Genomic DNA, 56,305 nt, shown 5'->3' on the forward strand with positions numbered 1-56,305 from the left:
GGCTGTCTGGACCTCGGCCTCCTCCGCCGGGTCGGCGGCGAGTCGGCGCAGTCGCTCCACGACGCGGTTGTCACCGGTCTCGGCATGCCGGGCGGCGATCTCGCGGGTGGTCTCCTCGCAGTCCCAGAGGCATTCGACGGCGAATCCGGCGGGGAAGGAGGGATCGGTCGCGGCCAGGGCACGTGCGGTGCGGCCGCGGAGATGGGAGGAGGCGGTCTCTCGGTAGATATGGCGCAGGACGGGGGCCGCGCAGGCGATGCCGAGCCGTCCGGTGCCGTCCACGAGGGTCCACAGGGTCGGTGCGTCGGGCCCCTCGCCCCGGACGGCCTCCCGCAGCGCCGCGAGGACCAGGTCGCTGTCCTGGGCCCCGCCGCGGCAGGCGAGCATGCGTCCGGCTGAGGCGCCCAGCGGATCGGGCCGCCGGGCCCAGCCGCGGGCCCGGTCGACGGCGGCGACACTGCGCATCCGTTCGAAGGCGTCGACGGCGGCCTCCACGACGGGCGGCGGCCCTGCCGTCACGGCCGCCTCGATCAGGTCGAGGGCGTCCCGGTCGTTACTGTCGGCGAGGTAGCGCAGGGCGGTGCAGCGGGCGCCCTCGGTGCCGTCCTTGGCGGCCTGCACGATCTCGGGCCGGTCCTCGGGGCCCGCCACGGCGGTGAGACACCGGGCGGCCGGCACATGGAGCGCGGCGCCGCGGTCGACACCCTGTTGTGCCCACTCGAAGACGGCCCGCACACTCCACCCCGGGCGGGGCCCGGTGGGGCGCATCTGCCGCTGCCAGCGGTCGAAACAGCCGGCCTCGTGAGCGGCACGCACACGCGTGGCGACCGATTCGCGCGAATCCTCCGCCCACAGCCGCCAGGGCCGTGGCTCAAAAGCGTCGCGTACGGCGGCGGCCAGCTCGGCCTCGCCCTCGGCGTCGGTGGAAAAGCGCGCCAGGACGGGCGCGGCGAGGGCGCGCAGTCCTGCGTCGTCGTCGCGCAGCGCCAGCTCGTCCAGGGCCCAGGCCCAGTTGGCGCCCGTGGCGGCGTACCTGCGCAGCAGGGCGAGCGCGTCCCGCCTGCCGTAGGAGGCGAGGTGGCCGAGGACGGCCAGGGTGAGGCCGGTGCGTGACTCCTCGGTGTCGAAGACGTCCTCGACATCGAAGAGATGGGCCTCGATCTCGTCCAGCTCGCCGTTCAGGTCGAGGAAGAGCCGGGCGTAGTACAGGGAGCGGTTCTCCACCTGCCAGTCGTGGCGGGGGTCGCTGAGCACGCAGTGGTTCAGTGCCGCGAGCGCTTCGGCGCGCGGTGCGGTGAGCGCGTGCAGCGTGCCGTCGCCGCGGCCCCTCTGGAGCAGGCCGAGCAGCGTACCGCTGGGCGCTATGACCGGATCGAACATGGGAAACAGCCTCACATCAAGCGTCGACGCAACCGGGGACGTGCTCTACCTGGCCGCGTGACAACACGTCGGGGCGCCCGCCGTTTCCTGCTTGCTGTAAGCCATCTTCCTCTGCCTCTCGTCGGTGGCCCATGCGGACCGCATCACGGCCCGCGCGGTGCGGCAACACCTGCCCAGCCATCGCGTCCGTGAATCACGACGTCATGATGACTCGGCAGTTCCATCTACCGCGACCGAAATTTCGGCGGCCCTTTACCGCCTCCCCCGTTTTCTGTGTCGTAGCTGGTCAGAGCGTACGGATCAGTGTGCGCCGAACAATTCCAGCAGTTCCGTCTTGCCGAACATCCGGGCGGTGTCGACGGCCGACGGAGTGCCCGCCGACGGATCGGCGCCGCCCTCCAGAAGAGCCTTGATGACTTCCGTCTCGCCCTTGAACACGGCCCCGGCGAGCGGGGTCTGGCCCCGGTCGTTGATCCGGTCGGCCTCGGCGCCACGCGCGAGCAGTGCGCGCACCGCCTCGGCGTGGCCGTGGTAGGCGGCGAGCATCACCAGGGAGTCGCCACGGTCATTGGTGAGGTTGGCCGGAACGCCCGCGTCGAGATACGCCACAAGCGCCTCGGTCCGCCCCTGCCGGGCCAGATCGAAGATCTTGGTCGCCAGCTCCACGACCTCGGGGTCGGGGGCTTCACTCATCGCCGGACCGCCTCTCCATACAACCGTTCAGGTGAATCGCCAGGGTACTGGCTCGCGGGGCACATGACCCGTTGTGCCCGAGGTAAAGATCAGCACGGACCCGGTCGGACGCAAGAGCCCAGCTCATCCAGCCCAGGACGACTCCGCCAACCGAGGGAAATTTGCCGAAATTCACTCAGTTGCACCTTTTATCGTATGGATACATCCTGTGAGCCTGGAAGTACTCATGGTGACTGTCCCCACGAACCAGGAGAACTCAAATGATCCTGTCCATCTCAGGCGTGGTCCTGCTCGGCATCATCGTCTTCCTCTTCTTCAAGAAGGACGGACTCAAGGCCTCGCATGCCCTCGTCGCGGCCCTGTTCGGCTTCTATCTGGCCAGTACGGCCATCGCTCCGAGCATCAAGGCCGGCGGCGAGAGCCTGGCGAGCCTGCTCGGCGGCATCAAGTTCTGACGCCCCTCCCGTCCGTACGCACCTTCAGGAGACAGCAGTGGCCCGGCGCCCCCTCCCCCGCATCCTGAGCACAGGCAGCGCGCAGATCGCCCGGAGCCGGGAGCTGGCCCGGACGGCGGCCGACAGCGCCACCGACGTCCTCCACCCGCTGATCACGATCACCCGCGGGCTGCGCCGGCTGGCATCGGCCGGGCGGCGCAAGTGGGCCGACACCCCCAAGGACAAGCGCGGGCCGCTGCTGTTCCTGGTGGCCTCGGTGATCCTGGTCGTGGCGCTCGTCCCGTACGGCCCGCTGCTCGCCGTCATCACGCTGATGGCGGCGGCAGCCTGGCAGGGCCGGGACCGCACCCCGGCGGCCCCCGAAGGCCCGGACGAGTCCCAGACGGAACGCCTGAAGTCGCTGTACGAGGCGCTGGTCCCGTACTTCTCGACCGCGGAGGACCCCGCCCCGCTGTACTCCCACGGCGGCGAGTGGGAGAGCGCCTTTCCCGAGTACGGGTTCGACGCCTCGGGACGCGTCACGAGCCTCACGATCCGCTACCCGGCCTACTTCACCGACGGCGAGCCCGACTCCCGCGCGCGGATCGAGCATCTGCTCACCGCCAAGTCGGGCCGCGGCCGGGAGTACCGCTTCGCCTGGGACGAGGAGGGCAACCAGCTCTCCCTCGCCGTCCTGCCGCCGCTGCCCACCGACATCGCCGCCCAGCGCTTCGTCACGGCCCCCGGCGAGACGGTCCTCGGCTTCACCGACCCCGGCGAGGTCCAGCGCACACTCCCCCTCACCCACGGCGAGGAGCAGCGCGACATGCCGCCGGTCGTCTGGCGCACCGGCGTCCGCTCCACCGAGCCCCATCTGCTGATCATGGGCCAGCCCGGCAGCGGCACCTCCACCCTGCTCCGCTCGATCGCCCTCCAGGCCCTCCAGTACGGCGATGTGGTCGTCGTCGAGGGCGGCGCCACCGGCGAGTACGCCTGCCTCACCGGCCGGGACGGCGTCCTCGCCGTGGAGTGCGCGCTGGCCGGAGCCCTGGCCAGCCTGGAGTGGGCCGCGCACGAGACGGAGCGCCGGCTGATCGCGCTCAACCGCGCCCGGCAGGCCGGTCATCCGCCGCCGGAGGACACCAAGCGCCCCCTTTGGCTCCTCCTGGACCGCCCGACCGCCTTCGCCCACCTCGCCGCCACCGACGGCCACAAGGACCCCCAGTCCCTGCTCCAGGTACCACTGCGGCACGGCCGCGCGGCGAACGTCACGGTGGTGGTGGCCGACCAGTTCGACAGCGCGGAACTCCTGAGCGAGCCCGTGCGCCAGCACGCACGCGCGCGTGCCGTACTCGGCCCCGCGACGGCGGAACAGCTGACGGCATTCCTGGGCGCGCCCCCGCACACCACCCCGATCACCCAGGTCCCCCCGGGCCGCGGCTACGCCCGCCTGGGCACGGGCCCGGTCCTGCGCCTCCAGGTCCCGGCCACCCCGGACCCCTACGACGACGCCACCAGCGACGCCCACCGCCAGGCCGTCCTCGACCTGCTCCCGCCCCGCACTACCCCGGCGGACGCGGAACAGCAGCCGGACCCGGAGCCCGTAGAGGCAGAAGCAGTAGCGGCGGAAGCAGTGGCGGCGGAGCCTTCACAACTCTCGTAGCCGCCCACGCCGGTCACGCCACGAATGTCCGAGGCGCCTCCCCACCGCCCGTCCCCCCGCTCTCCACCAACCGTGCCGCGGCAGCCAGCCGTACCGCCGCCTCTTCCGCGACCGCACCGCCCACGGTGAACGGCAGCCGCACATACCCCTCGAAGGCGCCGTCGACCCCGAAGCGGGGCCCCGACGGCACCCGGACGCCGACCCGTTCCCCCGCTTCCGCGAGCCGCGAGCCGGAGAGGCCGCCCGTGCGGACCCAAAGGGTCAGCCCGCCCTTGGGGACCTCGAACTCCCACTCGGGCAGCTCCCGCCGCACCGCGCCGACCAGCGCCTCCCGGTTCTCACGGGCCTGCATCCGGCGCAGCTCGACGGCCTGCTCCCAACCCCCCGTGCTGAACAGCCAGTTCACGGCCAGCTGCTCCAACACCGGTGTCCCCAGGTCGGCGTAGGCGCGCGCGGCGACCAGGCTGCGGATCACATCGGGCGCCGCCCGTACCCACCCGATGCGCATCCCGGCCCAGAAGGCCTTGCTCGCCGAGCCGACGGTGATCACTGTGGCCCCGGCCGGATCGAAGGCGCACACGGGCCGCGGCATCGCGACATCCGGGTCCAGCCACAATTCGCTCATCGTCTCGTCGGCGACCAGCACCGTCCCCGCGGACCGTGCCGCCTCCACCAACTGCCGCCGCTGATCGTCGTCGGCGAGCGCACCGGTCGGATTGTGGAAGTCGGCGACGACATAGGCCAGCCGCGGTGCCGCGTCGCGCAGCACCTGACGCCAGCGGTCCAGGTCCCAGCCGCTGAGCCCCTCGGCCATGGCGACGGGCACCAGCCGCGCGCCCGCCTCCCGCATCAACTGAAGGATGTTGGCGTAGGACGGCGACTCCACGGCGACCCGCTCGCCCCGCCCCGCGAAGAGATGACAGATGGCGTCGATGGCGCCCATCGCCCCGGTCGTCACCATGATCTGCTCGGGCATGGTCGGGATCCCGCGCGCAGTGTACCGCTCGGCGATCATCGCGCGCAGGGCGGGCAGCCCGGCCGGATAGTCGCCGTGTGTGTGGGCGTACGGCGGCAGTTCCTCAAGGGCGCCCTGCACGGCCCGGGTGAGCCATGGCTCGGGCGCGGGAAGGGCCGCGCAGCCGAGGTCGATCACCGAGCCGAGGGCCTCGGGCGGCAGGGGTTCAAGGCCGCGCGCGGGAAGCGGATTTCCGGCCGGGACCGCGGTCCAGCTGCCGGCGCCACGTCGGGACTCCAGGAAGCCCTCGGCGCGCAGGGCCTCATAGGCCGCGGCGACCGTCGTACGGCTGACGGACAGGGAAAGCGCCAGTTCGCGCTCAGCGGGCAGCCGCGCCGCGACCGGCACCCGGCCCTCAAGGACCAGCAGGCGGATGCCGTCGGCGAGCGCGCGATAGGCGGGCGGGCGGCGCGTACCGGGGCCCGCCGGTCGGTCCTGCTGGGAGCTGAGCAGCCGGGCAAGTTGAGCCGGTCCCACCGCCGAGGTCCACTGCGCCATGGAAATCAGTCCACCTTCCCCGAATTGGCCATGGATGGCCGTTCTCCTCAAGCCACAGGGTGTCATGACGCAGGCCACTACCACCACAGGGGGGACCCTCTTGTCCACGACAAGCCGTCTCGGGCGACGGTTGATCCAGCTGTATGTCGGTCTCGCGCTCTACGGCGCGAGCTCGGCCCTTCTCGTCGAGGCCGGCCTCGGCCTCGAACCCTGGAACGTGCTGCACCAGGGCCTTGCCGAGCTGACCGGTCTGACGATCGGCGTCGTGTCGATCATCGTGGGCGCCGCGGTACTGCTCCTGTGGATCCCGCTGCGCCAGCGGCCCGGCCTCGGCACCGTCTCCAATGTCTTCGTCGTCGGCATCGCCATGGACGGCACCCTGGCCGCCCTTCCCGAGGCGCACACCCTCGCCGTCCGGATACCCCTTCTCGTCGCCGGCATCGTCCTCAACGGTGTGGCCACCGGCCTCTACATCGCCGCCCGCTTCGGACCGGGCCCGCGCGACGGCCTGATGACCGGACTGCACCGGCGCACCGGCCGCTCGATCCGGCTGATGCGTACGGCCGTTGAGCTCGCGGTGGTCATCTCCGGCTTCCTCCTGGGCGGCACGATCGGTGTCGGCACCCTGCTGTACGCGCTGGCCATCGGCCCGCTCGCCCAGCTCTTCCTGCGCGTCTTCGCCGTCCCCGCGGCACCCGACGGCAGCACGGTCGTTGCCACCGGTCAACCCCGGCGCGCCATACTGCGACGGTGAGCACGCCGATACGCCACCCCTATCTCGACCATCCCGGTCCGATCCCCTTCGCCCACCGGGGCGGGGCGGCGGACGGCCTGGAGAACACCCTGCTGCAGTTCCGGCGCGCGGTGGACCTGGGCTACCGGTACCTGGAGACCGACATCCACGCCACCCGCGACGGCAAGCTGGTCGCCTTCCACGACTCGACGCTGGACCGGGTGACCGACGGGGCGGGCAGAATCTCCGACCTGCCCTGGGCGGACGTACGGCACGCGCGTGTGGCCGGTCAGGAGCCGGTGCCGCTGTTCGAGGAGCTCCTGGAGGCCTTCCCCGAGGCGCGCTGGAACGTCGACGTGAAGGCGGAGTCCGCGCTGCTGCCCTTCCTCGACCTGGTCGAACGCACCGGCACCTGGGACCGCATCTGCCTCGGCTCGTTCTCCGAGGCACGGGTCGTACGGGCCCAGCGGCTCGCCGGTCCTCAGCTGGCCACGTCGTACGGCACGCGCGGGGTGCTGAATCTGCGGCTGCGCTCCTGGGGGCTGCCCGCTGCGGTGCGCCGCTCGGCCGTCGCCGCGCAGGTGCCCGAGATGCAGTCCGGCATCCAGGTGGTCGACCACCGCTTCGTGCGCACCGCCCACGCGCACGGGCTCCAGGTGCATGTGTGGACGGTCAACGAGGAGGACCGTATGCACCGGCTTCTGGACCTGGGAGTCGATGGCATCATGACCGATCACATCGAGACATTGCGCAAGGTCATGGAGGACCGGGGCGTCTGGGTCTGAGACCTCGACGGGCCGCGGCCCGGACGGGGAAGCGAGGGCGCGGGTGGACACCGGCACCATGGGGACGACGGCCGCCGAGGAGGCCGTGGGGCGGCGGCGCGAGCAGCGCGGCTGGTACGTCTACGACTGGGCGTGCTCCGTCTATTCGACGAGCGTGCTCACCGTGTTCCTCGGCCCCTATCTCACCTCGGTGGCTGAGGAGGCCGCCGACGCGGACGGCTTCGTCCACCCGCTCGGCATCCCGGTGCGCGCCGGCTCCTTCTTCGCCTACTCGGTGTCCCTGTCGGTGATCGCGGCCGTCCTGGTGATGCCCCTGGTGGGCGCCGCGGCCGACCGCAGCGGCCGGAAGAAGCCGCTGCTGGCGGCGGCCGCGTACACCGGGGCCGCGGCGACGACGGGCATGTTCTTCCTCGAGGGCGACCGCTATCTGCTCGGCGGCGCCCTGCTGATCGTCGCGAACGCGGCACTGTCCGTGTCGATGATGCTCTACAACTCCTATCTGCCGCAGATCGCCCCGCCCGAGGAGCGCGACGCGGTGTCCTCCCGGGGCTGGGCCTTCGGATACGCGGCGGGTGCCCTGGTGCTGATCGCGAACCTGGTCCTGTATCTCGCCCACGACTCCTTCGGCGTCTCGGAGACCACGGCCGTCCGCATCTGTCTGGCCTCGGCCGGTCTGTGGTGGGGCGCCTTCACCCTCGTACCCCTGCGCCGGCTGCGCGACCGCCGCTCCTCTCCCGGCAAGCGGGCGACCGCGCCCGGCTTCCGGCAGCTCGCGGCGACCGTCCGCGACATGCGCCGCCACCCGCTGACGCTCGCCTTCCTGCTGGCGTACCTCATCTACAACGACGGCATCCAGACGGTGATCTCCCAGGCCTCCATCTACGGCTCCGAGGAGCTGGGGCTCGGCCAGTCCACACTGATCGGCGCGGTGCTGCTGGTCCAGGTGCTGGCGGTGGCGGGGGCACTGCTGATGGGGCGGCTCGCGCGGACGTACGGCGCCAAGCGCACGATTCTGGGGTCGCTGGTTGCGTGGACGGTGACGCTGGCGGCGGGGTACTTCCTGCCGGCCGGGGCGCCGGTGTGGTTCTTCGTGCTGGCGGCCGGGATCGGGCTGGTGCTGGGCGGCAGCCAGGCCCTGTCGCGCTCCCTGTTCTCCCATCTCGTACCGCCGGGCAAGGAGGCCGAGTACTTCTCGGCGTACGAGATGAGCGACCGCGGGATGAGCTGGCTCGGCCCGCTGCTGTTCGGGCTCACCTACCAGCTGACCGGCAGCTATCGGGACGCGATCATCTCGCTGGTGGCCTTCTTCGTGCTCGGGTTCGTGCTGCTCGCGAGGGTCCCGGTGCGGCAGGCGATCAGCGACGCGGGCAACCCGGTTCCGGCAAGGATTTAGCGTTCGACGCGAAAGGGCTGTAGTGTACGCGTTTGGCCTGCCAGGCGTACCGTTACTGCGCGTCAAAGATATCGAAACGCTGGGTGACATCTGCTAGCAGATGTGACAAACCGGGCGCCGGTGGGTACAACAAGGGGCGGCTACGACGGCGACGCATGACCCGGAACGGGAATCTTTACCGCCGACCGGACGTTGACCGGATGACGACGACAGCGACACCTGTCCTGTGGGCGACAAGCCCGGGAGGCACGATTCATGAGTGAGCGAGCTCTTCGCGGCACGCGCCTCGTGGTGACCAGCTACGAGACGGACCGCGGCATCGACCTGGCCCCGCGCCAGGCCGTGGAGTACGCATGCGAGAAGGGGCACCGCTTCGAGATGCCCTTCTCGGTCGAGGCGGAGATTCCGCCGGAGTGGGAGTGCAAGGTCTGCGGGGCCCAGGCACTCCTCGTAGACGGCGACGGCCCTGAGGAGAAGAAGGCCAAGCCCGCGCGTACGCATTGGGACATGCTGATGGAGCGGCGCACCCGCGAGGAGCTCGAAGAGGTCCTCGAGGAGCGCCTGGCCGTTCTGCGTTCCGGCGCGATGAACATCGCGGTCCACCCCAGGGACAGCCGCAAGTCGGCCTAGTCCCACCGGGGTCCGGAACCCCGATACAGCACAACACCGAGGGCGCCGTACGTTCTGCGTACGGCGCCCTCGGTTTTTCGCATGCCCGGCTCAGTGCGTCAGCGGCGGGCGCGGTCCCTCGGGGGTGTCCCCGGGCTCGTCCCTGATGACCTCGCCCTGGACGACCTTGCCGTCGGGCCGGTGCATACGAGCCTGCTGGAAGGCGTCACCCAGGGAGCCGGGACCGGCCTGGCGGAGCTTGCGGTCGAAGGTGCGCTCCGCATACCGCCCGAGGGCCTTCTGCACCGGCGGGATCAGCAGGAGCAGACCGACCGCGTCCGAGATCAGACCGGGCAGCATCAGCAGCAGACCGCCGAGCATCATCAGGCCGTTGCCGCCGCCGGAGGGGGCCGGGGTGCCGCCCCGCTGCAACGCCTCGTTGAGGTTCTGGAACGCGCGCCTGCCGGCCCGCTTGATGACCACGGTGCCGAGCACCAGGCCGGCGAGCAGCAGCAGAAAGACGGTGAGGCCGCCCGCGGCGCCCGCGACCACGGTGAGCAGCCAGATCTCCAGCACCAGCCAGGCGGCGATGCCCAGCGGCAGGAAGGTGCGCAGCCGGGAGCGCCGGGGCCGGGCGGGATGCGTGGGAGTCGGTGCGCCAGTCGTCATGCGTCCAGTGTGCCTGGCCGCGGCTCAGTGCGGGATAAGGGGACGATCAACGGGGCCTGTGGGCCGTAGGGCTACGGCCGTGGCGGCTTGGTGCGGTCCAGGAGCTTGCCGACCCGCTCCTTGGCGCCCCAGGTCGTGACCCGCCACAGGGCCTCCACGAGGATGTCGCGGCTCATCTTGGAGTCGCCGTGCTCGCGTTCGACGAAGGTGATGGGCACCTCGACGACGTGGAAACCGGCCTTGACCGCGCGGCGGGCGAGGTCGACCTGGAAGCAGTAGCCCTGGGAGGCGACGTCGTCGAGGCCGAGGCCCTCCAGGGTCTCGCGGCGGAAGGCGCGGTAGCCGCCGGTGATGTCGCGCAGCGGCAGATCCAGTGCGACCCGGGAGTACAGGCTGCCGCCGCGGGAGATGAACTCACGGCTCTTGGGCCAGTTCACGACCCGGCCGCCGGGCACCCAGCGGGATCCCAGGACCAGGTCGGCGCCCTTGAGCGCGGTGAGCAGCCGGGGCAGTTCCTCCGGCCGGTGGGAGCCGTCTGCGTCCATTTCGACCAGGACGCCGTAGCCGTGCTCCAGGCCCCAGCGGAAGCCCGCGAGGTAGGCGGCGCCGAGGCCCTCCTTGCCCTTGCGGTGCAGCACCTGGACCTGATCGTCCTCGGCGGCCAGCTCGTCGGCGAGCTTGCCGGTGCCGTCGGGGCTGTTGTCGTCGGCCACGAGGATGTGCGCCTCGGGTACGGCCGAGCGCACCCGGCCGACGATCGCCTTGATGTTCTCCGCCTCGTTGTAGGTCGGAATGATCACCAACGCGGTGCCGAGCGGACCGAACCGCCTCCCCGAGGCCTCGGTCTCACGGATCCCGTCGCCGTCGTTCACTGCTGCCCCTTCGTGTGCGTCCGCAGAAGGTCCACCTTAGTGGGCGCGGCCTGCGATTACGTGACATCACGTTCGTATGGTGGTGTCGATTGCACAAGAGCGGGGTAGCCATCTGCTTTTCGGATCATGCACGCGCCCTGCGGATGGGGGCCCGGCGCCCTTCGGGCCGACCTGGGGCCCGCTGGCTGCGGGTCGACCGAAAGCCGTTGTCTACTGAGCGCCCGGGCCCCACCCGGGTCACACCTCCCCGACCGGCCGGAACGTTCCCTCGTCGTGGCGTGGGCGCTGAGCCTGGCTCCCAGTGGCGGTGCCCCGGTGCGGGACACCGTCCCTGACCCAGCGGCGTTGCGACGAGTTCCCGGAACGTTCACGCATTCCTGGTCGGGCGTCCGGTGGTGGACTCGGCCGAACCTACCGGCCCCCCGCCATCGGCTGTCAACAGCCGTTTGACCTGCGGATCTCTGCTCAACGCCCTGGTCAGCGCGTGGGAATGCGCAGGTCGCGCGACGGGGCGGCGGGCACAATCGGCGGCACGCCACCCCGGGAGATCACTCGCCCGGCCGTACGAACACCGTCCGTCCACCGACCACCGTGCGCAGACAGACGGGCAGGTCACGGCCCGGGGTGAGATCGGGGAGACCGGGAGTGCCGGAGCGCGGGTCGGTGGACCAGCGGGCGACCCGGTCGTCCGGGGCCTGGACCACGAGTTCGTCGGTGCGCCACACGGCGTAGTCGGCGGGCGCGCCGGGGACCAGGACGCCCGCGTCGTCCCGCCCGATCGCGCGCCAGCCGCCCCGCGTGTGGGCCGTGAACGCGGCGCGTACCGAGATCCGGTGCTCGGGCGTGCGGTGGAAGGCGGCGGCGCGGACCGTGCCCCAGGGGTCCAGGGGCGTCACCGGGCTGTCGGAGCCGAAGGCGAGCGGGACACCGGCCCGCAGCAGGGCCGCGAAGGGGTTCAGGGAGCGGGCCCGTTCGGCGCCCAGGCGAGCGGTGTACATGCCGTCCTCGCCGCCCCACAGTGCGTCGAAGGCGGGCTGGACGGAGGCGGTCAGGCCGAACTCGGCGAAGGCGGCGATCGTCTCGGGGGTGAGCATCTCGGCGTGCTCGATCCGGTGCCGGGCGGCGCGGACACGGGCGAGGCCGACCTTCTCGGCGGCGGCGCGCACGCCCTCGACGACGGCGGTCACGGCGGCGTCGCCGATCGCGTGGAAGCCGGCCTGGAGGCCCGCCTCGGTGCAGGCGGCGACATGGGCGGCGACGGCGGCAGCGTCCAGGTAGGCGAGGCCGGTGTGCTCGGCGTCGGCGTACGGCCGGTGCAGACAGGCGGTGTGCGAGCCGAGGGCGCCGTCGATGAAGAGGTCGCCCGCGGCGCCGGCCGCGCCGAGCTCCCGCGCCTTTTCGACATCCTGCTCGGCCCAGTATCCGACGACCCGGGGTCCGGCCTCCTCGGCGGCGAGCCGGAGCAGGCCGGTGAAGTCGTCCTCGGAGGAGATCTCCGGGCCCGCGCACTCGTGGAGGGAGCCGATGCCGAGGGAGGCGGCGTGGACGAGGGCGGCCCGCTGGGCCTCGATGCGCTGAGCCGGCGTCACCGCGCCGAGCGCGGCGGCGCGTACGGCGTGGTGGGCGTCGGCGGTGAGCGGGCCGTCGATCCGGCCCAGGGACGCCATGTCGAGCAGGGCCGTCGTCACGACCGCCGAGTGGACGTCGATACGGGACAGATACAGGGGCCGTCCACCGGTGGCCGCGTCCAGCTCGGCCCGGGTCGGCGGGCGGCCGCCGGGCCAGCGGGCGGAGTCCCAGCCGTGGCCCAGAAGGACGCGATCGTTCGGGCGGGCGGCGGCGAAGTCCCGTACGAGATCGAGGGCCGCCTCCAGGGAGGGGGCGGCGGACAGGTCGAGGCCGGTCAGGGCGAGGCCCGTGGCGGTGGTGTGCACATGGGCGTCGGTGAAGGCCGGGGTGACGAGCGCGCCGTCCAGGTCCACGACCTCGTCCACGCCGTCCGCGAAGGCGTCCGCGGCGCCTTCCGATCCGACCCAGGCGACCTGGCCGCGCTCGACGACCATCGCGGTGGCGAACGGGTCGGCGGGGCTGTGGACTTCCCCCCGGCGGAGCAGGACGGTGTTCGACTCGGACTCGGCGGTGCGCTCACTCATGGGGAACAGTCTCCCGCCTCGCCCCGGCCGCCCGGCACCCAGGTGGGGTCGGAGACGCGGCGGGGCGTGCTTCGTACGGCGTCGAGGGCGGTGACCCGGGCCCGGCGTGCGCTCCGCCGTCCGCGTGCGCGCAGCGACCGGTCGCGCTCCATGGGAGACAGCGCCTGCTCTGCCCAGGCGGCACGCAAGTCGGCTCAGATACGCGGCGGGCGCGCCTCGTAGGGAGTGGAGAGCACCACCGTCGTCCGCGTGGACACCCCCGCCAGCGAGCGCAGCCGTGCCAGCAGTTCCTCCAGCTCGTGCGGCGTGGACACGCGCACCTTGAGGATGTAGTTCTCGTCGCCCGCGACGCTGTGGCACGCCTCGATCTCGGGGACCCCGGCGAGGCGGTCCGCGATGTCGTCGGGTGCGCTGGGGTCGAACGGTTTCACCGAGATGAACGCGGTCATGGGCAGCCCGATGGCCTCGGGGTCCACGACCGCGGCGTAGCCACGGATGACGCCACGCTGTTCGAGCCGTCGCACCCGCTGGTGCACGGCCGACGTGGACAGGCCCGTGGCCTTGCCCAGGTCTGTGTAGCTCATCCGCCCGTCCTTGACGAGCAGCTGCACGATCTGTCGGTCCAGCTCCTCCATGGCGCAAGAACCTACAGTGCCCCTGACCTCCTGGGATACCTGAGCGACCCAGGTCATGTCCGGTTCGTGATGTGACGGGGAGGAGTCCGTGAGCCGCGTGGGGGACAAACCGGCCGCCCCGGGCACCTGCGGGCGGCATGTGACGAACGCCACAGCCCCCTGACCGGCTCCGTGATGTTCTCGTGATTACCGCCGAGACGGGACGGGAAGTGCTTGCTGTGGTCGAGGCCGCAGTGCCTGAACGGCCCGGCCCAGCCCGAGGGGGAGAATCCCATGCAGAGTCTTAAGCGCCCTGGTCGTACCGCAGCCAAGCGCCCGCAGCTTGTCGTCGAGCCCGAGCCGGAGGGCGTCGAACCCGACGGATCCGACTTCGCCGACGAGGAGTTCGACGCGTACGACACCTTCGAGATGTACCGGGTGATCTGCCCGGACTGCGCGCAGCCCATCGCGCTGCTGGCGGACGAGGAGGTCCTGCCCGAGCACGCGCTGTGCGCCTCGCCGTGGAACCCGTTCGGCCTGACGGTGTGCGCCGGCACCGGCCGTCGCGCCGCCGACGCCCGCGCCGCGGACGAGTCGGCCGAGCCCCAGGAGCAGGACACCGCCCTGTTGTTGACGCTCCCTCAGGGGCTCGACTGGCGGACGCAGCCCTTCTCGCACGTCGGCGGCCCGGGCTCGCGCCCGATGCGGGTGCCGACGATGCGGCGCCACGCCGCCTGAGCACACAGCAGCGGCAGGAACCGCTTGGCTCAATCCCAGTAGCTGCCCTGCACCATGGCGCGCAGACTGCCGTGGTGCAGGATCAGTGTGTCCGGATCCGCCGGGACGACGGCTTCGCCGAAGCGCACCTGCCGGTAGGCGACGCGCAGCATGACAATGGCGTGCCGCAGCGCGGCGTACAGGGTGTGGAACTCCATGTCGCGCGGGGTGTGGCCGGTGAGTTCGGCGTAGCGCGCCTCTACCCGGTCGCGGCGCAGGAAGCCCGGCAGTCCGCGCTGCCCGAAGGCGACGGTCAGGTCCTGGAAGAAACGGTGCAGATAGATCGTCCAGCCGAGGTCCACCTCACGCGGGGCGAGGGCCGCCATCTCCCAGTCGAGGACGGCCGCGGGTTCGAACCCTGCGTAGACCACATTGCCTATGCGCGCGTCGCCCCAGTTGAGAACGGGTGTGCCGGGATCCTGGGGCCAGAGGTCGGCGAGCCGGTCGAAGGCGTCCTCGATGAGCGGTGAGCGCGGGACGCCGTCGACGACCCATTCGTAGTACGCCCGTTGGGCCGCGACATGGCGGTGCAGGGCGTCACCCTCGCCCGGCAGCGCGAGGAACTCGGCCTCCTTCAGAGGCACTTGGTCGTGCAGTCGGGCCAGCAGCCCGATCGACGCCGCCTCCAGGCGCTCGCGCTCCTCGTCGCTCGCCGCGTGCAGCCAGTTGCCCTCGTACGTGTAGGGCATGACGTCCGGCGGCACCCGCCCCTCGACACGTTCCATGACGAAGAAGGGCGCGCCGAGCGGGCCGGGGTCCTCCTCCAGCCACAGCACCTTCGGCACGGGCAGGTCGGAGTGCTGCCCCACAACGCGCATGGTGCGGTACTGGCGGACCATGTCGTAGACCGGGAAGACGGTGTACGCGCCGGGATCCGCCGCCAGCCGCAACGCGCAGGCCCGCAGGGGCGGTTCGGGATGCTCGATGTCGAAGAGCAGCGTCTCGCTGGACATGCCGTTGGAGGCGGGGACGCTGACTCCGACCGCCTTGGCGCCGGGCAGCCGGGTGTCGAGCCAGTCGGAGAGGCGGCGTGCGATGTCCTCGGGGTCACGTGTGCTGGTACGCGGACGAGGTGCTGACGGCATGGGCTCAACCCCCTTATGGCGCGACCGACTCGAAGCCGGTGAACCCGCTCGGATCGTGCCGTCCGAACGAGCCGTGCTCGAAGATGCCGTGTCCGACCCGGCCGTCGAGGCGGAAGCGGGCGGCGTGGTCGGTGACCCCGTACGCGGCCAAGGGGTGCGGTTCCGCGAGGTCGTAGGTGCGCCGGTCGGTCCAGCCGCGACCGCGCCAGGTGCCGTGCTGCCAGTCGTCGGCGGGGGGATAGCCTGCGCCGACGGCGAGCGGGGAGGAGGTGAGGATCTCGACCTCCAATTCCTGCGGCTTGCGCGGGTCGCCGAGGTGAACGAGGGCCCGTTCGGGGTGGCGGGTGCCGGAGCGGTAGGTGATCTCCGGCTGAGGCCAGCCGAGTTGGCGGTCCCGCCTGCCGGGGCGGACGAGGGTGGCGTCGTTGAGCGTTCGGTAGCCGTCGGCGTCCTCCTGGACGATCACCATCAGGAAGCGGTCGTCGAAGCGAACGGGGCACCAGAGCCAGTGGAACCCTTCCGTCGGGTGTTCCTCGGCCAACCGGCCTCCCTCCTCGCCGGGGACGGGGCGTACGCCCCAGCTGCGGTCGCGGGTGCCGGTCCACGCGGTGGGCGTGACACGAAACTCCTCGCCGCCGGCCCGCATCATGCCCTCCACGCCGCCCGCCTGCACGAAGCGACGGCCCTCCAGCGTGAGCCGGTCGCCGCGGCGCTGCGTGTGGTGGGGTTCCCACAGCGCCGGGAATTCGGCGGTCCAGGTCAGGTCGTACGACAACGATTCGTCGTCGCTCACCAGGCGCAGTCGGCGCAGCGGCTCCTGGACCTCGATCCTGAGCGGCCCCACGACGAGCCGCATCCGGTCCTCGCCGAGGGCGTCCGAGGCCCGCGCCGCGTGCAGGGTGTCCCCGATCCGCAGCGTCGCGTAGGCGTCGATCACGCCCAGGTTCGGGTACACCCCCAGCCCGACGATCAGCAGCGCCCGGCCCTCGTGGTCGAGGACGTGGAAGATGCAGCGGTCGTAGGCGTTCCGGTCGCCGGTCGCCGTGTGCTTCATGGAGAGGGGCACCTGGTGCACCAGGTACTCGTCGAGCGGTACGGGGCGGTCGTCGGCCACGGCAGACCTCCTGGAGGCGGCTGAGCTGACGGTACGTCAGATGGGTGCAGGTGGCCAGATGCGGGGACCGTCCGCGAACTCACGCCCGATTCCGTCAGGAGGTGACCTGCCCGGTCGCCGCCGCGTTGCCCTGGTATGACCCCCACATATTCGACGACCGGGCGTCAACGACGCGTCTTCGTGCCGCCTCCCACAGAATCGGTTCCGCTGGCGCCCCCACAGCTCCAGGATCCGCCCATCTACCAGGATCTGCTGCGCACGTGGGCGGACCGGGGCCGCACCCTGCCGGGCCGCCACGACCCGGAGTGGGTCCGGCTGGCGGCGCCGACGGTGCGGCCGGGTGAGTTCAGCGCCCCTCGGGACCCGCGAGGTGACGGGCGATGACCATGCGCTGGATCTGGTTGGTGCCCTCGACGATCTGCAGCACCTTGGCCTCGCGCATGTAGCGCTCGGCCGGGAAGTCGGCGGTGTAGCCGTACCCGCCGAGGATCTGCACGGCGTCGGTGGTCACCTTCATCGCGGTGTCGGTGCAGTGCAGCTTGGCCATGGCCGCCTGCTTGGCGAACGGCCGCCCCGCGTCCCGCAGTCGTGCCGCCGCCAGGTACAGCGCGCGGCCCGCCTCGATCTGGGTCGCCATGTCGGCGAGCATGAAGCGCAGGCCCTGGAAGTCGGAGATCGGCCGCCCGAACTGGCGCCGCCCCGAGGCGTAGGCCACGGCCTCGTCCAGGGCCGCCTGAGCAACGCCGATCGCGCAGGCCGCGATGCCGAGCCGCCCGGAGTCCAGCGCGGACAGGGCGATGGCGAAGCCCTGCCCCTCCTCACCGAGCCGCCGCTCGTCCGGCACCCGCACCCCGTCGAAGTGGACCTGTGCGGTCGGTGAGCCCTTCATGCCCATCTTCTTCTCGGGCGCGGCCCCGCTCAGCCCCTCGGCGTCGCCGGGCACCAGGAAGGCGGTGATCCCACGCGGGCCCTCCTCGCCGGTGCGGGCCATGACCGTGTAGAAGTCGGCGATGCCGCCGTGGGTGATCCAGGCCTTGGTACCGGTGATCACCCAGTCGTCGCCGTCCCGCACCGCCTTGGTGCGCAGGGACGCGGCATCCGATCCGGACGACGGCTCGGACAGACAGTAGGCGCCCAGCAGTCCCCCGCCGAGCATCGCGGGCAGATGCCCGACCTGCTGCTCCTTGGTGCCGTAGGCGGCAAGGGCGTAGGAGGACAGGGTGTGCACGCTGACGCCGAGGCCGACGGTGAGCCGGGCCATGGCGAGCTCTTCGAGGACCTGGAGGTAGACCTCGTACGGCTGCTCGCCGCCGCCGTACTCGGCGTCGTAGGGCAGTCCGAGGAGGCCCGATTCCGACAGCAGGGAGAAGACCTCGCGCGGGAAGCGTCCGGCGTCCTCCTCCTCGGCCGCCTTCGGGGCGATCTCGCGCTGGGCGATATCGCGGACGAGCGAGATCAGATCCCGGGCCTCGTCCGTGGGCAGTTGCCGGTCCACCGGCTGCGGGGCGCGGTCGGGCATGGCGACGCTCTCCTCCCTTGTCGGGCGCATCGGCGGACGTGCGCCTTGGGTGGGGCGGCTCCGCCGGGTCTCACTGGGTGCGGGCCGGCGGCTCGCGCCTCCGGGTCACGGAAGCTGCTGACCAGCGGCTCTGCGCTGTGAGTATGCCCGATCGGAGGCACCGAGTCACCAGTTAACGACCGCTTACTCCAAGAAAACTCAAGCCGCGCGAAATTGGTCCGAACCATTGACCCGACTGGTCTAGTCCTCCTAATGTGCGGGCAACGCTTTACCGCGTTCATGCCAATCGGCACGCGTTCCCCTCTCCCCCACGAGGAGACACCCGATATGCACATTCCGCACCGCACCCGATTCCGGGCGCTGATCTCCGCCGCCTGCGCGGCAGTTCTCGGCGCCGGGCTGCTCGCCGGGGCGGGATCGGCCACCGCTTCGGCCACCGCGAAATCGAGCGCTCCCGCGGCCGAGGCGGCCGCCGGCTCCAAGGTGATCGGCTACTTCACCGAATGGGGCACCTACGACCGCAAGTACTACGTCAAGAACATCGAGACCTCCGGTTCCGCGGCCAAGCTCACGCACATCAACTACGCCTTCGGCAATGTCACCGGCGGCAAGTGCGTGGCGGGCGACAACTACGCGGCCACCGAGCGGACCTACACCGCGGCCGAGTCGGTCGACGGTGTGGCCGACACCTGGGACCAGCCGCTGCGCGGCACCTTCAACCAGCTGCGCGAGCTGAAGAAGAAGCACCCGAACCTCAAGGTGCTGTGGTCCTTCGGCGGCTGGACCTGGTCCGGCGGCTTCGGCCAGGCGGCCCAGAACCCGGCCGCGTTCGCCCAGTCCTGCTACAACCTGGTCGAGAACTCCAAGTGGGCGGATGTCTTCGACGGCATCGACATCGACTGGGAGTACCCGAACGCCTGCGGCGCGACCTGTGACACCAGCGGACGTGCGGCCTTCAAGAACCTGATGCAGGCCCTGCGCGCCAAGTTCGGCACCGGCAACCTGGTGACCGCGGCGATCACCGCCGACGCCACCGCGGGCGGCAAGATCGACGCGGCGGACTACGCGGGCGCGGCACAGTACGTCAACTGGTACAACCCCATGACCTACGACTACTTCGGCGCCTGGGACGCGACGGGCCCGACGGCTCCGCACTCGCCGCTGAACTCCTACTCGGGCATCCCGAAAGCCAACATGTACAGCTCGGCAACCATCGCCAAGCTCAAGGGCCTCGGCATCCCGGCCTCCAAGCTCCTGCTCGGCATCGGCTTCTACGGCCGCGGCTGGACCGGAGTGACCCAGTCGGCGCCCGGCGGCACCGCGACCGGCCCGGCGGCGGGGACGTACGAGCAGGGCATCGAGGACTACAAGGTCCTGAAGACCAAGTGCCCGGCGACCGGCAAGGTGGGCGGCACCGCCTACGCCAAGTGCGGCTCCAACTGGTGGAGTTACGACACCCCGGCGACCATCGCCACGAAGATGACCTACAAGAACCAGCAGGGCCTGGCGGGCACCTTCTTCTGGGAGCTCAGCGGGGACACCGCGGGCGGTGAGCTCATCAAGGCGATCAACTAACCCCTGATACGGGGGACTTGGGGGCGGAGACCACGAGACTCCGCCCCTTCGTCATGCCTCGCGGCGGGCGGGCTCGGGGGCCGGGTAGGCGGGGTCCAGCTCCTCGATCGCGCGCAGGGCGCCGCCCAGGGTCTTCACCAGCAGTTCGCGCATGGTGTCGCGGGAGAGTTCGGGATGGTCCGTCCAGTCCAGGGCGGCGCCCTCGACGCTGCACACCCAGGCCAGCAGGCCCATCCGGGCCAGCGGGGCGATGTCGGTACGGCCGTACGCGCCCTCGGCGATGGTCGCGACGATCGCCTCGCGCACCCCGTCCCGGATGGCGTGCACCTCGGCGTCGAAGCCGACGCCGCCGCTGACGATCGTGCGGTAGGCGGCCTGGTTGTGCTCGGCGTAGCGCAGATAGCTGTCGATCGTGCGGTGGACCCGCTCCACCGGGGGCAGTTCGACCCCGCTCGCCGCGTAGGTGACCAGATCGGCGACGGAGTCGTTGATGATCGCCAGGTAATAGCCGCGCTTGGACTGGAAGTAGTAGTAGATCAGTCCCTTGGCCACATGCGCCTGCCGCGCGATGTCGTCCATCGACAGCGCGTCATAGGACGTGTCGGCGAACAATCTCCGCCCGATGGCGATGAGTTCGGCGCGGCGGGCCGCCGATCGCTCGGTGCCGCGCGCCCGGGGACGGACGACGGCAACGCGCTGCTGACTATTCAATTTCGACCCTGGTCTCAGGCGGGCGTCGGGACATCCGCAGTATGTCAGGTTCGAATATGTGTCAGGTCAGATCAGACCGAGCTGGGTCACGAGCATCGCGACGACCACGACGAGGGTCCAGCCCATGACGTGTTCGAGGACCTTCGGGCCGTCTTCCTTCGGACCGCCGGTGCGCACTCGGGTGAGGGTGGCAGCATTCGTACTCATCCGTCCACCTTGCCACCGACCAGGGCTTTTGCGGCCGAGACCTTGGTCACAGCGGACGGCCCCCGGCAGTGTCCGGGGGCCGTCGTCATGCGACGTCTCAGCGCACGCCCACCGCCGCGAGCGCCATGTGCTGGCGCACCGACGGACGGGCCGGGAAGTACAGGTAGCAGACGCCTCCGGTGCCCGAGACGACCTTGCCGCTGGCGTTGTACCGCTTGGTCCTCAGCCAGATGTTCTCGAACTCCCGCCTGCGGTAGACCCGCCGCACCGCCGCGTTGCTGGGCGAGGCCGGGTCGTTGGCGACCACATCGCCCTCCGCGGTGAAACCGATCACGGTCATCAGATGCCCGGAGGTGCCGTATCCCGCGCCGGTCAGCTCCTCCTTCAGGAACGACTGGGACGTTATGGCCGGGATCCCCGCCGCGATCAGCGTCTCCAGGTCGGTCAGCGAGCCGAGCCGGGTGACCACGCCCTGGAGGTCCTTGAAAGTGGCCGCGTAGGCCGCGTTGAAGGGCCAGTTGCCGCAGCCCGCGTACTGGTGGTCGTAGGTGAACCGGGCCGCGTGGCACACCTGCGGGTCGGCGAAGCTCGGGTCGACCCAGGCGAGCTGCTCCTCGGTGAGCCGGCCGCCCCAGTACTCGATGATCATCTGCGAGGAGGTGGGGCTGCACCAGGCCTCGCCGCCGTTGTCGTACTCGGGGTACTGGCCGACGTGGATGTCCTGCGAGTAGCGCGGGACCGCCAGCTCCTGGGCGAGACCGGGTGTGGAGGCCGGGACGGTGAAGCGGTCCGGGACGTCGGAACCCATCGCGCCCAGCCGCCACACGGTAGGGGTCTTCTTCGTCCCCGGCTTGCGGTAGAGGGTGAGGCGCAGCCGGTACGAGGTCAGACGCAGGCCCGTTGCCGGGTCGTCGATGGCGAAGGTGTCGGTCCAGATCGTGGACTTGTCGTCGGTCTGGTCGTCGACGGAGGTCCGCTTGATGTCCTGGTCACCGGCGGCCCAGCGGCCCATGACGTACCAGGGAGTGTCGGTGCCGTCGGAGTAGGTGCCCTTCAGCTCGACCTGGAGCCAGGTGCCGGCCGGGGTGTGCGCGTTCCAGGAGGCGATGGCCTCGGTCGAGGGCACGGCAAGCCGGTGGACGGGCGAGGTCCAGGTGGCGTACTCCCAGGTGGCGGTGGTGCCGGTGTGCGGGTCGGTGTAGTCGGCGAGGCCGATGGGGGCGCCGATCACCACGCCGGGACGGGCGCCCGCGACGGCGCGGGTGCCCTTCGCGGTGCCGGAGCGCCAGTCGGTGTACGTCGTCCAGGCCCGGTTGTCGATCTGGCGGGCCGCGGCCTGCGCGGCGTCGGCCGCTCCGGGGGTGCCGGCGGCTGCGGCCGGGACCGCTCCTGCGCCGCCGGCCACGGCTGCGGCGACCGCGGCGGTCAGAACGGTTCTGCGGGACGGCTGTTCGGATCTGCTCATGGGCGGAAGACCCCCAGTGGTCCGAGTCGGGGCAGGTCCAGTGCGTATGTGTGCGCCAACTATGGACGCAGCCGACGCCTGCTGCCAGCACTTCGGAGCATGCCGCGCCAGGAATATTGGCCTCGACCACTGGCATCACCCGAGGTGCCGCATCACTAGACTTCCGGTGCACGCACGACTCCACCCCGGGAACCGCCATCCACGACCTCGCCGCACGGCTCAACCGTCTCCCCGCGTCCTGCGGTCCCGTCCGACTGATCGGTATCGACGGGCACGCCGGGTCCGGGAAGTCCACGTTCGCCGAGCGGTTGGCGCGGGTGCTGGGCGGGGCTCCGGTGCTGCGGCTCGACGACATCGCCAGCCATGACGAGCTGTTCGACTGGACGGACCGGCTGCGAACCCAGGTGATCGAGCCCCTCTCCCACGGGGAGACGGCTCATTACGCCCCCTACGACTGGCGCGCCTGCCGCTTCCGGGAGCCCGTCGCCCTGCCGCCCGCCCCGGTCGTCCTCGTCGAGGGGGTCGGCGCCGGGCGGCGCGCGCTGCGGCCGTATCTGGCCTTCCTGCTGTGGATGGATCTTCCGCAGGCGGAGTCCTGGGCGCGCGGCCGCTCGCGGGACGGCGCGGAGCAACGGGAGTTCTGGGACGGCTGGGTCGGGGCGGAACAGAAGCATTTCGCCGTGGACCCCTCGCGCCCCTTCGCCGACGTATTGGTACGGCAGTGCGCGAAGGGGTACGAGTTGCGTCCCGGGCCTGCCGGGACCGTAGAAATGGACCAGCTCATCACGCTGAGTGAGGGACCATCCGCAATGTGGTGAAGTTGTGAAGAGGGGTCGGCGGGAACTTGTCGGACTGCCCCAACTCGGCTTGACCCAAGGGCCGTACAGGTCTTACGTTCTCAATGTGCGGTCGACGCAGACCGCCCGCCAGACGCGAAGCCCCCGGTTGTTCCCCCGTGATCGGGGGCTTCGTTCTGCCCTCACCCCGTTTTCCGGCCGCAACGAGCCGTGATTCGCTCACCCTCGGTTACCGAAGGCTGTGCGCCCCCACTGCTCCCACCTCGCCAAACGGCCGGTGCGGCACCCTGGGGCGGGCGACACCACCGCAGGTACGATGCCCTCGGTGCGACCTGGGACTGCTGCTCCGCGCACCGTTGCAACTCCGGTCCGCAGTACGGCGGTTCTACTCCAAAGGCCGACGGGCGACGGCTCGGTGGCCAACCGACGGGGGCACGGTTTGTGGGGGACGTGATGGACTTCGGCATGCAGGGCCCCGAGGCCCCGGCCGACCTCGCCTGGTTGCGAGGCGTGGACGCCTACACCATGGGCGCTTATCCGCAGGCGGAGGAGGAGTTCCGCACCGCGGTGCGGATCGATCCCGGCATGGCCGACGGCTGGCTCGGCCTGCACGCGCTGCGCGTGGACACGACAACCGCGCTGCTGCGGATGTTCCGGCACCGGGACCGCTTCGGGGAACAGCGCGCCCGGCACCGCCGTACTCTCAACTCCTGGTACTGGCTGGGCTGGTGGGTGCAGCCGGTGCTGGAGAGCCCGCGCGATCTGCTGCTCGCGCACGCCTCGCACTGGCTGGACGGCCGGCATGTGCCGGAGCTGGACCGGGCGCTCGCCGGTCTGCCGCCGGTGGACGCCGACGCCCAGGTCCGCTTCCTGCACGCCTGCCGGGCCTATCTGGTCAAGGACTGGGAACAGCTCGTCCGGCACACCGACCCGCTGCTCGACGACCCCATGCTCGGGATCGAGGCCGGACTCTTCGGCGGCATGGCCCGGGTCCGGCTCGAGATGTACGGCCAGGCCGAACCGCTGCTCTCGGCGGCCCTGATGCGCTGCCGCAGCGAACAGCCGCAGCGCAAGGAGCTGCGGTACTGGCTGGCGCGGGCCCATGAGGGCACCGGCCGGTCGGCCGCCGCGCTCCCCCTCTACCGGGCCGTGCACCGCGTCGACCCCGCCTTCATGGACACCTCGGCCCGGCTCGCCGCCATCGCCGAGGGCGACGGGTACGAGGAGACCGGCGATCTCGCGCCGATCACGCTCACCGGTCTCGGCCAGGACTCCGTCGACGGGCCCGACTCACTCGACCCCATCTTCGGCGAGGGGCGTGAGCTGAAGCTCTCCGGCCCCGATCTGCCGCCGTCCGGGCCGCTTCCCCCGGTGCCCGACCCGGGTGTCCGCGAGCGGGCGAGCCTTTCCGGCCAGCCGCTGCCTGCCGGGCCCACGGACCCCGCATTACTCGAGGAGGCGCTCGCCGAACTCGAGCGCATGGTGGGCCTGGAGCCGGTCAAGCGCCAGGTCAAGGCGCTGTCCGCGCAGTTGAACATGGCCCGGCTGCGGGCGGGGCAGGGACTGCCGGTCCAGCCGCCCAAACGGCACTTCGTCTTCTCCGGCCCCTCCGGCACCGGCAAGACCACGGTCGCGCGCATTCTGGGCAGGGTGTTCTATGCCCTGGGGCTGCTCGGTGGTGACCATCTGGTGGAGGCGCAGCGGGCCGATCTCGTGGGCGAGTACCTCGGGCAGACGGCCGTGAAGGCGAACGAGCTGATCGACTCCGCGCTGGGTGGGGTGCTGTTCGTCGACGAGGCGTATTCGCTGTCCAACTCCGGGTACGGCAAGGGCGATGCGTACGGCGACGAGGCGCTGCAGGTGCTGTTGAAGCGGGCGGAGGACAACCGGGACCACCTGGTCGTGATCCTCGCCGGCTACCCCGAGGGCATGGACCGCCTGCTGGCCGCCAACCCCGGGCTGTCCTCCCGCTTCACCACCCGCGTGGACTTCCCCTCCTACCGGCCCCTCGAACTCACCTCCATCGGTGAGGTGCTCGCCGCGGAGAACGGTGACGTGTGGGACGAGGAGGCGCTGGACGAGCTGCGCTCCATCGCCGGGCATGTGGTGGATCAGGGGTGGATCGACGAGCTGGGGAACGGGCGGTTCCTGCGGACGCTGTACGAGAAGAGCTGCGCGTATCGGGATTTGCGGTTGACGACGTATCCGGGGGCTTTGACTCGGGACGACTTGTCGACACTGCGGTTGCCGGATCTTATGCAGGCGTATGGGGAAGTGTTGTCGGGGCGGGGGCCGCAGGATCCGCCGGGGTTGTGACCCGAGCAGGCCGCCCGCGGCCCCCCGTCCCGAGCTATGAAGCCAACGCCTGCCTGGGCAGCTCCCGGTGCGCCGGGTCCGTGACCTCCCCCACCAGCAGCTCCAGTACGTCCTCCAGCGCCACCAGCCCCAGCACCTTGCCCGACGCGTCCGCGACCTGTGCCAGATGCGTGGCCGCTCGGCGCATCACCGTCAGGGCGTCGTCCAGGGGGAGTTCGGGGCGGAGGGTCGTCATGGGGCGCCAGACCTGCTGGGGGACCGCACGCTCCGAGTCCTCCAGGTCCAGTACGTCCTTCACGTGCAGGTAGCCCATGAAGGCGCCCGTGTCCGCCACCACCGGGAAGCGGGAGTAGCCGGTGCGGGCGGTCAGCTCGACGATCTGGCCCGGGGTGACCGAGGGCGGGACCGTCACCAGGGACTCGCGGCCGAGGAGCACATCCGTCACCGGGCGGGAGCCCAGCTCCAGGGCGTCCTCCAGACGCTCCTGCTCCTCGGGGTCGAGCAGGCCCGCCTGTCCCGCGTCCTCGACGAGACGGCCCAGCTGCACGCTGGTGAAGACCGCCTCGACCTCGTCCTTGGGCTCGACCCGGAAGAGCCGCAGGATGCCCTGCGCACAGGCGCCGAGGGCGACGGTGAGGGGCCGGCACAGGCGGGCGAAGGCGACCAGGCCGGGGCTGAGCCACAGCGCGGCCTTCTCGGGCGCGGCCATCGCCAGGTTCTTCGGGACCATCTCGCCGATGACGAGGTGGAAGAAGACGACGGTCGCGAGCGCGATGACATAGCCCAGCGGGTGGATCATCGCGTGCGGGAGGTGGACCCACTCGAAGAGCGGTTCCAGGATGTGCGCGACCGTCGGCTCGGCGACCGCGCCGAGGGTCAGCGAGCAGACGGTGATGCCGAACTGGGCCGCCGCCATCATCTGCGGCAGGTGTTCCAGGCCGTACAGCACCTGCCGTGCCCGGGCCGTGCCGAGCGGCTCGATCTGGCTGCGGCGGACGGAGACCAGGGCGAACTCGGCGCCGACGAAGAAGCCGTTGGCGAGCACCAGCAGGGCGGCGAACAGGAGTTGGAGCACGCTCATCGGGCGGCCTCCACCACGGGGGCGGTGCGCACGAGGCGGACCCGTTCTGCGCGGTAGTGGCCGACCTGGCGCACCGAGAGACGCCAGCCGGGCAGTTCGGCCTTGTCCCCGGGGACCGGGATCCGGCCGAGCAGGTCGGCGACCAGGCCCGCGACGGTCTCGTACGGGCCCTCGGGCACGTCGAGTCCTATCCGCTGGAGGATGTCGACGCGGCAGCTGCCGTCGGCGTCCCAGGCGGGCCTGCCGTCCTCCGCGGGGGCGGCGGCGAGTTCGGGGGGTTCGTTGAGCACGTCGTCGTGCTCGTCGCGGACCTCGCCGACGAGCTCCTCGACGATGTCCTCCAGGGTGACCACACCGGCCGTACCGCCGTACTCGTCGACGACGACGGCGATGGGCTGTTCGCTGCGCAGCCGGGTGAGCAGGGGCCGTACCGGCAGGGTCTCGGGGACCAGTAGGGCGGGGCGGGCGATCCGGCCGACGGGGGTGCGCAGCCGGTCGGCCGCGGGGACGGCGAGGGCGTCCTTGAGGTGAACCATGCCGACGACCTCGTCGATCCGCTCCCGGTAGACGGGGAAGCGGGACAGGCCGGTGGCGCGGGTCAGGTTGACCACGTCCTCGGCGGTCGCCGACGACTGGAGCGCGCTGACCTTCACGCGCGGGGTCATCACATGCTGCGCGGTCAGCTCGCCGAGGGACAGGGTCCGGACGAAGAGGTCCGCGGTGTCCTGTTCAAGCGTGCCGGCCCGGGCGGAGTGGCGGGCCAGGGAGACGAGTTCGCCGGGGGTGCGGGCGCTGGCCAGCTCCTCGGTGGGCTCGATGCCGAGCGCGCGGACGAGACGGTTGGCGACGGAGTTCAGACCGGCGATCACCGGCCGGAAGACCCGCGCGAACAGGTGCTGCGGGCCCGCGACGAACCGCGCGACCTGCAAGGGGCGGGACACCGCCCAGTTCTTGGGCACGAGTTCGCCGATCACCATCTGCACGGCCGACGCCATCAGCATGCCGACGGCTACGGCGACCCCGGAGACCGCGCCCTCGGGGATGCCGAGCGCGGTGATCGGGCCGTGAAGCAGCGCCGCGAGCGCCGGTTCGGCGAGCATGCCGACGACGAGGGAGGTGATGGTGATGCCGAGCTGGGTGCCGGAGAGCTGGAAGGAGAGTTCCTTCAGCGACTCGACGACCGTACGGGCGCGGCGGTCGCCCTCGGCGGCGGCCTTCTCGGCCTCCGGGCGTTCGACCGTGACCAGGCCGAACTCGGCGGCCACGAAGAAGCCGTTGGCGAGGATCAGCAGGAATGCCGCGCCAAGGAGCAGCAGGGGGATGGTCATGCCGCCGCCTCGATATGTCGGGAGGGGGCGGCGCAGGTACTACAGGACGATCCGTCCATCGCTGGAGGGAGTCACTCCTCGGGTAGCAGGGGGCCTCTGAAGACCAGGGGGAACATCAGCGGCGGAGGCGTCACGAAAACGCCTCCGCCAACAGATTAATCAAGACAGGGGCGTCTAAGGCAGATCCCCCGTGGTGCTGGCTTCCACGAGCGCCCGAAGGGCGCGGGCGTCGGCGATGGCCCGCTGCTTGGCGATGCCCGGCTGGATGCCCAGTGCGGGCAGGCTGGTGCCGTCGCTGAGGTTGAGGAAGACCCAGGGGTCGCCGGGCCGCAGGTTCACCTGGATGATCTCGGCCCAGTCGAGACGACGCGTGCTGGCGATGTTCACGACGGTCACGCCGGACGTGTCGGCGACCACCTTGACCCGGGCGAGCAGGGCCAGGACGCCGAACATGAGCGCCCCGGTGAGGACGAAGCTCAGGCGCTCGCCGGGGCCGAGCTTCTCCAGCAGCAGCGCCACCGCGGTGATCACCACGAAGATCGCGGTACCGGCGGTGAGCAGGACGGCCCGGGTGCGGGCCGGCCGGAAGGTGACGGGAAGTGCGGGGAGGTCGGACATCGCTGGGCTCTCAGAGACGGCAGGCGTGGATGGCCGTCGTCAGGATGGCCCGCGCGCCGATGTCGTACAGGTCGTCCATGATCCGCTGGGCTTCCTTGGACGGGACCATCGCGCGGACGGCGACCCAGCCCTCGTTGTGCAGCGGGGAGACGGTCGGGGACTCCAGGCCCGGCGTGAGGGCGACGGCCTTCTCCAACTGCTCGACCCGGCAGTCGTAGTCCATCATCACGTACGTCCGGGCCACCAGGACGCCCTGGAGGCGGCGCAGGAACTGCTGCACCTTGGGGTCCTCGCCGTCGGTGCCGGTCCGGCGGATCACAACGGCCTCGGACTTCATGATCGGCTCGCCGAAGACCTCAAGACCGGCGTTGCGCAGCGAGGTGCCGGTCTCGACGACGTCGGCGATGACCTCGGCGACACCGAGCTCGATGGCCGTCTCGACGGCGCCGTCGAGGTGGACGACGGAGGCGTCGATGCCCTTGTCGGCGAGGTGTCCCTCGACGATGCCCTCGTAGGAGGTGGCGATCGTCTTGCCCTTGAGGTCCTCGATGCCGTCCGCGGTGCCGGGCTTGGCGGCGAAGCGGAAGGTGGAGCGGGCGAAGCCGAGCGGGAGGATCACCTCGGCGTTGGCGCCGGAGTCGATCAGCAGATCGAGGCCGGTGATGCCGATGTCGAGGCGGCCGGAGGAGACGTAGATCGCGATGTCGCGGGGGCGGAGGTAGAAGAACTCGACCTCGTTCTCCGGGTCGACGATCCGCAGCTCCTTGGACTCGCGGCGCTGCTGGTAGCCGGCCTCATGCAGCATCTCCGCCGCAGGGCCTGACAGGGAACCCTTGTTGGGGACGGCGATGCGCAGCATGAGGTCGGCTTCCTTTGCGTGAGATGTGCGGGTGGGTACGGCGGCTTCAGAGGTGGGCGTAGACGTCGTCGAGGGAGATCCCGCGCGCGACCATCATCACCTGGACGTGGTACAGCAGCTGCGAGATCTCCTCGGCGGCCGCGTCCTTGCCCTCGTACTCGGCGGCCATCCAGACCTCGGCGGCCTCTTCGACGACCTTCTTGCCGATGGCGTGAACGCCCTTCTCGACCAGTTCCGCGGTGCGGGAAGTGGCGGGATCGCCGTTGGCGGCCTTGTGCTGGAGCTCGGTGAAGAGCTCCTCGAACGTCTTCTTGGACATGGTGACGCTCAGCCTATGCCACATACCCGGTTCGTCAGCGCCAGGGTTCAGATACTGAACGCAGGGTGGCCGCGGTCGCCACGGCCGCGGTCACCGCCTCGTGGCCCTTGTCCTCGTTGGAGCCGGTCAGACCGGCCCGGTCCAGGGCCTGCTCCTCGGTGTCGCAGGTGAGCACGCCGAAGCCGACGGGGACGCCGGTCTCGACCGAGACCTGGGTGAGGCCCTGGGTGACGCCCTGGCACACGTACTCGAAGTGCGGGGTGCCGCCCCGGATGACGACGCCGAGGGCGACGACGGCGTCGTAGCCGCGGCCCGCGAGGACCTTGGCGACGACCGGGAGCTCCCAGGTGCCCGGCACCCTGAGCAGGGTCGGCTCGTCGATGCCGAGGTCGTGCAGGGCGCGCAGGGCGCCGTCCACCAGGCCGTCCATCACCTTCTCGTGCCACTGCGCCGCGATGACGGCGACCCGCAGATCGCCCACGCCCTGTACGGACAGTTCCGGTGCACCCTTGCCGCTCACGTCTCTCCTCGTTGCTCTCTTACTGGTTGGCGCAGGCGGAGACGGCCGGGGCCGCCTCCAGCCAGGGCAGGTCGTGTCCCATCCGGTCCCGCTTGGTGCGCAGGTACCGGAGGTTGTGCTCGCCCGCGGTGACGGGCATCGGCTCCCGGTCGGTGACCTTGATGCCGTGCCGCACGAGCGCGTCGGTCTTGTCGGGGTTGTTGGTCATCAGGCGCACGCTGCGCACGCCGAGGTCCTCGAGGATCTGGGCGCCGGCCGCGTAGTCCCGCGCGTCGGCGGGCAGGCCGAGCTCCAGGTTGGCGTCCAGGGTGTCGCGGCCGCGCTCCTGGAGCTCGTAGGCGCGCAGCTTGGACAGCAGGCCGATGCCGCGTCCCTCGTGGCCGCGCAGGTAGACCACCACTCCTCGGCCTTCTTCCTGGATGCGGTCCAGGGCGGCGTCCAGCTGGGGGCCGCAGTCGCAGCGCAGCGAGCCGAAGACATCGCCGGTGAGGCACTCGGAGTGGACGCGGACCACGACGTCCTCGCCGTCGCCGATCTCGCCGTGCACCAGGGCGACGTGCTCGACGCCGTCGACGGTGGAGCGGTAGCCGTACGCCGTGAAGGTGCCGTGGGAGGTCGGCAGGTGGACCTCGGCCTCGCGGCGGACGGTGGGCTCGGCGGAGCGGCGGTAGGCGATCAGGTCCTCGATGGAGATGATCGTCAGGCCGTGCTTGCGGGCGAACGGGATCAGCTCGGGGAGGCGGAGCATCCGGCCGTCCTCGCCGGCGATCTCCACGATGGCGCCGGCCGGGCGCAGGCCCGCGAGACGGGCGAGGTCGACGGCGGCCTCGGTGTGGCCGTTGCGGGCCAGGACGCCGCCGGGCTTGGCGCGCAGCGGGAAGATATGGCCGGGGCGGACGAAGTCGTCGGCCCCCGACTCGCCGCTCGCCAGCAGCTGAAGCGTGGTCGAGCGGTCCGAGGCCGAGATACCGGTGGTCACACCGTGAGCGCCCGAGGCGTCCACCGTGACTGTGAACGCGGTTTTCATGGACTCGGTGTTGTTCTCGACCATCTGCGGGATGCGCAGCCGGTCCAGCTCCTCGCCCTCCATGGGGGCGCAGATCAGACCGCGGCACTCGCTCATCATGAACGCGACGATCTCGGGGGTCGCCTTCTCGGCGGCGATGACGAGGTCGCCCTCGTTCTCCCGGTCCTCGTCGTCGACGACCACGACCGGGCGGCCGGCGGCGATGTCGGCGATGGCCTGCTCGACCGGGTCGAGCGACCAGTCCTCGATGTTGTCGGTGCTGTACAGAACGGGTGAGGTGCTCACGCGGGCGCTCCTTCCAGGACGGGCCGCGTGTCCCTGCGGGAGCGCAGCCACCAGTCGCGCATGCCCCACAGGACGAGCGCGCCGTAGATGACGTAGACGAAGCCGGAGAAGGCGTAGCCGTTCGCGAAGTTCAGCGGGACGCCGACCAGGTCGACGAGGAGCCAGGCGAACCAGAACTCGACCATGCCGCGGGCCTGGGCGTACATGGCGACGATCGTGCCGACGAAGATGTAGGCGTCCGGCCAAGGGTCCCAGGACAGGCTCGGGTACGCCTTGAAGAGCAGGGCCACGGCGACGGTGCCGGCGGCGGCCGCTGCGGCCATCGCACCGCGCTCGGTCCAGGTGGCGAAGCGGACGGCGACCTTGCCGTCCTCGGCACGGGCGGTGCCGCGGTTCCACTGCCACCAGCCGTACAGCGCGACGGCCATGACGACGACCTGCTTGCCGGCGCTGCCGGTCAGATGGCCGTAGAAGGCGCCGAAGAGGACGAGGCCGGAGAGGAACTGGACCGGCCAGGTCCACAGGGAGCGGCGGAAGCCGAGGGCGAGGGTGATGAGGCCCAGGGTGTTGCCGACCATGTCCGACCAGATGATGTGCTGGCCGAACAGGACGAAGGCCTCGGAGTTGAGCCAGTTCACTTGGTCGCTCCGAGGAGCCGCTCGACGTACTTGGCGACGACGTCGACTTCCAGGTTGACCGGGTCGCCGGGCTGCTTGATGCCGAGCGTGGTCAGGGCGAGGGTGGTGGGGATGAGGCTGACGGTGAAGTAGTCGGGGCCCGCGTCGACGACGGTGAGGCTGATGCCGTCGACGGTGATGGAGCCCTTCTCGACGACATACCGGGCGAGGTCCGCGGGGAGCGAGATCTTGATGATCTCCCAGTTGTCGGAGGGCTTGCGCTCCAGCACCTCGCCGGTGCCGTCGACATGGCCCTGCACGATGTGCCCGCCGAGGCGCGCGCCGACCGCGGTGGGGCGCTCCAGGTTGACGCGGGAGCCGATGTCGAGGGCGCCCAGGCTGGAGCGGTTCAGGGTCTCGGCCATCACATCGGCGGTGAACTCGTCGCCCTCGTGGTCCACGACCGTGAGGCAGACGCCGTTGACCGCGATGGAGTCACCGTGCTTGGCGCCGTCGGTGACGACGGGGCCGCGCAGACGGAAGCGACAGGCGTCGCCGAGGTTCTCGACGGCGGTGATCTCGCCCAGCTCTTCGACGATTCCGGTGAACACTTCCCGGGTCCTCCCTGCCTCATGGGGGCACGGACTCCGGGGCTGTCGAAGAACGACAGAGACACGGACGACGACACCGGGAGCGACGCCGGACAGACCCGTCCGCAGGGGACGAGCTCATATCGGCGGCGCGCACGAATGCCCGCCCGCCGCGCACTGCCTCCCATCCGGACTTTAACCGTCGGTCCAGGAATTTCACCTGGTCAACCGGCCGCTGGAGGCGACCGGGTCGCGGACTGTAACCGCCGGTTCGGACTTTCACCGACCCCGGAGTGCGCTGCTTCTGGTACAGGGCCAGTGTGCCACGCCCGATCGACGTCCATGCGGGTGAGGGCTGTGGGCTGGCTCACAGGATGCATGCCTGGACATCTACATCGGCACATTGGTCCATCCGTGAATTGGTCCATACCTATTGACTCATTGGTCTAGTCCTCCCTACTGTCTGCGCAACTTCCGTGGAGAGGAACCGACTTGCTGTCACGCAACCGAGCGAGACCCGCCTTGTTCGCCGCGGTGGCCGCGGTCGCCGGCCTGGTCCTCGCCGGGCTCCCGGCCACCGTCTCGCACGCCGCCGACCAGGAGTCCTGCCGCCCCGACGGGCTCTACAAGACGCCCGGCGCCGATGTCCCGTACTGCGCGGTCTACGACGCCGAGGGCCGGGAGAAGATGGGCGCCGACCACCAGCGCCGGGTGATCGGCTACTTCACCGGCTGGCGCACCGGCAAGGACGGCACGCCCGCCTATCTCGCGCCGGACATCCCGTGGGACAAGGTCACCCACCTCAACTACGCGTTCGCGCACATCGACGGCTCGAACAAGATCTCCGTCGGCGCGGACGGCGCGACCAACGCGGCGACCGGGACGACCTGGCCGGGCGTGAGCGGCGCGGAGATGGACCCGGAGTTCTCCTACAAGGGCCATTTCAATCTGCTCAACAAATTCAAGAAGCAGCACCCGAACGTCAAGACGCTGATATCGGTGGGCGGTTGGGCCGAGACCGGCGGCTACTTCGCGGACGACGGCACGCGGGTGAACTCCGGCGGCTTCTACTCGATGGCCACCAACGCCGACGGCTCGGTGAACCAGGCGGGCATCGACACCTTCGCGAATTCCGCCGTCGATTTCATCAGGAAGTACGGCTTCAACGGCGTCGACATCGACTACGAGTACCCGACGACGATGAAGGACGCGGGCAACCCGCTCGACTGGTCCCTCTCCAACGCCCGCAGAGCCGGCCTGGTCAAGGGCTACGCGGCCCTGATGAAGTCCCTGCGCGAGAAGCTCGACCGCGCGGGCGCGGCGGACGGCAAGCACTATCTGCTCTCGGTCGCGGCACCCTCCTCCGGATACCTGCTGCGCGGCATGGAGACCTTCCAGGTCCAGAAGTATCTGGACTACGTCAACATCATGTCGTACGACCTCCATGGCGCCTGGAACGAATACGTCGGCCCGAACGCCTCGCTCTTCGACGACGGCAAGGACGCCGAACTCGCCGCCGCGGGCGTGTATTCGACCTCGCAGTACGGCGGAATCGGCTATCTGAACACCGACTGGTCGTATCACTACTTCCGCGGTTCGATGCCGGCCGGACGGATCAACATCGGACTCCCCTATTACACAAGGGGGTTCAAGAACGTCACCGGCGGGACCGACGGCCTCTGGGGCAAGGCGTCCTCGACGACCTGTCCGGCGGGCTCCGGCTTGACCAAGTGCGGTGACGGGGCCGTGGGCATCGACAACCTCTGGCACGACCTCGACACCAACGGCAAGGAGTCGCCCGCGGGTTCGAACCCGATGTGGCACGCCAAGAACCTGGAGAAGGGCGTCGTCGGTGATTACGTCACCGAGTACGGCTTCCCGGCCGACACCCGGCTGACCGGCACCTACGCCCGGAAGTACGACTCCACACTGGTCGCGCCGTGGCTGTGGAACGCCGAGAAGAAGGTGTTCCTGTCGACCGAGGACGAGCAGTCGGTGAACGCCAAGGCCGACTATGTCGTCGAGAACGGCATCGGCGGCACGATGGTCTGGGAGCTGGCCGGGGACTACGGCTGGAACGCGGCCAAGGGGCAGTACGAGCCCGGGTCGACGCTGACGACCGCGATGTACGAGAAGTTCAAGTCGGCCTCCCCGTACGGCGCGAAGCGGTCGACGATCGATCTGCCGAGCCAGGCGTTGAACATCGACGTGGAGTTCGGGCAGTTCCCGCTGGGTGACTCCAACTACCCGATCAGCCCCAAGCTGAAGATCACGAACAACACGTCGGCGACGCTGCCGGGTGGCACGGAGTTCCGCTTCGACTACGGCACTTCGGCGCCCGGAAACGCCAAGGACCAGTCCGGGTGGGGTACTTCGGTGATCCGCAGCGATCACACCGGGAGCAATGTCGGTGGGCTGAAGGGCGACTACCACCGGGTCTCGCTGAAGCTGCCCAGCTGGCAGACGCTGGCGCCCGGGGCGTCGGTGGAGTTGGACTTCGTGTACTACCTGCCGGTGTCGACTCCGTCGAACTGGACGGTGACGTTCGGTGGGACGACGTATGCGCTGGCGGGGGATCTGGCTCGGGGGACTTCGGTGGTGGAGCCGGGCGGTGGATCGCCTTCGCCCTCACCGACTCCGTCCGAGGGGACCGGCTCCTGCACGACTCCGGCCTGGAGCGCGAGTACGGAGTACGGCGGGGGCAGCACTGTCTCCCACAAGGGGCACTCGTGGAAGGCGAAGTGGTGGACGAAGGGCGAGGAGCCCGGAACCACCGGTGAATGGGGTGTGTGGCAGGACCTCGGCGCCTGCTGAGCCCCGCGCTCGGACCGGCCCGGCGGCGGTGACGACGGCCCTTGCCCGCCGCCGGGCCTTCAACTCCCGGCTCTGGCAGGATGCTGGGCATGACCACGATTCTGGTGACCGGCGGTACTGGAACCCTCGGGCGGCTCGTCGCGGAGCGGTTGGGGGCGGACGGGCACGACGTGCGCGTGCTCAGTCGGCACGCGCAGCCGTACGCCGTGGATCTGCGTGAGGGTGGGCCCGGGCTGGATGCGGCCGTCTCCGGTGCGGACGCGATCGTGCACTGCGCGAGTTCGCCGCGTGGTGGGGACGAGGAGGCAGCGGAGCATCTGATCGCAGCGGCGCGAGGGGCGGGTGTGCGCCATCTGGTCTACATCTCGATCGTCGGTGTCGACCGGGTGCCGTTCGGCTACTACCGGAGCAAGCTCGCGGTGGAGAAGCTGATCGAGAACTCGGGCGTCGGCTGGACGATCCTGCGGGCGACGCAGTTCCACGACTTGCTTGTGCAGGTGTTCGGGGTCCTGGCCAAGCCTCCGGTGATGCTGTTGCCGACCGGGGTACGGGACCAGCCGGTCGATGTGGCGGAGGTGGCGGACCGGTTGGTCGAACTGGCGCTCGCTGCTCCCGTGGGCCGGGTCGACGACATGGCGGGGCCGGAGGTACGTTCCGTCGAGTCGCTGGCCCGGGCGTACCTGAAGGCGACGGGGCGGAAACGTCGGGTGGTGAGCGTCCCTCTGGCGGGCAAGGCGTACCGGGCCTTCCGGGCAGGAGGCCACTTGGCGCCGGAGCATGCGGTGGGGAAGGGCACGTTCGAGGAGTATCTGGCGGTACGTTTCGGCCGCTGACAGCGTTCCTCGCCCCTGCCGCTCCTAGCGCACGGGCGGAGCGAACAGTTCCTCTTGAGCCCGGTCCCGCGCCGTCAGTAGCGCACCCCGTAGCACCGCCTCGCCTCCCAGCGTGCTTGCCCGTACCTCCGTCGGTAGTGGGGACAGGTGGAGCAGGCGGTCCTGGACGCGTGCAGCCAGATCCTCCCCGCCCGCTCGGCCGATCTCGCCCGCCAGGACCACACAGCCGGGGTCGAGGACCGAGATGACCGCCGCGGCGCCCAGGGCCAGGCGGTCCGCGAGGGTGTTCAGGAAGGCGGCGTTGGCCGGGTCGTCCGCCGAGTTCACAGCCGTGCGGACCAGCGTCGCCGCATGTGGTTCGCCCTGGGCCTCCGGTGCCGTCACTCCGTGTTCCGCCGCCAGTTGCGCGACCGCCCCCGCCCCCGCCAAGGAGTGGAAGCCGCCGTCGCAGCCTGTCGCCGACGGCAGGCCCGTCGTGCCCGGTACCGGCAGGAAGCCGATCTCGCCCGTGCCGCCCGAGGCGCCCCGGCGCAGGGTGCCGTCCAGGACCACCGCGGCGCCGACGCCCATGCCGAGCCAGAGGAGGACGAAGGTGTCGCGGTCCGCCGCGGCTCCGTCGCGCTGTTCCGCCAGTGCCGCCAGGTTCGTCTCGTTCTCCACACTCACCCGCGCTTGGGGCAGCCGCTCCTGAAGGGTCGCCACCAGACGGCGGTGCCATTCCGGCAGGCCCGTGGAGCTGCGCAGTTCGCCCGTCGCCGGGTCGATCAGGCCCGGCGCGCCGATGCCGACCGTGTGCGGCCGGTCCACGCCGGCCTCCTTCACCGCCCGCTCCACCAAGGCCACCGCCTGCTCGACCGCGGGGCCCGTCCCGACGCCCCCGTCGATCGGCGCCGACGCCTGTGCCAGCACCTCGCCGACCAGGTCGGACACGGCCACGGCGACACCCTCGGTGCGTACGTCAAGCGCCGCCAGATGGGCCCGCGCGGCGACGATGCCGTACACCTTGGCGTTGGGCCCGCGTCGTTGCTCCCCCGACTCCCCCACGACCTCGATCAGTCCGGCGGCGGTGAGGCGGTCGACGAGGTCGGCCACGCTCGGCCGGGAGAGGCCGGTCAGCTCTTTGAGCCGTCCCGCCGTCAAGGGGCCCTCCTCCTGGAGCAGGCGCAGGGCGAGCCGGTCGTTGATGGCCCGGGCGGTACTGGGGGATGCGGGCATGCCGGGATCCTTCCAGATCGGCGGATGCGGTGAGCGGCCACCCTATCTATCAGGCAGGGTTCCTGATAGTTTACGCGACCGACAGACACGCGGGAGGGGCCTGAGCATGAGTGACGTGGTCTACGACGGACGCGAGGTGAAGCGGGCGCGGTACGCCGTGGCCGCTGTCTTCACCGTGCACGGGGCCGTGACCGGCTCGTTCGCGACCCGGGTGCCGTGGATCCAGGACCATGCCTCGGTGAGCGCGGGCCAGTTGGGGCTCGCTCTGGCCTTCCCGGCGCTCGGCGCGTCGGTGGCGATGCCGCTCGCCGGAGGCATCACCCACCGCTTCGGCGCCCGGAACGCCCTGCGCGCCCTGATCGCGCTGTGGACGCTGGCCCTGATCCTGCCGTCCCTCGCCCCGAACCTCCTCACCCTCTGTCTCGCCCTGTTCGTCTACGGCGCCACCTCCGGAATGGCGGACGTCGCGATGAACGCGCTCGGCGTGGAGGTGGAGAACCGGCTCGGCCGGTCGATCATGTCCGGGCTGCACGGCATGTGGAGCGCGGGCGCCGTCCTCGGCTCGCTCGGCGGCACGCTCGCCGCACACCTGGGCACCGACGCCCGGCTGCACCACCTGCTGGCGGCGGCCGTACTGACCGTCCTCGGCGTGGCCTCCTGCGCCTGGGTGCTCGATCTGCAACCCGCCCAGGACGAGGAACCCCCGCCCCGGTTCGCGCTGCCGCCCCGCTCGGCCCTGCTCATCGGCGCGGTCGGATTCTGCGCGGTGTTCGCGGAGGGGGCGAGTCTGGACTGGTCCGCGGTCTATCTGCGCGACGAGTTGGCGGCCTCGGCCGGTCTGGCCGCCGCCTGCACCATGGGCTTCACGCTCACCATGGCCGTCGCCCGGATCGCGGGCGACAAGGTGGTGGACCGGTACGGCGCCGTGCGGACCGTACGGACCGGCGGTGTTCTCGCGGCCGCCGGCGGCCTGCTGATCGTCGTCGCGAACCATCCCGCCCTGGCGATGGCCGGGTTCGGGCTGATGGGCCTCGGCATCGCGGTGGTCGTGCCGCTGTGCTTCGCGGCGGCGGGCCGCAGTGGCCCCAACCCCAGCCAGGCCATCGCGGGCGTCGCGACCATCACGTACACCTCGGGTCTGGTCGCGCCCAGCGCGATCGGCGGGCTCGCCCAGGCGACCAGCCTGGTGGTGTCGTTCGGTCTGGTGACACTGCTGACGACCGGGCTCGCCGCCTTCGCGGGCGTCCTGCGCACCGCCGAACGCAAGCCGGCGGCGATCGGCCGACCGCAGGAGAGCCGAAACGTGGCTCCCTGAGCGGACGCTCAGCATCCCCTTTCACCCCTGACAATGGTCCGGACAACCGCACGCACCACCGAAAGCGAAACCGCACCATGGATCTTGGCGTCCGCTGGAACCTGCACGGCGACGGACGCACGCCGGCGCCCGGAGCGGTGGTCCGGCCCGATGAACGGCTCTCCTGGCCGCGCACGGCCGGACTGGGCGCCCAGCACGTGGTGGCGATGTTCGGGGCGTCCTTCGTGGCCCCGGTCCTGATGGGCCCGGACCCCAACCTGGCGATCATGATGTCGGGCGTCGCGACCATGGTCTTCCTGCTCGCCACGCGCGGGAGGGTGCCCAGCTATCTGGGCTGCTCACTGTCGTTCGTGGGCGTGGCCGCGGTCATCCGCGCCGACGGCGGCACCAGCGCCACCGTGACCGGAGCGGTTCTGGTCGTCGGCGTCGCGCTCTTCCTGGTCGGTGTCGCCGTCCAGCGCTTCGGGGCGCGGATCATCCACGCCGCGATGCCGCCGATCGTCACCGGCGCGGTCGTGATGCTGATCGGCTTCAACCTGGCGCCGGTCACCGCGGCCACCTACTGGCCGCAGGACCAGTGGACGGCGCTGCTGGTGATGCTGTTCACCGGTCTGGCCGTGGTCTGTCTGCGCGGCTTCTGGTCCAGGATCGCGATCTTCCTCGGGCTGATCTTCGGCTACGGCATCTCCTGGGCCTTCGACCGGATCTTCGGGAAGATCCACTCGGTCGACGCGAGCGGCAAGCTCACCGACCACTGGCGCCTCGACCTCTCCGCCGTCGGCCAGGCCGACTGGATCGGCCTGCCGACCCTCCACGGCCCGTCCTTCGAGTGGTCGGCGATCCTGGTCGCCCTGCCCGTCGTGATCGCCCTGGTCGCCGAGAACGCCGGACACGTCAAGGCGGTCGGCGAGATGACCGGCGACGACCTGGACGACAAGCTCGGCACCGCGATCTCCGCCGACGGCGTCGGCTCCGTGCTCTCCACCGCGGTCGGCGGCCCGCCCACCACCACGTACTCCGAGAACATCGGCGTGATGGCGGCGACCCGCGTCTACTCCACGGCCGCCTACTGGGCCGCGGCCTGCTTCGCCCTCCTGTTCGGCCTGTGCCCGAAGTTCGGTGCGATCGTGGCCGCCGTCCCGGGCGGCGTCCTCGGCGGTATCACCGTCATCCTGTACGGCATGATCGGCCTGCTCGGCGCGCAGATCTGGATCAACGCCGAGGTGGACCTGCGCAATCCGCTGAACCTGGTACCGGCCGCCGCGGGCATCATCATCGGCGTCGGCAACGTGACCATGGAGTTCACCGACACCTTCGAGCTGAGCGGCATCGCACTGGGCACCCTGGCCGTCATCACCGGCTATCACGCCCTGCGCTACTTCGCCCCGGCCCACCTCAAGGCCCAGGAGCCGCTCCTCGACGAGGGCACGTCCTCCTACGACGAGGCCAAGTCGTAGGCGTACGACGGGCTGAACGTCCCCGGCGTCCCCTTGCAGCCGTCCGACTCCCCGGGGAGCTTGACCCACAGGTAGGCGTCGATCCGCGCCTCCCCGGTGCTCATGGTGGGCGCCCGGCCGATCTGCCGTCCTGCCGGGTCGCACCACTGGCCGCCCGCCGGGGCGCCGTTGCCGTTGCGGCTGGTGTCGATGACGGCGCCGAGCGAGGCGGGGCCGCCGAGGGCGTCCAGGACCTGTCGGTCGTAGGCGATCTCGTCGGCCGTGGTGTGGAAGTTGGAGACGTTGCTGAAGATCCCGTCGGAGGAGGCGGGCGAGGCGGCGCCGGCCTGCTTGAGCCAGCCCGCCTGTGTGGCGGGGGCGTGCCAGCCGGAGTGGCCTGCGTCGTAGTAGACGCGGGCCCTCGGGTTGGCCTCCTTCAGGACGCGTCCCGCACGGGCCAACGAGGCGAAGCGGTCGGCGCGTTGGCCGCCCGAGAGACACTCGGCCTGGGCGACGGCGTCGGGTTCCAGGACGACGATGACGTCGTCGGAGCCGAGGCCCGCGGCGAAGCGGTCGATCCAGTCGTCGTAGGCGTCGAGGTCGGGCGCCCCGCCCTGGCTGTGGCCTCCGCAGTCACGGTCCGGGATCGCGTACGCCACGACGACCGGGACCCGGCCGAGGGCGGCGCCGCCGGAGGTGACCGCGCGGACCCGGGCGGTGATGGAGTCCGGAGTGAAGTCGGCGAACCACACCGCGGCCGGTTGCGCGGCGATCCGGGACTGGATGACGCCGTGCCGGGGATCGCCGGCGTTCTCCCGGACCCAGTCCAGCACTTGGGACTCGGGGTGCCGGTACAGCCGGGTGGACACGGCGGCCGTCTGCCTCTCGCGCTCGGTCTTCGTGGGCGAGGGTGTGGGGCTCGTCCCCTGCTTCTTCGTCGGCGAGGGCGTGGCGGAGGACGACGCGCTGACCGACGGGGAGACCGGCGGCTCCACCGGCAGCGACTGGAGGCGCGGCGTGTACGTCACCTCGGGGCGGGCCTCGTCGGAGCCGCCCCCTTCGTCGAGCGCCGAGATCATCCCGGCCGCGGTCCCGACGGCGACCACGACGGAGGCGGCCACGACCATGGCCCCCCGGCGTGCGGCCCTTCGGCGCGCGGACCTGCGTGCAGCAAGACGCTGGGCACGTAAGCCACCCACGACGCTCTTCCCCCTCCCCCACGACGGGTGCGTTCCCCCGTTCTGGGGAAGCGTCGGGCCCGCCGTCACTTCCGTCAGCCTAAAGCTGCGACTCTGCCCCCATGGCGCAATGCGAACAACTCACCTCACCTGTGGACGCGGTCATTCGCCGTATGCGCGCCCTCGACGCGGACCTGCCCGCGCGGGACGGCGTCGCCGTCTTCAACCGTGTCTACCTGGCGGTGACCGAGGCGGTGGACCGGCGGATCGACGCGGGCCGGTTCGCGGACGCGCGGGCCGCGATCACGCTGGACGTGCGGTTCGCGGAGCACTATCTCGCGGCGGTCGACACGGTGGCCGACGAGCGGCGACCGCCCGCATGCTGGCGGCCTCTGTTCCAGTTCCGCCGCCATCCCGGTGTACGACCGTTGCAGTTCGCGCTGGCGGGCATCAATGCGCACATCGGCCACGATCTGGCGCTCGCCGTCGTGGACGCCTGTCGTACGCTCGACTGCGAACCCACCGATCTGGAGGACGAGTTCGATCGCGTGGGCGATCTCCTCGTCTCGCTGGAGGAGCGCATCCGCGAAGAACTGATGCCGGGCCCCGACCTGCTCCAGATCGCCGATCCGCTCACCCATCTGCTCGGCTCGTGGAGCCTGGAGCGGGCCCGGGACGCCACCTGGTCGGCATCCCGAGCGCTGTGGGCGCTGCGTCGACTCCCCGATCTGGCCGAGGAGTTCACCGAGCGACTGGACGCGGCGGTGGGGTTCGCGGGCCGCATGCTGCTCACCCCACTGCCCGACTGACTCAGTCCTCCGGGAGCTCCACCGGCGCGATCTCGTCGTACAGGTCGCCAGGGCCGGGGTTGGACGCGTCGGTCGACCCGCCGAAGTGGTGCATGACACCCCACACCGCGTTCAGCGCGGTCTGGATCGCGCCCTCGGCCCAGCCGGCCGTCCAGGAGATGTCGTCGCCGGCGAGGAAGATGCCCCGCTTGTCCTCGGGCAGCCGGTCCTGCATGAAGTGCGTGAACAGGCGCCGCTGGTAGCGGTAATGGCCGGGCAGGTTGGCCTTGAACGCGCCCATGAAGTAGGGCTCGTTCTCCCAGGACACGGTCACCGGGTTGCCGATGATGTGCTTGCGGATGTCGACCTTCGGATAGATCTCGCCGAGCGACTTCAGCATGACCTCCATCCGCTCGTTCGCGGACAGCGGCAGCCACTTCAGGCTGTCGTCGCACCAGGTGTACGAGAGGCAGATGACGGCGGGCTTGTCCGGGCCGTCGTCCAGGAGGTAAGTACCGCGCGTCATACGGTCGGTGAGCGTCATCGACATGACGTCCCGGCCGGTCGGGTTTCCCCTGTCGTCGACGGCCTTGTCCAGCCAGAAGGGCCGGTCGACCGGGACGAACAGCTTCGAGGACTCCATGTAGTGGGTGCGCTCGATCGCCGTCCAGTGGTCGATCGGGAAGAGCGAGTCGTCACAGGCGATCTTCGACAGCAGCATCCAGGACTGCGCGGTGAAGATCGCGGCCTGGTAGGTGCGGATGTCGCCGTTCGCGTCGGTCACGGTGATCTGGTTGCCCGCGGTGCGGTGCAGCCGGGTCACGGCCGGGCGGGGCTCGCCGTTCTCGTGAAGGGACTTCAGGGAGGTCCCGTAGGCCCAGTGGACGATCTTCTCCGGCTCGCGGTCCCAGAGCCTGAGCGGCAGCTGCTGGGAGCCGCCGACGATGCCGCGGTGGTGGTCGTCGGCCTCGGTGTAGACGACCCGCAGGATCTCCAGGATGGAGTTCGGGAAGTCGGTGTCCCAGCCGCCGGTGCCGAAACCGACCTGGCCGAAGATCTCGCGGTGCCGGAAGGACTTGAAGGCCTCGGAGTCGCAGAGGAAGCCGTAGAAGGTCTGGTTGTCGAGCTTCTCGACGAGCTGCGCCCAGATCTCGCGGATGCGCGGGACGTCCCGCTCGCGCATCGCGCGGTTCATGTCGGTGAAGTCGGCGCCCTCTTCGAGGCACTTGTTCCAGGCCTGGGCGACATCCCGGTACACCTGCGGGAGGTCGTCGATGGTCTCGGCGTAGTGCGACTCGCCCTTGAGGTCGACCACCGTCGAAGGGGTGGACTCGGCAAGGGGGTTGGGGAAGGGGCTGGTCTTCAGGCCGACCAGGTCGATGTAGTGCTGGAGGGCCGTGGAGGAGGGCGGGAAGCGCATCGCGCCCATCTCCGCGGTCAGGGAGCTGTCGCAACCCTCGAAGCCCACCGTGCGCAGTCGGCCGCCGATCTGGTCGGCCTCGTAGACCACCGGCTTGAGGCCCATCTTCATCAGCTCGTACGCGGCCACGATGCCGGAAAGGCCGCCGCCGATCACCGCGATCTCGGTGCCGTGCTCGGTCGCGGGTATCTGGCCGAGGCCCGCCGGGTGGGCGAGGAAGTCGTCGTACGCGTACGGGAAGTCCGGCCCGAACATGGTGATCGGCGGCTGCTGCTCGTCGGCGTGCTGGACGGCGTTGGGCACCGTGGACGTCATGGGGTACGGACTCCTTGCGAAAGCTGAGAGCTGAGAGGGGGGAGGTTCAGACGAGGGACCCGTAGAGGGCGGGGCGGCGGTCCTGCAGATACGGGTTGGCCTCGCGGGCGGCGGCGAGGAACGCGGGGTCGGTGTCGGCGAACACCAACTCCTCACCGCGTCCGGCGCGGGTGCGGGCGATGCCGTCGGGACCGGCCAGGGTGGAGAGGCCGATGAACTCGAACTCCCCTTCCTGGCCGACCCGGTTGACGTAGGCGACGTACATCTGGTTCTCGAAGGCCCGCACCGGGATCATCGACTCGGCGACGAACTGGAACGGGTGCATCTGCGCGGTCGGCACGATCAGCAGGTCGGTGCCGGCGAGGGCGTGGGCGCGGACGTTCTCCGGGAACTCGACGTCGTAACAGATCAGGATGCCGACACGGAGCCCGTTCAGCTCCACCTGCACCACGGGCTGCTCCCCCGGCGTGAAGTGGTCGCGCTCGAAGCAGCCGAAGAGATGGGTCTTGCGGTAGTTCGCGAGCCGGGTGCCGTCGGCGGAGATCAGCTGGGCGGAGTTGTACACGGTCTCGCCGTCCCTCTCCGGGTAGCCGTAGGCGATGGCGAGACCGTGCCTGGAGGAGATCTCCGCGACCGCGTCCGCGCTGTCCCCGTCGGCGGGCTCGGCAAGGCGCGCGATGTCGTCGCCGATCGCGTACCCGGTCAGGAACATCTCCGGCGCGACCATCAGCCCGGCGCCCGCGGCGGCGGCACGGCCCGCGGCCTCGTCGAGCACCTTGAGGTTCTCGACGACCGAGCCGGGACGACCGGAGCTCTGGAGCAGGGCGGTGCGCATGCGTGTTCCTCACCGGGCGGAAGAGCTTCGCGCAGAACGGGCGTCCGATCAGCTCGCGGCGTCTGGTGCGTGCGATCGCAAGGCGCCGGAAGGTCCTCGTAGCGGAGCTACTAGGGCCTTCCGGCAACGCGGCGAGCGTGCGTGCCAGGCGTCGCGAGCCGGGCGCCCGTTCTGCGCGAAGCTCTGGGGGTTGGGGGGCCACATAGACGGTACGGTCGGCGCGCTCGGCCGGACAAGCAGGAGCCGTTGCGCGCTCGTGAGCGGAACGTTGCGTGGACCGGCCCCCGCGCAGCGATTCGTTGCGCGGCCTCCGGTCAGGCTCGTGCCCTGCCGGCCGCGGCTCTGATCACCGCCCCCACCAGGTACGGCAGCGCGAACAGGGCGAAGACCGTGCCGTGGGTGGCGTGGTCGCCCGCCGCCGCGTAGGCACCGTAGACCAGGACGGTCAGCAGTTCGGTGCCCAGGCCCGCGACCGAGGTCAGGGTGGCTCGGCCGCCCTCCTCGATGCGGTGCTGGAGGCGGACGTCGGCGAGGACGGTCGCCAGCTGGAAACCTGCGAACGCCACGGCGATCAGGGCGAGACCCGCCGGAGTGCGGGCGATCGAGCCGAGGGCCAGGGCGAGGGCGGATGTCGCGATCAGCCAGGTGAAGCCGGTCGTGCCGAGGCGTTCGGCGGGCCCGGCCAGCAGGCTGACGGCCGTGACGGCGGCCCAGATCAGCAGGAGCGCATACGGGACGAACCCGTCGGGGACGCCGGTCTCGCGGACCAGCAGCGGTGAGTACTCGTCGAGCGCGCTCCACACGCAGGCCACAGCGGGGACCAGCAGCAGTGCCCCGCGCAGCGAACGGTCACGGCGGGCGGTGGCGAGTCCCGTGCGCAGGGTCGCCGCCCAGCCCTCGCCGTCGCTCGCCCGTCCCGGGTCCTCCGGGAACCGGCTCGCCGTCACCGCGGCCAGCAGACAGGCCGCGACGCTCGCCGCGCCGACGGCCTGGTAGCCGCCGAGCGCGAAGACCGGCCCGGCCGCCGCCATCGCCGCCATCACGCCCAGCAGCCCGGCCGCCCGGGCCCGGCCCATGACCCGGGCGTAGCGGTCGGCGGCGCCGAGGCGGTCCAGTTCGTCGTAGACCAGGGCCTCCAGCGCGCCGGAGCCCAGCGCTCCGCTGACGCCCCACAGGACGAAGCCGAGCGCGAAGGCCCAGTACGAGGGCACTAGCACCCACAGGGCGAAGCCGACCGCACTGAGCAGCGGACCCAGCCACAGCAGTACGCGGCGGGAGACGGCGTCGGCCCAGGCGCCGGAGGGCACCTCCAGCACGACGCCGGTGATCGACCACAGGGCGAACAGCGAGGAGATCTGCCACAGCGTGAGCCCGCTGTCGGCGAAGAGCAGGGCGTACAGCGGGTAGAGCAGGACGAGATCTTCGAGGAACGCGTAACCGTACAGCGTGCGAGTGAGCCGTCGGATGGAGCCGGTGGCGGGCACGCGCGCGGGTGAGAGTGTCATGAGGCCTTCCCGTGGGGGCGATGCGGACGCGAGAGGTACGGGCGTCCGCGGCGGCCCTCGGGAGGCACGACGGGTTATGGATCAATGTCGCCAGGTCATGGCATCGATGTTAGGCCGGTTCGGCCTTCCCGTGCAGGGAAAATGTGGTGATCACGGCCGCGTGATCGGACGGCCAGTCGTTGTCGGCGACGTCCGGCAGGGGTCGCGGGCGGCCGCTGACGTGGGTGCGGGAGTCGAGAACCCGCAGGCCCCGGTGGAGGACGAAGTCGATCCGGTCCTGCGGTTCCGGGTGGCCCTCGACCGGCGACCAGGTGTGCCCGGGATCCCGTACGGGGTCGGGGTTCGCCTCGCGGTACGAGTCCCGGAACCCCGCCTCCTCGGCCGCCCTGGTCACCGGCCACTCGACGCCCGGCCGGTCCAGATGGGACGGGCAGTTGAAGTCGCCCACCAGCACGACCGGCTCCGCGTCCCCGATCCGGCGCAGCGCGTCCCGCATCTCGCCGAGCCGCACACTTTCGTGCACGGTCGGGTCGCCCTCGGTCACATAGGGCCCGTAGTCCCGGTAGTCGAGATGCGCCGTCCAGATCTCGACCTCCTGATCCCCTACGGCGATCCGGGCTCCGGCCGCCCCGTAGAACCCGACCTCCGGGTCACCGAGCCGAGCGGTGATCGGGTACCGGCTGATGATCCCGAGGTTCTCCCCCGCCCGGTGGTGATACCAGCCGAGCGCCTGAGCCAGCTCCTGCGCCGCACTGCCGTACGTCTCCTGCAGCCCCACCACGTCGACCCCGGTCTCCGCGATGACCTTGAGCTGCTTGGCCCGGTGGTCGCGCACCTTCGTGCCGCCGTACCAGAGGTTCCAGCTCATGACGCGCAGTTCGTACGGCAGCAGCGCGCGCAGCCGGGCCGGGGTGACGTCGGTCAGGCCGGACAGGACGGTGCGGCCGGGGGCCGCGTCGATCGGGGCGAGCGAGGGCACGGCGAGCACGGTACAGCCGGCCGCTTCCGCCGAGCTGACGCCCGTCTGGGTGTCCTCGACCGCCACACAGGCGGCCGGGTCGACGCCGAGGGCCCGGCAGGCGGCGAGGTAGGGGTCGGGCGCCGGCTTGGTGTGCTCGGTGTCGTCGGCGGTGACGGAGACCGCGAAGCGGCTCGCCCCCAGCGCTTCGAGAACCGTGTCGGCGACGGCCCGTGGGGAGGCGGTGACCAGGGCGGTGGGTACGCCCTCTCGGGCCAGCCCGTCGAGCAGGTCCAGGGCGCCGGGGCGGGGCACGATACCGGCGCGGACGCGGTCGGCGAACTCCCGGTGGAGCGCCTCGGCGAGTTCCGCGGCGGGGCGTCCCGTGCCGGCGACGAGCCAGTCGGCGGTGTGCTCGACGGGCCGCCCGAGCACGTCCGGCTCGTCGGCCGTGGTGAGGGCTCGCCCGGCGACGTCCGCCACCGCCTCCCACCACAGGCGCTCGGTGTCGACGAGCGTGCCGTCCATGTCGAACAGGACGGCTTGGAGCGGGAGTTGATTCATGTGGGGGGTCTCTTTCATGCGTCCGTGATTCGTTCCGCCACCCGCACGGGCTCGTTCATCCAGTGCTGCGTTCCGCCACCAGCACGGATCGCTCCGGCAGCGACACCCGTACGGCGGCTCCGGGGGCGGGCGCCTCGGCCAGGTCGGCCTTGACCTCGGTGCCGTCGGCCAGCCGTACGGTGACCCGGGTGACGGCCCCGAGGAAGGCGGCGGCGACCACGCGCGCGTCACCGGTGTCATCGGCCTGTACCCGCACCGCCTCCGGACGCACCAGCACGTCCACATCCGACGAGGACGGCACCGGGCCGTCGACCGGCAGCCGCTGCCCCAGCACCTCGACGACGTCCTTCGCCATCCGGCCGGGAATCCGGCTCATCGTGCCGACGAACTCGGCGACGAAGGCGGTCGCGGGACGGCCGTACAACTCGGCCGGTTCCGCGCACTGTTCGAGCCGTCCGGCGCGCATCACGGCGACCCGGTCGGCCATGGACAGCGCCTCTTCCTGGTCGTGGGTGACGAACAGGGTGGTGATGCCGAGCTCCTGCTGGAGCCGGCGGATCTCCTCGCGGAGCGTCAGGCGGACCTTGGCGTCGAGCGCGGAGAGCGGTTCGTCGAGCAGCAGGACGCGCGGGCGCAGGGCCAGCGCACGGGCGAGCGCGACCCGCTGCTGCTGTCCGCCGGAGAGCTGATGCGGGTAACGGCCACCCTTGTCGGCGAGACCGACCAGCTCCAGCAACTCAGCGGCCCGTGCCCGCCGTTGGGCCGTACCCACTTTGCGCATCCGCAGCCCGAAGGCGACGTTGTCGACGGCGTCCAGATGCGGGAAGAGGCTGTACGACTGGAACACCATTCCGGCGTCGCGGCGGTGCGCGGGGACCCGGGTGACGTCCTCGCCGTCCACCAGTACCTCGCCGGAGTCGGGCTGCTCGAACCCGGCGAGCATGCGCAGCGCGGTGGTCTTGCCGCAACCGGAGGGGCCGAGCAGGGCGAGGAGTTCACCGGGGCGGACGGTCAGGTCGAGGCCGTCGAGGGCTACGGTCGGCCCGAACTCCCTGCGCAGACCGCGGAATTCGACGGTAGCTGTCTGGTCAGACATGGTTCCCCCTACGGGTACGGCCGCCGAACCCCGCGAGCGTGAGGAGCAGCAGCCAGGTCACGAGCAGGCTGAGCACGGACACGGCGACGGACAACTGGGCCTGCGAGCCGCTGACGTTTACGATCCACACGGCGAAGGGCTGGAAGCCGAGCAACTGCGCCACCGTGAACTCGCCCAGCACCAGGGCGAGCGTGAGGAAGGAGGCGTTGAGCAGCGCCCCGCGCAGATTGGGCAGCACGGCCTGGAGGAGCGCCTGCGGCCAACTGGCACCGCAGCTGCGGGCGGCCTCGACGAGGGTGGGTACGTCGATGGCGCGGAGCCCGGCGTCCAGCGCCCGGTACACGAACGGCAGCGCCATCACGACGTAGGCGAGGACCAGGACTATGGGGAAGTCCGGGTTCTGGATCGCCACGAAGGTCTGGAACAGGGGCGTGCGGGACAGGTGCTCGGGGCCCCACTTCAGGACCGTGCCGATACCGGCGACGAAGGCGATCGGCGGGACGACCAGCGGCAGCGAGCACACCACCTCGACGACCGGCCGCAGCCGGGCCGCGCCGAGCCTGAGCGCGACCGTGGCGGGCACCGTCAGCAGCAGGACCAGGGCGATGGTCGCGGCGGCGAGCCCGAGCGAGAGCAGCAGGCTGCTCAGGAAGCCCTCGGTGGCGAAGATCTGCGTATAGGCGTCGAAGGTGATGCCCTGGCCCGGAACGTCCACCGTGAAGACCACCGACGCGGCCAGCGGCACCAGGAAGTACAGTCCGGCGAGGCCGAGCACGCCCCACCGCCACAGGGTCAGGCGAGCCATCGCGCGCTCCGTCGTTGCAGGGGCAGATACACCGCCATGACCAGGCCCGCGACGAGGACCATGTCGAGGCTGAGGGCGAGCGCCACGTTCTCCTGGCCGACCAGCACATTGCCGGAGAGGGCGTCGGCGATCTGGAGCGTGACCAGCGGTACCGAACTGCCCACCATGGCGGCGGCGGTGGCGTAGGCGGCGAAGGCGCTGCCGAAGAGGAGCACGAATCCGCCGAGCAGCGACGGCAGCAGCACCGGCAGAGCCACGTACCGCCAGTACTGCACGGCCGTGGCGCCGTTGTTCCGCGCCGCCTCGCGCCACTGGGTGCGCAGGCCCTCCAGGGCCGGGGCGATGGTGAGGACCATCAGCGGGATCAGGAAGTACAGGTAGACGAGGACCAGTCCCCAGAAGCTGTACAGGTCCCAGCCCTTGTCCGTCAGGCCCAGGTGCCGGGTGAGCACACCGGCGTTGCCGAGGGTGGCGACGAAGGCGAAGGCGAGCGGGACACCGCCGAAGTTGGCGAGCACCCCGGACGCGGTGAGCACCGCCTCGCGCAGGGCACGGGACCGGGAGGTCACCACGGCCTGGGCGAGCGGCAGCCCGAGCAGCGCCGCGAGCACGGCGGAGACGGCGGAGAGCTTGACGCTGCCGAGCAGGGCCGTGAGGTAGGCGCCCTGGAGCGAGGTGGTCAGGTTCGCGGTGCTGTATGCGCCGGTGGCCTTGGCCGTGAAGGCGCCGTCGAGCACGGCCCAGGCGGGCAGCCCGAAGGCGAGTGCGGTGAACGCCAGCAGCGGGAGGACGGCGAGCCCGCCCGGGACGCGGCGCCGGCGCTTCTGTACCGAAGCGACGGGCGCCACGTCCGGACGCATGAGGGTGGCCGTCATCCGGAGACGGCCTTCGCCCAGCCCTGTCCGAGGACCGTCTTGGCCTTGTTCTGCTGGGCCTCGGTCGGGAAGCTGGGCGTCCCGGAGACCTCGGGCAGCTTGGCCGCGGCCGTCTTGTCGAGGGTGCCGGCCTGCTCCATGGCGGGCATCAGCGCGGGCCGCGCGTAGCCCGCCAGCCACAGGTTCTGGCCCTCGGCGCTGTACAGGTACTCCTCCCACAGCCGGGCGGCCGCCGGATGCGGGGCGTCCTTGTTGATGGCCTGGGAGTAGTACTGGGAGAAGACACCGTCGGTCGGCACGGTCACCTGCCAGTCGACGCCCTTGGACTGGAACTCCTCGGCGTAACCGGCGTTCAGGTAGTCCCAGTCGATGCTGATCGGCGTCTCGCCCTTCTCGACGGTGGCCGGGGTCGACTCGACGGGCGTGTAGTTGCCGTTCTTCTTCAGCTCGGCGAAGAAGTCCAGGCCGGGCTGGATGTCGTCGAAGGAGCCACCGTTGGCGAGGGCGGCGGCGTAGACGCCGGCGAAGGCGGAACCGGACTTGGTGGGGTTGCCGTTGAGGGCGACCTGGCCCTTGTACTTCGGCTTCAGCAGATCGGCGAAGGTCTTCGGGCACTCCTTGACCCGCTTCGCGTCGCAGCCGATGGAGATGTAGCCGCCGTAGTCGTTGTACCAGCGGCCCTGCGCGTCCTTCTGCCCCTCGGGAATGTCACCGAAGGCGGCGACCTTGTACGGCGCCAGCAGCCCCTGCTCGGCGGCGCTCAGCGCGAAGGAGCTGCCGAGGTCCAGGACGTCGGGAGCGCGGTCCTGGCCCTTGCGCGAGGTGACGGCGTTGATCTCGTCCTGGCTGGAGCCGTCGGGGTTCTCGACCTCGACCTTGATGCCGTACTTCTTCTCGAAGCCGTCAATGAGGGCACCGTAGTTGGCCCAGTCGCGGGGCAGCGCGATGGCGTGCAGCGTGCCCTCCTTCTTCGCCGCGGCGACCAGCTCGGACAGGCCGCCGAAGTCGGCGGCGGAGGTGGCGGTGGCGGCGCTCTTGCCGTCGGCGGTGGTCGACGCGTCGTCGGGGGCGGCGCCACAGGCGCTCAAGGCGCTCAGCGCGAGCGCGGCGACGACGCCGAGGGCGGCGGTTCTCGGCAGGGACAGGGTCACGACTGCTCCAGGGGGCGCAGGAGGGAATCCGAGGATGCTGCGAACTTGTCTGAACAAGTTGGCCTCAGTACGCCCGTCGTCGGTGACACGCCCGTAAACACTGGCGAAACCCTGACCCTTGATTCCCTGCACAATCCCGGCTGACACGGATCAACGACAGTTCTCCATTAGGCTGGTCACGCTGTGCACAGCAACCGATCCAGAGGGGAAGCATGACGGCGCGACACGAGGAGATCGCGGGCGAGCTGCGCCGGGCGATCGACCGCGAGGAGTACACCGTCGGCAGTCTGCTGCCCGCCGAGACGGAACTCGCGGCCCACTACGGCGTCTCGCGCGGCACGGTCCGCCAGGCCGTGGCGGCGCTCACCGCCGAGGGGCTCATCGGCTCCCGCCAGGGCGCCCGCCGGGTGGTCCTGGCCAGCCGCCGCAGCCAGAGCTTCGCCGAACTGCGCAGCTTCGCCCAGTGGGCACGCGCGATGGGCCGCGAGGCCACGGGACAGGTCGTCGCGCAGGAGTACCGTCCGGCAACCGCCGAGGACGCGGTACGGCTCCAACTGGCCGCCGACACCGAGGTGTTGCACGTCGTCCGAGTCCGCGGCCTGGACGGCGAGCCGGTCCTGCTGGAGCGGACGGTCTACGCGGACTGGATCTCCCCGGCCGTCGAGTCCATCGAGCCGGACTGCCCGTCCGTCACCCAGCGGCTCTACGAGGACACCGGCCTGGTCTTCGCGTACGGCGAGCATGTCATCGACGCCGTGGCGGCCGGCGCCCAGGACGCCGAGTTGCTCGGCATCCGCCGCACGAGTCCGCTGCTGCGCGTCCGTCGGGTGACCACGACCCGCGAGGGGCGCCCGGTGGAGTGGTCGGACGACCGCTACCGCTCGGACGCGGTGAGCTTCAGCGTCCACAACTCGATAGGGAACAACGCGCTGGCCCGTAAGACGGGGGATGCGATGTGACCGCCGACCTGCCCTACGTCGACGAACACACGACGCTGGTCGTGGCGGACGCCGACGCGCTCTGGCAAGGACTGACGGAGGCGCTGGACACGTCCTTCGACCGGGGCGGCTACGCCCGTCTGGTGGGCTGCGCCGACGTCAGGGCGACGGGGCCACGCCCCTTGGCCGAGGGCTCGACACTGCCCGGCTTCCGTGTGGCCACCGCGGACAAGGGCCACGAGCTGGTCCTCACCGGCAGCCACCGCTACTCGGTCTACTCCCTGACCTTCCGCATCGAAGAGGCGGGGCCGGGCCGGTACCTGCTGAAGGCGGAGACCCGAGCGAAGTTCCCGGGCCTGACGGGCCGCCTCTACAGACGCCTAGCGATCGGCACGGGCGGCCATGCGATGGGCATGAAGCGCCTGCTGGCATCGATCAGGTCTTGCGCCGAACGCTCTACGGTCTAGGTGGGAGACCCCGAGGAGAACCGCCTCAGCAGCGGCGACAGCACCAGCACCGACTTGGTCCGCTCCACGAACGGCTCCCCCGCGATCCGCTCCAGGACCCGCTCGAAGTGCCGCATGTCGGAGGCGAAGACCTGCACGACCGCGTCCGCGTCACCCGTGACGGTGGACGCGGCCACGACCTCCTGATAGCGCTCAAGGCCCCGCCGGATGGTGTCCGGCGAGGTGTTGTGCCGGCAGTAGATCTCGACGAACCCCTCGGTCTCCCAGCCGAGCGCCGACGGGTCCACCCGTACCGTGAATCCGGTGATGGCCCCGGTGGCGCGCAGCCGGTCCACGCGCCGCTTCACGGCGGGCGCGGACAGGCCGACGAGCTGCCCGATGTCCGCGTAGGAGCGGCGGGCGTCCTCGGCGAGGGCGTGCACGATGCGTTCGTCGAGATCGTTCAGCACTGCGGGTGGTTCACTTCACTTCTGGCGTTACGAGAGCTTCGTCCGTCGCGAGACGGGAACGGCGATGGCCGTAAAGGAAGTAGAACACGAGACCCGCCGCCATCCAGAACCCGAAGACCACCCAGGTCACGGTGTCGAGGCTGAACATGTTGTACGCGCAGAACGCGAAGCCCAGGACCGGCAGCACGGGACCGAACGGCACCTTGAAGGTCCGCTCCAGCTCGGGCCGCTTGTAGCGCAGCACGATCACCGCGATGTTGACCAGCGCGAAGGCGAACAGCGTGCCGATGCTGGTGGCGTCGACGAGCTTGCCGAGCGGGATCATCGCGGCGAGGACACCGCAGAACAGGGACACGATCACGGTGTTGAGCCGCGGCGAGCCGGTCTTCGCGTCGACCTTGCCGAGCGCCTTGGGCACCAGACCGTCGCGGGACATCGCGAAGAGGATGCGGGTCTGGCCGTACAGCACGGTGAGGACCACGGACGCGATGGAGATGACCGCGCCGAGCGCGAGCAGGGTGCCCCAGAAGCTCTGGCCGCTGACGTCGGTCATGATCGCGGCGAGGGAGGCCTCGGAGCCCTCGAACTTGGTCCAGTTCCAGGCGCCGACGGCGACGGCAGCGACAAGGACGTACAGCGCCGTGACGATGATCAGCGAGAGCATGATCGCGCGGGGCAGGTCCTTCTTGGGGTTCTTGGCCTCCTCACCGGCGGTGGAGGCGGCGTCGAAGCCGATGTAGGAGAAGAACAGCGTGGCACCGGCGGCGCTGACGCCCGCCATGCCGAGGGGCATGAAGTCCTCGTAGTTGCCGGACTTGAAGCCCATGAAGCCGACCGCGCAGAACAGCACCAGCGCGGCGATCTTCACCGCGACCATGATCGTGTTGGCGCGGGCGGACTCCCGGACGCCACCGAGCAGGAACACCATCGCCAGCAGGACGACGATCAGCGCGGGCAGGTTGATGATGCCGCCCTCACCCGGCGCCGAGGACAGCGCGGAGGGGATCGTGACACCGATCGTGCCGTCGAGGAGCTCGTTGAGGTACTCACCCCAGCCGACCGCCACGGCGGCCACGGAGACGCCGTACTCCAGCACCAGACACCAGCCGCAGACCCAGGCGACAAGTTCGCCCATGGTTGCGTACGCATACGAGTACGAGGAGCCGGCGACCGGGATGCTGCCCGCGAGCTCCGCGTAGGACAGAGCCGAGAACAGCGCCGTGAGACCGGCGATGACGAAGGCCAGGGTGACCGCGGGTCCGGCCTCGGGGACGGCGTCGCCGAGGACGACGAAGATGCCGGTGCCGAGGGTGGCACCGATGCTGATCATGGTGAGCTGCCACAGGCCCAGGGAGCGCCGCAGCGAGCCTCCCTCACCCTGGCCACCCTCCGCGACCAGCGCTTCCACGGGCTTGCGTCGCATCAGGCGCGCGCCGAGCCCCGGGGACGCGGGAGCGGTCTGACTTCTGTCCTGCGGAGGTGCGCCTTGGTCGAGCACGCGTTGGCTCCTTCATCGCTGCCGGTCAGGGCGGCAGGGACAGGCGGCACCCCGTTGAAGCCGGGACCCACCGAGCGGAGTCCCCGCCACGCCACGTACGAGGCGACAGCCTATGAGCTTCGGCGTTGCCGTTGTAATGCAGCAACCTTGCGTGTGCCCGCATGATCATTGCGTTCATCGGGGCTGGGTGGGTGTTCGTTGCACGGCGGCTGTCGACCGTTGCGCGGGGCCCTCAGAGAAGGTCCTTGACCAGGAACGCGCACGAGTCGACGCACTCACGGATCGCGCCGTCGTGGTCCTCGTACGAGTAGCGGTCGAGGTAGTCGGTCAGGGACCGATAGCCGAGCCGCTCGTAGAGCGCGGCGGCCCGCGGATTGTCCTTGCCGACACCGATGCCGACGACGGTCAGGCCCCGCTGCCGGGCCAACTCCTCGGCGGCGCGCACCAGGGCCGTACCGATGCCCCGCGAGCGCAGTTCCTCGGCCACGGCGAGACCGCCGATCTCCGGGCAGCCGGGCAGTGCGGCCCGCACCCCGGCGTCCGCGCAGCCGATCCAGCGCATCTCGGCATGCCCGACGGGCCGCCCGTCGAGCCGGGCGACGAGATAGGTGCACTGGCCCGCCTCCTGGCGCGCGAACCGTCGGGCGTGGAACGAGGTGCGACCGGGCGAGCCGAGGTACCGGTCGAGCAGCGCAATGTCGGCGGCCGTGCAGGCGGTGATCTCCATACCCCGACGGTAGAGCCGGGGCATACGGAACGGCCCCCGATTTTCCCGGGCGACCGGGACAACGGGGGCCGTACGAAAGGGAGTTGCGTCAGCTCCAGCTGGCGTGCAGCGGCTTGCCCTCGGCGTAGCCGGCGGCGCTCTGGATGCCGATGACGGCCTTCTCGGCGAACTCCTCCAGGGAGCCGGCGCCGGCGTAGGTGCAGGAGGAGCGGACGCCCGCGATGATCGAGTCGATCAGGTCCTCCACGCCCGGACGGGCCGGGTCGAGGAACATCCGCGAGGTGGAGATGCCCTCCTCGAACAGCGCCTTGCGGGCCCGGTCGTACGCCGACTCCTCCGACGTACGGTTGGCCACGGCACGCGCGGACGCCATGCCGAAGGACTCCTTGTAGGCGCGGCCCTGGGCGTCGTGCTGAAGGTCGCCCGGGGACTCGTAGGTGCCCGCGAACCAGGAGCCGATCATCACGTTGGAGGCACCGGCGGCCAGCGCCATGGCGACGTCACGCGGGTGCCGGACACCGCCGTCCGCCCAGACGTGCTTGCCGTACTTCTTGGCCTCGGCGGCGCACTCCAGCACCGCGGAGAACTGCGGCCGGCCGACGCCGGTCATCATGCGGGTGGTGCACATGGCGCCGGGGCCCACGCCGACCTTGATGATGTCGGCACCGGCCTCGATGAGATCCCGGACGCCCTCGGCGGCGACGATGTTGCCGGCCACGATCGGGACCTGCGGGTCGAGCGCGCGCACCAGCTTGATCGCGGTGATCATCGACTCCTGGTGGCCGTGCGCCGTGTCGATGAC

54 protein-coding genes and 1 riboswitch (2 of these 55 running past the window's edge) are annotated in these 56,305 nt (G+C 70.8%); of the genes, 18 read left to right on the forward strand and 36 right to left on the reverse strand.

The genetic code is table 11. The features are described from left to right. Both OHT76_RS07480 and OHT76_RS07485 read right to left on the reverse strand, forming a co-directional pair. Positions 1-1,380, reverse strand: partial view of a HEAT repeat domain-containing protein gene (locus OHT76_RS07480; RefSeq protein WP_328869957.1) — the 5' portion only. The gene continues 39 nt to the left of window position 1, outside the view; 1,380 of the gene's 1,419 nt are visible here — the first part of the coding sequence; it begins with the start codon at positions 1,378-1,380; its stop codon lies beyond the left edge, outside the window. A gap of 300 nt (positions 1,381-1,680) precedes the next feature. After that, positions 1,681-2,073, reverse strand: a complete 393-nt coding sequence (locus OHT76_RS07485) for an ankyrin repeat domain-containing protein (RefSeq protein WP_328869958.1) — start codon at positions 2,071-2,073, stop codon at positions 1,681-1,683. A 260-nt stretch (positions 2,074-2,333) separates the two neighbouring features. Between OHT76_RS07485 and OHT76_RS07490 the strand changes: the two genes are divergently transcribed. Together OHT76_RS07490 and OHT76_RS07495 are read left to right on the forward strand one after the other, a co-directional pair. Then, on the forward strand, positions 2,334-2,528 hold the full coding sequence (locus OHT76_RS07490) for a hypothetical protein (RefSeq protein ID WP_015661880.1): 195 nt from the start codon (positions 2,334-2,336) through the stop codon (positions 2,526-2,528). Positions 2,529-2,565: 37 nt separating this feature from the next. Beyond that, positions 2,566-4,170 (forward strand): ATP-binding cassette domain-containing protein, encoded by a 1,605-nt coding sequence (locus OHT76_RS07495; protein WP_328869959.1) that lies wholly within the window; start codon positions 2,566-2,568, stop codon positions 4,168-4,170. A gap of 13 nt (positions 4,171-4,183) precedes the next feature. Here OHT76_RS07495 and OHT76_RS07500 read toward each other — a convergent pair whose 3' ends face one another. Next, a complete protein-coding gene (locus OHT76_RS07500; protein WP_328869960.1) occupies positions 4,184-5,683 on the reverse strand; it encodes an SCO1417 family MocR-like transcription factor in 1,500 nt (499 codons plus the stop codon). 64 nt (positions 5,684-5,747) lie between these two features. Here OHT76_RS07500 and yczE point away from each other — a divergent pair, with 64 nt between their 5' ends. The 4 genes from yczE (at position 5,748) to OHT76_RS07520 (ending at position 9,224) form a co-directional block, all read left to right on the forward strand. Next, complete coding sequence (gene yczE, locus OHT76_RS07505; protein WP_328869961.1) at positions 5,748-6,437, forward strand: membrane protein YczE; 690 nt, start codon at positions 5,748-5,750, stop codon at positions 6,435-6,437. After that, a complete protein-coding gene (locus tag OHT76_RS07510; RefSeq protein ID WP_328869962.1) occupies positions 6,434-7,201 on the forward strand; it encodes a glycerophosphodiester phosphodiesterase in 768 nt (255 codons plus the stop codon). The genes yczE and OHT76_RS07510 overlap by 4 nt, the downstream gene beginning before the upstream one ends. A gap of 58 nt (positions 7,202-7,259) precedes the next feature. Next, positions 7,260-8,594, forward strand: coding sequence for an MFS transporter (locus tag OHT76_RS07515; protein WP_328876477.1), 1,335 nt, complete (start codon positions 7,260-7,262; stop codon positions 8,592-8,594). 255 nt (positions 8,595-8,849) lie between these two features. Continuing rightward, a complete protein-coding gene (locus OHT76_RS07520) occupies positions 8,850-9,224 on the forward strand; it encodes an RNA polymerase-binding protein RbpA (protein WP_003977404.1) in 375 nt (124 codons plus the stop codon). Positions 9,225-9,314: 90 nt separating this feature from the next. On the opposite strand, the gene fxsA is transcribed toward OHT76_RS07520, so the two are convergent. From fxsA to OHT76_RS07540, 4 genes are all read right to left on the reverse strand, one after another. Beyond that, the gene (fxsA, locus tag OHT76_RS07525; protein WP_328869963.1) at positions 9,315-9,872 is read right to left on the reverse strand and encodes an FxsA family membrane protein; all 558 of its coding nucleotides are present in this window, start codon (positions 9,870-9,872) and stop codon (positions 9,315-9,317) included. Between the two features lie 71 nt (positions 9,873-9,943). After that, positions 9,944-10,744, reverse strand: a complete 801-nt coding sequence (locus OHT76_RS07530; RefSeq protein ID WP_328869964.1) for a polyprenol monophosphomannose synthase — start codon at positions 10,742-10,744, stop codon at positions 9,944-9,946. A 548-nt stretch (positions 10,745-11,292) separates the two neighbouring features. Beyond that, on the reverse strand, positions 11,293-12,897 hold the full coding sequence (locus OHT76_RS07535; RefSeq protein WP_328869965.1) for an amidohydrolase: 1,605 nt from the start codon (positions 12,895-12,897) through the stop codon (positions 11,293-11,295). 194 nt (positions 12,898-13,091) lie between these two features. Further along, a complete protein-coding gene (locus OHT76_RS07540; protein WP_328869966.1) occupies positions 13,092-13,532 on the reverse strand; it encodes an Lrp/AsnC family transcriptional regulator in 441 nt (146 codons plus the stop codon). A gap of 273 nt (positions 13,533-13,805) precedes the next feature. On the opposite strand from OHT76_RS07540, the gene OHT76_RS07545 reads away from it, so the two are divergent. Further along, positions 13,806-14,249, forward strand: coding sequence for a hypothetical protein (locus OHT76_RS07545; protein WP_328869967.1), 444 nt, complete (start codon positions 13,806-13,808; stop codon positions 14,247-14,249). Between the two features lie 29 nt (positions 14,250-14,278). On the opposite strand, the gene OHT76_RS07550 is transcribed toward OHT76_RS07545, so the two are convergent. Both OHT76_RS07550 and OHT76_RS07555 read right to left on the reverse strand, forming a co-directional pair. After that, complete coding sequence (locus OHT76_RS07550) at positions 14,279-15,373, reverse strand: phosphotransferase family protein (RefSeq protein WP_328869968.1); 1,095 nt, start codon at positions 15,371-15,373, stop codon at positions 14,279-14,281. Positions 15,374-15,386: 13 nt separating this feature from the next. Next, the gene (locus OHT76_RS07555; protein ID WP_328869969.1) at positions 15,387-16,487 is read right to left on the reverse strand and encodes a hypothetical protein; all 1,101 of its coding nucleotides are present in this window, start codon (positions 16,485-16,487) and stop codon (positions 15,387-15,389) included. A gap of 135 nt (positions 16,488-16,622) precedes the next feature. Between OHT76_RS07555 and OHT76_RS07560 the strand changes: the two genes are divergently transcribed. Next, complete coding sequence (locus tag OHT76_RS07560) at positions 16,623-16,871, forward strand: hypothetical protein (RefSeq protein WP_328869970.1); 249 nt, start codon at positions 16,623-16,625, stop codon at positions 16,869-16,871. On the opposite strand, the gene OHT76_RS07565 is transcribed toward OHT76_RS07560, so the two are convergent. Next, positions 16,834-18,006: an acyl-CoA dehydrogenase family protein gene (locus OHT76_RS07565; protein WP_328869971.1), complete on the reverse strand. Its 1,173-nt coding sequence runs from the start codon at positions 18,004-18,006 to the stop codon at positions 16,834-16,836. The genes OHT76_RS07560 and OHT76_RS07565 overlap by 38 nt on opposite strands. Positions 18,007-18,333: 327 nt before the next feature. Between OHT76_RS07565 and OHT76_RS07570 the strand changes: the two genes are divergently transcribed. Then, positions 18,334-19,581: a glycoside hydrolase family 18 protein gene (locus tag OHT76_RS07570; RefSeq protein ID WP_328869972.1), complete on the forward strand. Its 1,248-nt coding sequence runs from the start codon at positions 18,334-18,336 to the stop codon at positions 19,579-19,581. 51 nt (positions 19,582-19,632) lie between these two features. Here the strand turns inward: OHT76_RS07570 and OHT76_RS07575 are convergent, their stop codons facing one another. The 3 genes from OHT76_RS07575 to OHT76_RS07585 form a co-directional block, all read right to left on the reverse strand. After that, positions 19,633-20,292: a TetR/AcrR family transcriptional regulator gene (locus OHT76_RS07575; RefSeq protein WP_328869973.1), complete on the reverse strand. Its 660-nt coding sequence runs from the start codon at positions 20,290-20,292 to the stop codon at positions 19,633-19,635. Between the two features lie 66 nt (positions 20,293-20,358). After that, complete coding sequence (locus OHT76_RS07580; RefSeq protein ID WP_328869974.1) at positions 20,359-20,499, reverse strand: SCO1431 family membrane protein; 141 nt, start codon at positions 20,497-20,499, stop codon at positions 20,359-20,361. Positions 20,500-20,596: 97 nt separating this feature from the next. Then, positions 20,597-21,964, reverse strand: coding sequence for a peptidase C39 family protein (locus tag OHT76_RS07585; RefSeq protein WP_328869975.1), 1,368 nt, complete (start codon positions 21,962-21,964; stop codon positions 20,597-20,599). Between the two features lie 197 nt (positions 21,965-22,161). Here OHT76_RS07585 and OHT76_RS07590 point away from each other — a divergent pair, with 197 nt between their 5' ends. Both OHT76_RS07590 and OHT76_RS07595 read left to right on the forward strand, forming a co-directional pair. Next, a complete protein-coding gene (locus OHT76_RS07590) occupies positions 22,162-22,782 on the forward strand; it encodes a uridine kinase family protein (RefSeq protein WP_328876478.1) in 621 nt (206 codons plus the stop codon). Positions 22,783-23,214: 432 nt separating this feature from the next. After that, on the forward strand, positions 23,215-25,077 hold the full coding sequence (locus OHT76_RS07595; protein ID WP_328869976.1) for an AAA family ATPase: 1,863 nt from the start codon (positions 23,215-23,217) through the stop codon (positions 25,075-25,077). A gap of 34 nt (positions 25,078-25,111) precedes the next feature. Here the strand turns inward: OHT76_RS07595 and OHT76_RS07600 are convergent, their stop codons facing one another. The 9 genes from OHT76_RS07600 to OHT76_RS07640 form a co-directional block, all read right to left on the reverse strand. Next, the gene (locus OHT76_RS07600; RefSeq protein WP_328869977.1) at positions 25,112-26,158 is read right to left on the reverse strand and encodes a hemolysin family protein; all 1,047 of its coding nucleotides are present in this window, start codon (positions 26,156-26,158) and stop codon (positions 25,112-25,114) included. Beyond that, the gene (locus tag OHT76_RS07605) at positions 26,155-27,486 is read right to left on the reverse strand and encodes a hemolysin family protein (RefSeq protein ID WP_328869978.1); all 1,332 of its coding nucleotides are present in this window, start codon (positions 27,484-27,486) and stop codon (positions 26,155-26,157) included. The genes OHT76_RS07600 and OHT76_RS07605 overlap by 4 nt, the downstream gene beginning before the upstream one ends. A 174-nt stretch (positions 27,487-27,660) precedes the next feature. Further along, the gene (locus OHT76_RS07610) at positions 27,661-28,104 is read right to left on the reverse strand and encodes a PH domain-containing protein (protein ID WP_328869979.1); all 444 of its coding nucleotides are present in this window, start codon (positions 28,102-28,104) and stop codon (positions 27,661-27,663) included. A 10-nt stretch (positions 28,105-28,114) separates the two neighbouring features. Next, positions 28,115-28,963 carry an ATP phosphoribosyltransferase gene (gene hisG, locus OHT76_RS07615; RefSeq protein ID WP_328869980.1) on the reverse strand — a complete coding sequence of 283 codons (849 nt, stop codon included), beginning with the start codon at positions 28,961-28,963 and terminating at the stop codon, positions 28,115-28,117. Positions 28,964-29,009: 46 nt separating this feature from the next. Further along, the gene (locus OHT76_RS07620; protein ID WP_186285040.1) at positions 29,010-29,282 is read right to left on the reverse strand and encodes a phosphoribosyl-ATP diphosphatase; all 273 of its coding nucleotides are present in this window, start codon (positions 29,280-29,282) and stop codon (positions 29,010-29,012) included. 34 nt (positions 29,283-29,316) lie between these two features. Next, positions 29,317-29,802 (reverse strand): 6,7-dimethyl-8-ribityllumazine synthase, encoded by a 486-nt coding sequence (gene ribH, locus OHT76_RS07625; protein ID WP_328869981.1) that lies wholly within the window; start codon positions 29,800-29,802, stop codon positions 29,317-29,319. 19 nt (positions 29,803-29,821) lie between these two features. Beyond that, positions 29,822-31,114: a bifunctional 3,4-dihydroxy-2-butanone-4-phosphate synthase/GTP cyclohydrolase II gene (locus OHT76_RS07630; RefSeq protein WP_328869982.1), complete on the reverse strand. Its 1,293-nt coding sequence runs from the start codon at positions 31,112-31,114 to the stop codon at positions 29,822-29,824. Next, positions 31,111-31,752, reverse strand: coding sequence for a nicotinamide mononucleotide transporter family protein (locus tag OHT76_RS07635; RefSeq protein ID WP_328869983.1), 642 nt, complete (start codon positions 31,750-31,752; stop codon positions 31,111-31,113). The genes OHT76_RS07630 and OHT76_RS07635 overlap by 4 nt, the downstream gene beginning before the upstream one ends. Beyond that, the gene (locus OHT76_RS07640; protein ID WP_328869984.1) at positions 31,749-32,342 is read right to left on the reverse strand and encodes a riboflavin synthase; all 594 of its coding nucleotides are present in this window, start codon (positions 32,340-32,342) and stop codon (positions 31,749-31,751) included. Before OHT76_RS07640 ends, OHT76_RS07635 begins: the two co-directional genes overlap by 4 nt. A 149-nt stretch (positions 32,343-32,491) precedes the next feature. Beyond that, a riboswitch (FMN riboswitch) is annotated at positions 32,492-32,622 on the reverse strand. Between the two features lie 191 nt (positions 32,623-32,813). Here OHT76_RS07640 and OHT76_RS07645 point away from each other — a divergent pair. Both OHT76_RS07645 and OHT76_RS07650 read left to right on the forward strand, forming a co-directional pair. Then, positions 32,814-35,135, forward strand: coding sequence for a chitinase C-terminal domain-containing protein (locus OHT76_RS07645; RefSeq protein WP_328869985.1), 2,322 nt, complete (start codon positions 32,814-32,816; stop codon positions 35,133-35,135). Between the two features lie 89 nt (positions 35,136-35,224). Continuing rightward, on the forward strand, positions 35,225-35,968 hold the full coding sequence (locus OHT76_RS07650) for an SDR family oxidoreductase (RefSeq protein ID WP_328869986.1): 744 nt from the start codon (positions 35,225-35,227) through the stop codon (positions 35,966-35,968). Between the two features lie 24 nt (positions 35,969-35,992). Here the strand turns inward: OHT76_RS07650 and OHT76_RS07655 are convergent, their stop codons facing one another. Next, positions 35,993-37,183 carry an ROK family transcriptional regulator gene (locus tag OHT76_RS07655; protein ID WP_328869987.1) on the reverse strand — a complete coding sequence of 397 codons (1,191 nt, stop codon included), beginning with the start codon at positions 37,181-37,183 and terminating at the stop codon, positions 35,993-35,995. 106 nt (positions 37,184-37,289) lie between these two features. On the opposite strand from OHT76_RS07655, the gene OHT76_RS07660 reads away from it, so the two are divergent. Together OHT76_RS07660 and OHT76_RS07665 are read left to right on the forward strand one after the other, a co-directional pair. After that, positions 37,290-38,498: an MFS transporter gene (locus OHT76_RS07660; RefSeq protein WP_328869988.1), complete on the forward strand. Its 1,209-nt coding sequence runs from the start codon at positions 37,290-37,292 to the stop codon at positions 38,496-38,498. A 77-nt stretch (positions 38,499-38,575) separates the two neighbouring features. Then, positions 38,576-39,955, forward strand: coding sequence for a uracil-xanthine permease family protein (locus OHT76_RS07665; protein ID WP_328869989.1), 1,380 nt, complete (start codon positions 38,576-38,578; stop codon positions 39,953-39,955). On the opposite strand, the gene OHT76_RS07670 is transcribed toward OHT76_RS07665, so the two are convergent. Continuing rightward, entirely contained in the window at positions 39,934-41,061 is a 1,128-nt protein-coding gene (locus OHT76_RS07670; protein ID WP_328869990.1) for a glycoside hydrolase family 6 protein, read from the reverse strand. The two genes, OHT76_RS07665 and OHT76_RS07670, sit on opposite strands and share 22 nt — an antisense overlap. Positions 41,062-41,234: 173 nt before the next feature. On the opposite strand from OHT76_RS07670, the gene OHT76_RS07675 reads away from it, so the two are divergent. Continuing rightward, positions 41,235-41,921, forward strand: coding sequence for a DUF5995 family protein (locus OHT76_RS07675; RefSeq protein ID WP_328869991.1), 687 nt, complete (start codon positions 41,235-41,237; stop codon positions 41,919-41,921). Between the two features lies 1 nt (position 41,922). Here OHT76_RS07675 and OHT76_RS07680 read toward each other — a convergent pair whose 3' ends face one another. From OHT76_RS07680 to OHT76_RS07715, 8 genes are all read right to left on the reverse strand, one after another. Then, on the reverse strand, positions 41,923-43,635 hold the full coding sequence (locus OHT76_RS07680) for a flavin monoamine oxidase family protein (RefSeq protein ID WP_328869992.1): 1,713 nt from the start codon (positions 43,633-43,635) through the stop codon (positions 41,923-41,925). A 46-nt stretch (positions 43,636-43,681) separates the two neighbouring features. Next, positions 43,682-44,470, reverse strand: coding sequence for a carbon-nitrogen hydrolase family protein (locus OHT76_RS07685; protein WP_328869993.1), 789 nt, complete (start codon positions 44,468-44,470; stop codon positions 43,682-43,684). 314 nt (positions 44,471-44,784) lie between these two features. Then, complete coding sequence (locus OHT76_RS07690) at positions 44,785-45,975, reverse strand: MFS transporter (protein ID WP_328869994.1); 1,191 nt, start codon at positions 45,973-45,975, stop codon at positions 44,785-44,787. Between the two features lie 109 nt (positions 45,976-46,084). Beyond that, on the reverse strand, positions 46,085-47,497 hold the full coding sequence (locus tag OHT76_RS07695; protein ID WP_328869995.1) for an HAD-IA family hydrolase: 1,413 nt from the start codon (positions 47,495-47,497) through the stop codon (positions 46,085-46,087). A 55-nt stretch (positions 47,498-47,552) separates the two neighbouring features. Further along, on the reverse strand, positions 47,553-48,593 hold the full coding sequence (locus OHT76_RS07700; RefSeq protein WP_328869996.1) for an ABC transporter ATP-binding protein: 1,041 nt from the start codon (positions 48,591-48,593) through the stop codon (positions 47,553-47,555). Next, positions 48,586-49,398, reverse strand: a complete 813-nt coding sequence (locus OHT76_RS07705; protein ID WP_328869997.1) for an ABC transporter permease — start codon at positions 49,396-49,398, stop codon at positions 48,586-48,588. Before OHT76_RS07705 ends, OHT76_RS07700 begins: the two co-directional genes overlap by 8 nt. Continuing rightward, entirely contained in the window at positions 49,386-50,273 is an 888-nt protein-coding gene (locus OHT76_RS07710) for an ABC transporter permease (RefSeq protein ID WP_328869998.1), read from the reverse strand. The genes OHT76_RS07705 and OHT76_RS07710 overlap by 13 nt, the downstream gene beginning before the upstream one ends. Continuing rightward, a complete protein-coding gene (locus OHT76_RS07715; RefSeq protein WP_328869999.1) occupies positions 50,270-51,424 on the reverse strand; it encodes an ABC transporter substrate-binding protein in 1,155 nt (384 codons plus the stop codon). The genes OHT76_RS07710 and OHT76_RS07715 overlap by 4 nt, the downstream gene beginning before the upstream one ends. Positions 51,425-51,636: 212 nt before the next feature. Here OHT76_RS07715 and OHT76_RS07720 point away from each other — a divergent pair, with 212 nt between their 5' ends. After that, positions 51,637-52,383: a GntR family transcriptional regulator gene (locus OHT76_RS07720; protein ID WP_328870000.1), complete on the forward strand. Its 747-nt coding sequence runs from the start codon at positions 51,637-51,639 to the stop codon at positions 52,381-52,383. Next, a complete protein-coding gene (locus OHT76_RS07725) occupies positions 52,380-52,829 on the forward strand; it encodes a hypothetical protein (protein ID WP_328870001.1) in 450 nt (149 codons plus the stop codon). Before OHT76_RS07720 ends, OHT76_RS07725 begins: the two co-directional genes overlap by 4 nt. Here OHT76_RS07725 and OHT76_RS07730 read toward each other — a convergent pair. From OHT76_RS07730 to OHT76_RS07745, 4 genes are all read right to left on the reverse strand, one after another. After that, positions 52,826-53,278 carry an Lrp/AsnC family transcriptional regulator gene (locus OHT76_RS07730; RefSeq protein WP_048581051.1) on the reverse strand — a complete coding sequence of 151 codons (453 nt, stop codon included), beginning with the start codon at positions 53,276-53,278 and terminating at the stop codon, positions 52,826-52,828. The two genes, OHT76_RS07725 and OHT76_RS07730, sit on opposite strands and share 4 nt — an antisense overlap. 10 nt (positions 53,279-53,288) lie before the next feature. Further along, on the reverse strand, positions 53,289-54,776 hold the full coding sequence (locus OHT76_RS07735) for an amino acid permease (protein ID WP_328870002.1): 1,488 nt from the start codon (positions 54,774-54,776) through the stop codon (positions 53,289-53,291). Between the two features lie 232 nt (positions 54,777-55,008). Further along, positions 55,009-55,503 carry a GNAT family N-acetyltransferase gene (locus OHT76_RS07740; RefSeq protein WP_328870003.1) on the reverse strand — a complete coding sequence of 165 codons (495 nt, stop codon included), beginning with the start codon at positions 55,501-55,503 and terminating at the stop codon, positions 55,009-55,011. Between the two features lie 88 nt (positions 55,504-55,591). Beyond that, positions 55,592-56,305: the 3' portion of a GuaB1 family IMP dehydrogenase-related protein gene (locus tag OHT76_RS07745; protein ID WP_328876479.1), read on the reverse strand. The gene runs 729 nt beyond the window's last position; only the last 714 of its 1,443 coding nucleotides appear in the window; its start codon lies beyond the right edge, outside the window; its stop codon occupies positions 55,592-55,594.

Source organism: Streptomyces sp. NBC_00287 (assembly GCF_036173105.1).
In the GTDB taxonomy this organism is placed as follows: domain Bacteria; phylum Actinomycetota; class Actinomycetes; order Streptomycetales; family Streptomycetaceae; genus Streptomyces.

Coding starts and splice junctions, on each gene's coding strand:
- OHT76_RS07540 (WP_328869966.1), bottom strand. CDS start 13,532: ATGGAGGAGCTGGACCGACAGATCGTGCAGCTGCTCGTCAAGGACGGG.
- OHT76_RS07675 (WP_328869991.1), top strand. CDS start 41,235: ATGGCGCAATGCGAACAACTCACCTCACCTGTGGACGCGGTCATTCGC.
- OHT76_RS07500 (WP_328869960.1), bottom strand. CDS start 5,683: ATGGCGCAGTGGACCTCGGCGGTGGGACCGGCTCAACTTGCCCGGCTG.
- OHT76_RS07655 (WP_328869987.1), bottom strand. CDS start 37,183: ATGCCCGCATCCCCCAGTACCGCCCGGGCCATCAACGACCGGCTCGCC.
- OHT76_RS07585 (WP_328869975.1), bottom strand. CDS start 21,964: ATGAGCAGATCCGAACAGCCGTCCCGCAGAACCGTTCTGACCGCCGCG.
- OHT76_RS07560 (WP_328869970.1), top strand. CDS start 16,623: ATGACCCCCACATATTCGACGACCGGGCGTCAACGACGCGTCTTCGTG.
- OHT76_RS07620 (WP_186285040.1), bottom strand. CDS start 29,282: ATGTCCAAGAAGACGTTCGAGGAGCTCTTCACCGAGCTCCAGCACAAG.
- OHT76_RS07610 (WP_328869979.1), bottom strand. CDS start 28,104: ATGTCCGACCTCCCCGCACTTCCCGTCACCTTCCGGCCGGCCCGCACC.
- OHT76_RS07565 (WP_328869971.1), bottom strand. CDS start 18,006: ATGCCCGACCGCGCCCCGCAGCCGGTGGACCGGCAACTGCCCACGGAC.
- OHT76_RS07490 (WP_015661880.1), top strand. CDS start 2,334: ATGATCCTGTCCATCTCAGGCGTGGTCCTGCTCGGCATCATCGTCTTC.
- OHT76_RS07660 (WP_328869988.1), top strand. CDS start 37,290: ATGAGTGACGTGGTCTACGACGGACGCGAGGTGAAGCGGGCGCGGTAC.
- OHT76_RS07515 (WP_328876477.1), top strand. CDS start 7,260: ATGGGGACGACGGCCGCCGAGGAGGCCGTGGGGCGGCGGCGCGAGCAG.
- hisG (WP_328869980.1), bottom strand. CDS start 28,963: ATGCTGCGCATCGCCGTCCCCAACAAGGGTTCCCTGTCAGGCCCTGCG.
- OHT76_RS07665 (WP_328869989.1), top strand. CDS start 38,576: ATGGATCTTGGCGTCCGCTGGAACCTGCACGGCGACGGACGCACGCCG.
- fxsA (WP_328869963.1), bottom strand. CDS start 9,872: ATGACGACTGGCGCACCGACTCCCACGCATCCCGCCCGGCCCCGGCGC.
- OHT76_RS07695 (WP_328869995.1), bottom strand. CDS start 47,497: ATGAATCAACTCCCGCTCCAAGCCGTCCTGTTCGACATGGACGGCACG.
- OHT76_RS07520 (WP_003977404.1), top strand. CDS start 8,850: ATGAGTGAGCGAGCTCTTCGCGGCACGCGCCTCGTGGTGACCAGCTAC.
- OHT76_RS07700 (WP_328869996.1), bottom strand. CDS start 48,593: ATGTCTGACCAGACAGCTACCGTCGAATTCCGCGGTCTGCGCAGGGAG.
- OHT76_RS07650 (WP_328869986.1), top strand. CDS start 35,225: ATGACCACGATTCTGGTGACCGGCGGTACTGGAACCCTCGGGCGGCTC.
- OHT76_RS07705 (WP_328869997.1), bottom strand. CDS start 49,398: ATGGCTCGCCTGACCCTGTGGCGGTGGGGCGTGCTCGGCCTCGCCGGA.
- OHT76_RS07680 (WP_328869992.1), bottom strand. CDS start 43,635: ATGACGTCCACGGTGCCCAACGCCGTCCAGCACGCCGACGAGCAGCAG.
- OHT76_RS07710 (WP_328869998.1), bottom strand. CDS start 50,273: ATGACGGCCACCCTCATGCGTCCGGACGTGGCGCCCGTCGCTTCGGTA.
- OHT76_RS07570 (WP_328869972.1), top strand. CDS start 18,334: ATGCACATTCCGCACCGCACCCGATTCCGGGCGCTGATCTCCGCCGCC.
- OHT76_RS07685 (WP_328869993.1), bottom strand. CDS start 44,470: ATGCGCACCGCCCTGCTCCAGAGCTCCGGTCGTCCCGGCTCGGTCGTC.
- OHT76_RS07740 (WP_328870003.1), bottom strand. CDS start 55,503: ATGGAGATCACCGCCTGCACGGCCGCCGACATTGCGCTGCTCGACCGG.
- OHT76_RS07595 (WP_328869976.1), top strand. CDS start 23,215: ATGGACTTCGGCATGCAGGGCCCCGAGGCCCCGGCCGACCTCGCCTGG.
- OHT76_RS07550 (WP_328869968.1), bottom strand. CDS start 15,373: ATGCCGTCAGCACCTCGTCCGCGTACCAGCACACGTGACCCCGAGGAC.
- OHT76_RS07485 (WP_328869958.1), bottom strand. CDS start 2,073: ATGAGTGAAGCCCCCGACCCCGAGGTCGTGGAGCTGGCGACCAAGATC.
- yczE (WP_328869961.1), top strand. CDS start 5,748: ATGACGCAGGCCACTACCACCACAGGGGGGACCCTCTTGTCCACGACA.
- OHT76_RS07720 (WP_328870000.1), top strand. CDS start 51,637: ATGACGGCGCGACACGAGGAGATCGCGGGCGAGCTGCGCCGGGCGATC.
- OHT76_RS07535 (WP_328869965.1), bottom strand. CDS start 12,897: ATGAGTGAGCGCACCGCCGAGTCCGAGTCGAACACCGTCCTGCTCCGC.
- OHT76_RS07670 (WP_328869990.1), bottom strand. CDS start 41,061: ATGGTCGTGGCCGCCTCCGTCGTGGTCGCCGTCGGGACCGCGGCCGGG.
- OHT76_RS07690 (WP_328869994.1), bottom strand. CDS start 45,975: ATGACACTCTCACCCGCGCGCGTGCCCGCCACCGGCTCCATCCGACGG.
- OHT76_RS07605 (WP_328869978.1), bottom strand. CDS start 27,486: ATGACCATCCCCCTGCTGCTCCTTGGCGCGGCATTCCTGCTGATCCTC.
- OHT76_RS07580 (WP_328869974.1), bottom strand. CDS start 20,499: ATGAGTACGAATGCTGCCACCCTCACCCGAGTGCGCACCGGCGGTCCG.
- OHT76_RS07600 (WP_328869977.1), bottom strand. CDS start 26,158: ATGAGCGTGCTCCAACTCCTGTTCGCCGCCCTGCTGGTGCTCGCCAAC.
- OHT76_RS07545 (WP_328869967.1), top strand. CDS start 13,806: ATGCAGAGTCTTAAGCGCCCTGGTCGTACCGCAGCCAAGCGCCCGCAG.